This window comes from Curtobacterium sp. MCLR17_045, from assembly GCF_003234405.1.
Taxonomy (GTDB): domain Bacteria; phylum Actinomycetota; class Actinomycetes; order Actinomycetales; family Microbacteriaceae; genus Curtobacterium; species Curtobacterium flaccumfaciens.
The window spans coordinates 1-54220 of record NZ_QKTB01000024.1; the positions used below are offsets into that span (position 1 = coordinate 1).

Genomic DNA, 54220 nt, shown 5'->3' on the forward strand with positions numbered 1-54220 from the left:
GGGGGGGGCTAGCTGCGGGGCGCCCGCACCAGGAACAGCGTGACGGCGCCGAGGACGACCGCGGCGACGATGAGCGCCCAGGCGAGCACGATCACCGGCCCGTCCCAGGGGGTGAAGAGCAGTCCGACCCCGATCACCAGGGCCACGGCGGCGCCGATGAGGGCGAGGCGGTGCGGTCGTACCGGAGTGGTGCGTGTCACGGTTCCCACGGTACGCGCGCCGGGCTGGCAGCGCGGCGTCGAGCGGGTACGCCGGTCACACCGTCGTGCGCATCACCCACCGCCACTTGGCGATGCGGCGGTCGCGCACGAACCCGAACTGCGTGAACAGTTCTTCCGGCCCGGTGTGCAGGTAGGCCCCGCGCTGCGGCTTCCGCTCGACCGTCTGCTCCGGGTAGGCCTCGACGGTCCCGCCACCCGCCCGCCGGATCTCCTCGAGCGCGGTCGTGACCGCGGCGCGTGCGACCCCCTGGCCGCGGTGCCGGGACTCCACGAACACGCAGCCGATCCGCCAGTCCGGCGGCGTCGAGGCGGCGCGGGCGTACGCGCCGGGGTTCAGGATCGTCGGCAGCTCGACCGGCCGCCCGAACTGGCACCAGCCGACCGCCGTGCCGTCGGCGTAGACGAGCACCTGGTGGTTCGTGCCGTTCCGCACGTGGCGGTGCTTCGCCTCCTGGTGGGACACCGTCGGGTCGGGCGTCCCGCGTGGGCCGTCCGGGTGGAAACCGATGCACCAGCACCCGCCCCACACACCGTTGCTGCGGGTCACGAGCGCGGCGAAGTCGGGCCACGTCTCCTCGGTGAGCATCGCCGTCGAGTACTCCATGGGCCGATGATCCTCCGGTCCTGGCGATCCCGCTACCACCGCGACCGTGGTGCTCCGAACGGCGCGCGACCGGTGGTCAGGCTGCGCTGCGCCGGGCGGCGACGAGGCCGGAGACGAGCGCCGCGACGCCGAGCCCGATGCCGACCACGCCGGCGAGTGCACCGAAGAACATCAGCGCCCCGGCACCGATGTTCGCGCCGCCCTCGCCGGAGTCGTTCGCGTTCGCGTACCCACCGACGAACGATGCCAGGAACGCCACGACGAGGAACGCCGTGCAGAGGATGTGCAGCACACGTGGCGCGATCGGGGTCATGCCCGGATCGTAGCGCGGCGGCGGGGAGCGGATCGCACCGGCACTTTCCCAGCGGACACGACGGTGTTCCGCGGGGAAGTCACGGCGACCGCCCGAGCAGGACTGCGAGCCTCTCCGGACCGCGCCGATGGCGGTGCGACCGAGGGGGGACGGACGACATGACGATGCGACGTGCAGGGGGAGCCGCGCTCGGCTTCGTGGGTGGCAGTGTGCTCGCCGGGTTGCTGGTGAGCGTCGGCGTGACGCCGGTGATCGCGGTCGCCGGCGTCGGCACGACCTCGGCGATCGGGGTGTTCGAGTCGCTGCCGGAGGACATCGAGATCGGGCAGCTGCCGCAGCGGAACCAGATCTGGGCGTACCGCGGCGGCGAGCCGGTGCACCTGGCGAACGTGTGGGACCAGGACCGGCAGGAGCTCACGCTCGACCAGATCAGCGACCACCTGGAGCACGCCGCGGTGGACGGCGAGGACAAGCGGTTCTACGAGACCGGCGGTGTCGACGCGACGTCCGTCGTCCGGTCGCTCGTGAGCGTCGCCACGTCCGGGACCGAGGGCGGGTCGGGTGGTTCGACCCTGACGATGCAGCTCGTGCGGAACATCAAGATCCAGCAGGCGAGCGAACTGCCCACCGCCGAGGAGCGCGAGGCCGCGTACAAGGACGCGACCCGGCGGACACCGCAGCGCAAGCTCGCCGAGATGAAGCTCGCGATCAGCCTGGCGAAGCAGTACACGAAGCAGCAGATCCTGGCGGCGTACCTGAACATCGCCTACTTCGGCGACCAGACCTACGGGGTGCAGTCGGCGGCGCAGCACTACTACGGCAAGTCGGCGACCGACCTGACCCCGGCCGAGGCGGCGTCCCTCATCGCGATCGTGCAGTGGCCGGAGCGACGGGATCTGTCGACGCCGGACCACCACCGTGACAACGCCGCGCGGCGGAACGTGATCCTGCGGTCGATGCACGAGCAGGGGCACCTGTCGACCGAGGAGTACCGCACGGCTCGGCTGTCCCGCGTCGCCGATTCCGTCCACCTGACGGCACCGCAGCAGGGGTGCGAGGCGGTCGAGGTGGGCGCGGAGTTCTTCTGCGACCACGCGGAGACCATCGCCCAGCGGCTCCCGCAGCTCGGCGCGACGAAGCAGCAGCGGGCGGACGCCTGGCGCACCGGCGGGTACCGGATCCAGACCACGCTCGACCTCGACCTGAACGCGGAACAGAAGCGGCTGCTCGACCAGTACGACCCGAAGACCGAGACCCGGCTGGCGCTGGGGGCCACGTTCAACACGGTCGAAGCCGGGACGGGCCGGGTGCTGACGATGGCGCAGAACACCGACCACGACCGGTCGTCCGACGCGCCCCGCACCGCGACCTCGCTGAACTACGCCACCGACCAGGCGGACGGCAGCTCGACGGGGTTCCAGACCGGGTCGACCTACAAGATGTTCACTCTGCTGGCGTGGATCGAGGCCGGCCGCAGTCCGGACACCGTCGTCAACGGCACACCGCACCCGCACAGCGAGTGGACCGCCTGCGGTGGACCCGCCTCGGCGTTCTGGCAGCCGAAGAACGACTCACCCGGGCAGCGTGGTCCGTACTCGGTCCGGTCCGCGACGGCGCAGTCCGTGAACGCGGCGTACCAGTCGATGGCCGAACAGCTCGACCTGTGCGACATCCGCGACGTGGCCGAGCGGCTGGGGGTGCACCTGGCGACCGGTGGCGAGCTGCCCTGGAACCCGGGGTCCCTGCTCGGCACCGAGAGCATCGCCCCGCTGACGATGGCGTCGGCCTACGCCGGCATCGCGAACGGCGGGCGGTTCTGTGCACCCGTCGTGATCGACCAGGTCGTCGCACCCGACGGCGAGGAACTCGGCGGACAACCCCGCACGTGCACGCAGGCGGTGTCGCCGCAGACCGCGGCCACCGCGTTCGACGTCATGCAGGGCGCGTTCCGCGGCGGCACGGCGAGCGGCGGGCAGACCCCCGACGGCGCGACCCTGTTCGGCAAGACCGGCACCACGGACGCGGCCGACCAGGTGTGGCTGGTTGGCGGGACCTCGCGTGCGGTCACCGCCTACTGGCAGGGCAACACGGACGGCGCGAAGCACAACCTGCGGTCGTTCTCCAACGGTCAGGGCGGCACCTACGCGGGATCGCGCGCGGCCGTCTGGCGCGACGCGCAGACGGCGGTGAACGCGGCGCTGCCGGCCGGCTGACGGCCCGGAACGGAACCACCAACGGCCTGGAGGCGCGGTGCCAGCTGGCACCGCGCCTCCAGGCCGGTTCTCGGTTGCGTCCTACGACAGCTTCTTGCTGTCCTCGAGCCAGCCCGCGAGCTTGGTCATGTAGTCGGCCTGCGACGCGTAGTCGAGGGCCGGGAACGTCCAGCTGTGGACCTGGCCCGCCTCGAGCGCGGCGTTGTCGGCGAAGGTCGGCTGCTTCTCGAGGTCGGCGACCTGGTAGCCCTGCTGCGACAGCAGCAGCACGTCACCGGTGATCTGGCCGGCGTTCTCCCACGAGTAGATGCCCCAGTAGAAGCCCTCGGGCTTCGGGTTGACGAAGTCGACCCCGTACGACGCGTACATCTGCAGCGACGGCTCGTCGGTCGGGCGGGTGACGTACGCGCCGTCACCGTCGGCGTACATCGAGACGACCGACAGGTCCTGCTCCTTCGAGACCTTCTCGAGCTCGTCGGCCGCGGTGTCGAAGCGCTCCTCGGCGGCGTCGACCGTCGACTCCTTCGCACCGAGGGACTCGGACAGTTCGGCGATCTTCTCGATGACGTCCTCGCCCTTGCCGCCCCACTTCACCTGGACGACCGGCGCGATGGCCTCGATCTGCTTCTCCTGCGCCTTGTCCTTGAAGCCGTAGCCGGGCTGCTTCGTGTCGAGCGTGCCCTTGGCGTCGGTCGGGTAGACCGAGGTGACGACGAGGTCGGGCTTGAGCGCGGCGAGCTGCTCGAGGTCGATGTCGCCGTAGGCGGTGCCGAGCTGCGTGATGCCGTCGGTGTCGAGCCCCTTGAACCGGGCGTCCTTCGCCATCGTCAGCTGCCCGAAGGTGCCGACGGGCTTCAGGCCGTACTCGATGAACGACAGGGCGATGTCGTTCAGCACGACGACGCGCTTCGGCGTGTGGTCGACCTTCACGGTGGCGCCCGTGGCGTCCTCGTACGACCATGCCTTCGACGCGGCGGTGCCGCCGTCGGAGTCGGAGTCGTTCGAGTTGCCGGTGCTCGAGCAGCCGGTCAGGAGGAGTGCCGAGACGGTCACGGAGGTCAGGAGGGCGGCGCGCAGGTGGCCACGTCGGGAGGTCTTCACGTTAGGAGAGGCTAACCTAAGTTCGCGGTACTCGCCAGCACGTCTTCGGTTTTCGTCGGGACCGTGCGCTCGGTCGGGGCACTCGGGACCGTGTGCCCCGTCGTGGCACTCGGGACGGGGTCGTGCTCGTCGGCCTCGGGCACGATCATCGGTGCACCGGTCACCGGGTCGGGGAACACCCGGGCGTGCAGGCCGAACGCTTGCTCGAGCAGTGCCGGGGTGAGGACGTCGTGGGGGGTGCCGTCGGCCACGACCCCGCCGTCGTGCAGCACCACGAGCCGGTCGGAGTACCGCGCCGCGAGCGACAGGTCGTGCAGCACCATCACGATCGTCGACCCCTGCTCACGGTTCAGCCGCCGGACGAGCCGCAGGACCTCGAGCTGGTGCGCGAGGTCGAGGTAGGTGGTCGGCTCGTCGAGCAGGAGCGTCTGGGCCTGCTGCGCGACGACCATGGCGATCCAGGCGCGCTGGCGCTGCCCGCCGGACAGGCTCGTGACGTCGCGGTGGGCGACCTCGGTCAGGCCGGTGGCGGCGATCGCCTCTTCGGCGACGGCGGCGTCCTCGGCGGTCCACGGCTTCGCCCACGACTGGTGCGGGTTCCGGCCGCGCATCACCAGGTCGAGCACGCTGGTGCCAGCGGGGGCGACGGGGGACTGCGGCAGGATCGCGAGCTTGCGGGCGACCTGGCGGTTCGGTTCCCTGCGGATCGGGGTGCCGTCGAGCATGACCTCGCCGGCCTGCGGCTTGAGCACCCGGCCGAACGCCTTGAGCAGGGTCGACTTGCCGCAGCCGTTCGCGCCGAGGAACGTCGTCACGGTGCCGCGTTCGATGCGCAGGTCCAGGTCGCGCAGCACGGGCTGGCGGTCGTAGCCGACGGACAGGCCCGTGGCTTCGAGGACGGGGGTGTCGTGCTCGTGCTCGTGTTGGTGCGATGTTGTCATCGGGACATCTCCTTGCGGTGACGGACGAGGAGCCAGATCAGGTACGGCGCCCCGATCACGGTGGTGATGATGCCGACCGGCACCTGCCACGGGAACGCGGAACGGGAAAGCAGGTCGGCGGCGAGCACGAGCACGGCGCCGAGGGCACCGGCGAGCAGCAGCGGCGGCCGGTTCGTCCCGGCGAGCCGGAGCCCGACCTGCGGCACGACGAACGCGACGAAGCCGACCGGTCCCGCGGCTGCCACGGCGGCGGCGGTCAGCACGACCGCGAGCGCGATGACGAGCAGCCGGTGCCGCTGGACGCCGAGTCCGACGCCCGTCGCGACCTCGTCGCCGAGCTGCCCGATGCCGAGGGCCGCACTCGTCGCGAGCGCGATCGGCACCGCGACGACCGCCACCACGAGCAGCGGCCAGACGCTCTCCCACGAGGTGCTCGACAGGCTGCCGACGAGCCACTGCGACGCCGCGGTGGCGACGGTGATCTTCGCGCGGACGAGCAGGTAGCTCGTCACCGCGTCGAGCGTCGCGCTCACGCCGATGCCGACCAGCACGAGCCGGTAGCTCTGCACGCCGCCGCGCCAGCCCAGGCCGTACACCAGGACCGCCGCGACCAGGGCGCCGATCGTCGCGGCCACCGGGATCCCGCCACCGAGCACCAGGGACGACACCGAGTACGTCCCGCCACCGAGGACGATCGCCGCGACCGCACCGACGCTGGCGCCCGCCGTGACACCGATGATGTCCGGGGTGCCGAGGGGGTTGCGGGTGAAGGTCTGGGTGAGTGCGCCGGCCACCCCGAGTGTCAGGCCGACGAGTGCGCCGGTGAGCACGCGGGGCAGGCGCAGGGTGGTGATGATGAAGGCGTCCGGCCCGGACTCCAGGCCGAGCAGGGACCGGATGACGACCCCGGGGGCGATCCACGTCGATCCGACCGCTGTCCCGATGACGATGAGCACCAGGACGGTGGCGAGCGACCCGACCGTGTACCAGAACACCCGGGGGCGCCAGGCGAGGCCGACGGGGCCGATGCGGATGCCGGCGCGGCCGGGGGTTCGTGCAGCCGGGGCCGGCGTGCCCGGCGTGGTGGTCTCGGGCGTGCTGCTGGGCGTGCTGCCGGGCGTGCTGCCGGTGCTGCGCACCGCTGCCCCGCTCACAGCGACACCAGCGATCGGCGACGGGCCACGGCGACGAACACGGGGCCACCGATGACGGCGAGCACGATGCCGACCTCGACCTCGGAGAACCCGCCGATCAGGCGACCGATGACGTCGGCGAGCAGCACGAGGGCTGCGCCGACCAGACCGGAGACCGGCAGGGTCCAGCGGTGTCCGGTGCCGACGAGCGCGCGGGCGACGTGCGGCACCGTCAGGCCGACGAAGCCGATCGGGCCGGCAGCAGCGGTCGCCCCGGCGGCGAGCAGCGTGATCCCGCCCAGGCCGACGAGCCGGGCGACGAGCACGTTCTCGCCGAGCCCCTTCGCCAGTTCGGACCCGAGCCCGAGGGCGTCGAGGGCGCGGACGTTCAGCACCGCGAGCACGAGCCCGGCGGCCAGGAACGGCCACACCGCCCCGAGGATGTCGAGCTGCCGTGCCGCGAGGGACCCGACGACCCAGAGCCGGTACGCGTCGAGCGAGGCCTGGTCGGTCAGCACGACGAAGGAGGTCAGGGCGGCGAGCAGCGCCGAGACCGCGGCCCCGGCGAGGGCGAGCGGCACCGGACTGGCGGTGCCACTGCCGGCGATGGTCACCGAGAAGACGACGACGCTGGCGACCAGGGCCCCGACCAGGGCGAACCACACGGTCGCGCTCGTGCTCGTCACCCCGAACACGTAGACGCCGAGCACCACCGCGAGTCCGGCACCCGACGAGACCCCGAACAGGCCGGGGTCGGCGAGTGGGTTGCGGGTGTGTCCCTGCATGAGGAGCCCGGCGATGCCGAGGGCCGCCCCGACCGCAGCACCGATCAGCGTGCGCGGGATGCGAGAGCCCCACACGATCGCCTCGTCGGTGCTCGACCCCGAGCGGGTGAGCCCCGCCCACACCTCGGCGACACCGATGCGGTTGCTGCCGAGCAACATGCTCGCCACGGCGACGAGCACCAGGGCGACGACGAGGCCGAGGATGACCGCGGTCCGTCGCCGCATCGCGGTCCGGTGCACACCGAGGGCGCGGGACGCGTCGCCGTCTCGGGCGCTGGACGCGACGGGTTCGGGGGCCTCCGGACCGGAAGCCAGAACGGGATTGGGGGCTGGCACGGAAGTCATCTTAGGTTAGCCTTGCCTCATGGCGAAGACCCCGCGGCTCCTGCCGACGAACCCCCGGCTCTTCCGCGCCCGTGTCCTCCGGACCCAGCGGGTGACCCCCTCGATGCAGCGCGTCACCGTCACCGGGGACGACCTGCACGAGTTCGGCTACCTCGGTTTCGACCACTGGTTCCGCCTGTTCGTCCGACGCCCCGACCAGGACGCCTTCCGGATGCCCGACCTGGACGGCAAGAAGTGGTGGCCGACGTTCCTCGGCATCCCCGAGGACATCCGCCCCCACTGCGCGAACTACACCGTCGCCGCGTACCGGCTGCTCGCCGACGGCACCGCCGAGCTCGACATCGACTTCGTCGTGCACCTGGACCACCGCGGAGAGCTCGAGGGCCGCGCCGCGATCTGGGCCTGCGCCGCACGCCCCGGCGAGGAGCTCGCGATGCTCGACCAGGGCTGCATCTTCGACGTCCCCGCCGGCACCAGCGAGGTCATCGTCGCAGCGGAGGAGACCGGCCTGCCCGGCATCGTCGGCATCGCCGCGTCGTTGCCGCGCGACACCGTCGGCCGCATCATCCAAGAGGTCCCGACCCCCGCGGACATCCGCGACCTCGACGCCCCCACCGGCGTGCAGGTGACCTGGATCGTCCGGCAGCCCGGCGCCGTCCCCGGCAGCGGCGCCCTCGCCGAACTGCAGCGGCACGTGCCGTCCGACGACCAGGGGTACGCGTTCGTCGTGGGGGAGTCGAAGCTCGCCACCGAGGGCCGTCGCCACCTGCACCGTGCGGGCCTGCCGAAGTCGCGCATCACGTTCTCCGGGTTCTGGAAGCACGAGACGAAGGTCTCCGTCCCCGCCTGACCCGCGCGCTGCCTGGCAGGCATGCCCGTTCACCCCGGGTACGCCCGTTGCCGCCAGGTACGCCCGGTCTTTCCCCTTGCGCGCGCGATGCCTGGTCCTTTCGGGCATACCACCACGGAACTTCCGACCGGGTCTGCCCGGTTCCGCCAGGTATGCCCGGTTCGGCCAGGTGCGCCCGGTTCTTCCCCTGGCGCCCGCGATGCCTGGTGCTTTCGGGCATACCACCACTGAACTTCCGACCAGGTATGCCCGGTTCGGCCAGGTGTGCCCGCTCTGCACAGGTACGCCCGTTCCCGCCAGGTACGCCCGGTTCTGCCAGGTACGCCCGATGCTTCCCCTGGCGTGCGCGATGCCTGGTGCTTTCGGGCGTACCACCAAGGAACTTCCGACCGAGTACGCCCGGTTCCGCAAGGTGTGCCCGCTCTGCACAGGTACGCCCGTTCCCGCCAGGTACGCCCGGTTCTTCCCCTGGCGCCCGCGATGCCTGGTGCTTTCGGGCATACCACCAGGGAACTTCTGCCCAGGTACGCCCGGTTCTGCCAGGTACGCCCGAAAGCGCCAGCCGCGCCGCGCCCGCGACGCGACCAACGGACGGACGGGAGGCCCGGTGCCAGCTGGCACCGGGCCTCCCGTCCGTGGTGGGGTCGCGTCAGCCCTTGAGGCCCGAGCCCGTCACGCCCTCCACGATCTGCCGCTGGAAGATCAGGTAGAGGATGATCAGCGGCAGCGCCGCGAGGATCGCACCGGCCTGGATGTCGGCGTAGCGCTGCCCGAAGCTGCCCTGGACCGTGGCGAGCCCGACCGGGATCGTCATGAGGTCCGGGTTGGACAGCACGAACAGCGGCAGCAGCAGGTTGTTCCACACCCCGACGAAGGTCAGGATCGTCACAGCTGCGATCACCGGACGCGACAGCGGCAGGATGACCGACCAGTAGACCTTCCAGATGCCGGCGCCGTCGATGCGCGCCGCCTCTTCCAGCTCCTTCGGGATGCCGTCGAAGAACTGCTTGAAGATGAACACCGCGATCACGGCGGGCACCTGCGGGAAGATCACCGACCAGTAGGTGTTGAGCAGGCCGACCGCGTTGAGCTCCTGGAAGATCGGGATGATCAGCACCTGGGTGGGGATCATGATCCCGAGGATGATGAGCAGGAACGCGATGTTGCGGCCGCGGAACACCAGCCGCGACAGGGCGAACGCCGCCATCGACGCGAACAGCACGGTGAGTGCCGCCGTGACGACGCTGGTGATGGCGCTGGCGAGGTACCAGTTCCAGATGTCGCCGGCCTGGAACAGCGACGAGTACGAGTGCAGCGTCGGGTTCCAGTTCGACAGGATCGCGTTCGCGCCGAGTGCGGCGACGCCGTTGTCGGACAGCGACGTCTTCAGGGCGAACACGCTCGGGATGAGCCAGATGATCGCGAAGATCGTCAGGACGATCCCCGACGCGATCGTGAAGCCGCGACCGCTGACGCCGATCTTCGCGGCGCTCGTCGGAGCGGCGGACGAGACGCCGGTGCGGAGCTTGCGGCCGGTGGTGATGCTCTCGGTGGCGGTCATGTCAGGCCCCGATCTCTCGCTTGGCGGCAGCGCGCTCGACGAGCTGCCGGATGACCGCGATCGCCACGATCACGATGAACAGGAGGACCGACGCGGCCGATGCGGCACCGAGCCGGTTGTCGGTGAAGCCGACGCCGGTGATGAGCTGCAGCGAGACCTGGGTCGAGATGCCCGGCCCGCCGTTCGTCATCAGGTAGACCTGGTCGAAGATCTTCAGGCTCGCGATGATCTGCAGCAGGACGACCAGCGTCGTCGTGCGGCCGAGCAGGGGGAGCGTGATCGACTTGATCTGCTGCCAGTTCGACGCACCGTCGACGGCGGCTGCTTCGTACAGTTCGCGCGGGATCTCCTGCAGACCGGCCAGGTAGAGCACGAAGTTGAAGCCGAGGGTCCACCACACGGTGGCGATCGCGACACCGATCATGGCCGTGTTCGGGCTCGACAGCATGCCGGAGCCGGGGGTCATGCCGATCGCCGACTGCAGGCTCGCCCACAGACCGGTGCTCGGCGTGAAGATGAACACCCAGATCAGCGAGATCGTCGCCGACGGCAGGATGAACGGCAGGAAGAACGCCAGACGGAAGAACCACTGCCCGCGGTTCATCCGGTTCGTCAGCACGGCGAACACGAACGCCAGGATGACGAGCGGCGGGGTCGTGTACAGCGTGAACTGCAGCGTGTGCCAGAGCGACGACCAGAAGTCGCTGCGCCCGAGCATCTCGGCGTAGTTCGCGAACCCGGCGAAGCTGCCGAGCCCGGTGCGGACGGTCGAGGTGTTGAAGAAGCTCGTGACGATCATCCAGACCGTCGGGCCGAGCAGGAAGGCCACGTAGAACAGGCCGAACGGGGCGAGGAACAGCCAGCCGCTGCGGCCCTGGCCGCGGTTCACGCTGGAGCCGTAGGAGCGGTTCCGGCGGAGACGCGGCGCGGTGGCCGCGTCGGTCGGCCGGTCGAGGACAGGTGCTGTGGTCACGTCATCGTGCCTTTCGCGCGGTGTTCACGGCGATCGCGGGGGTCGTCTGCCCGGCGTGGTCCGGCCGGGCTGTTGCGTGCCGGGTCACAGGGGGCTCGGGGTGTTGAGGTACGTCGCGAGCTGCGACTTGATGGCGCTGAGGGCCTGCGCGGGGGACGAGCTGCCCTGCTGCACGAGGGCGAGCTGGGCGCCCACCGTGCCCTCGAACGTCGAACCCGAACCGCCGTACCAGGCGGCGTCGTCGAACACGGCGGTCTCGGCTGCGGCCGCGTAGTTCGACTGGGGCGTGAGCTTCTTGTACGCGGCGCTGTCGAACGTCGGGATGTAGGCCGGCACGTGCCCGCCCTCGGCCCACGTCAGGCTCTGCTCGAGCATCTGCTTGATGAAGAGCATGTGCTGCTTGCGCTGCTCCGGCGTGCGGGCCTTCTTCGGCAGGACGAACGTGTGCGAGTCCGCCTGGGTCGCCGGCTTGTCGTAGAGCTGGGGGATCGGCGCCATGCCGAAGTTCAGGCCCTTGATCGACTGCGCGGTGCTGATCTCCCACTCGCCCTGCATGAAGAAGCCGGCCTTGCCGTCGAACATGAGCGACTGCGCGGTGGCGTAGTCGAGCGCCTTGTTCAGCCAGCCCTCCTTCACCCACTTCTGGGTGCGGCTCGTGACCTCGTTGTAGGCGTCCTCGTTGACGGTGAGCTTCGACCCGCCGTCGCTGATGAACGGGGTGGCGTCCTTCAGCTGGTTGTACATGGTCCAGAAGAAGCGCCACGGGGTGGCCGTCTCCGGCACCACGTTCGCGACGTTGAGGGCCGTGCCGCCGGTGACCTTCGCGACCGCGGCGAGGGCCTTCTCGAAGTTGTCCATGCCGTTGAGGTCGACGAGGTTGCCGTCGCCGTCGATCAGGCCGGCCTTCTTGCAGACGTCGACGTTGTAGAAGAGGACGAAGGGGTGGGTGTCGAGCGGGACCGCGATGTTGTTGCCGTCGGTCTTCTGCGCCGCCCAGGCCTTCTGGTTGAAGTCGGCGGCGCTCAGGCCGACGCTCGCCAGGTCGTCGGACGTGATCGGGTCGAGCAGGTCACCGTCCCAGAGCGGCTTCGCGCGGGTCAGGTGCGCGACCGCGACGTCCGGCGGCTTGTTCCCGACGGTCGCCAGTGTCAGCTTCGAGTAGTACGGGTTGCCCCACGCGAACGTGGTGCCCTGCAACGCGCTCGAGCCGCCGTGCTGCTTCGCGTAGCCGTCCTCCATGGCCTGCATGCGGACGCCGTCGCCGCCGCCGAAGAGGTTCCAGAAGACGAGGGTCTCGGGGTTGAGTGCGCTGCCGGCGAGGCCGGCGGCGAGGGGGCTCGAGCAGGCGGCGAGCGGCAGGACGGTCGCGGCCGCTGCACCGGCGGCGAGGAAGCCCCGGCGCGAGAGGCGCGACGCGGGTGTTGCGGGTGGGATCGGCATGGCATCACTCCATCGGGATGGGCCGGGCTCGGGAACAGGGTCGGTGCTCCCGCCGGAGCATCGCTGCTCCGGACCCGGAGCACTGCTGCTCCGGACACGGAACGACCTTCCGGTGCTCCGTGAGCGCTCACATTAGCGCTCGCTCCCGGCATCCGCCACCCCTTTCGCGACGGCGTGGAACCCGGTAGCGTTTCGGTCAGGTGAGCGCTCACTTTCGTGACGGCCCGCTTCGGTTCCCGTCCGTGGCCCCACCCGCTCCCCGCACGAACCGCACTGCCACGATCGAAGGAGATCCATGCCCCGCACACACCTCGTCCTCGACGCCGCGTTCACCGTGGGGCCGGTGCGACGTCGCCTGTTCGGCGGGTTCGTCGAGCACCTCGGCCGCCACGTCTACGACGGCATCCACGAGCCCACCCACGAGACCGCCGACGAGCACGGCTTCCGCAAGGACGTCGTCGAACTCGTCAAGGAACTCGGCGTCTCCGCCATCCGCTACCCCGGTGGCAACTTCGTCTCCGGCTACAAGTGGGAGGACGGTGTCGGCCCCGTCGAGCAGCGCCCCCGCCGCCTCGACCTGGCCTGGCACTCGACCGAGACCAACGAGGTCGGCCTGCACGAGTTCCAGCACTGGCTCGACCAGGTCGGCTCGGAGCTCATGCTCGCCGTGAACCTCGGCACCCGCGGCACGCAGGAGGCGATCGAGCTCCTCGAGTACGCGAACATCGACGCCGGGACCGCACTGTCCGAATACCGTCGTTCGAACGGTCGCCAGGAACCCTTCGCCATCAAGATGTGGTGCCTCGGCAACGAGATGGACGGCCCGTGGCAGCTCGGCCACAAGAACGCCGACGACTACGGCAAGCTCGCCGCCATGACCGCCAAGGCCATGCGGCAGATCCAGCCCGACCTCGAGCTCGTCGCCTGCGGTTCCTCCGGGGCGTCGATGCCGACGTTCGGCGAGTGGGAGCGCACCGTCCTCGAGCACACCTACGACGACGTCGACTACATCTCCGCGCACGCCTACTACGAGGAGGACGACGACCTGCCGTCGTTCCTCGCCTCGGGCGCCAACATGGACCACTTCATCAAGACGGTCACCACGGCCGCCGACCACGTCCAGGCGCAGAAGAAGTCCGACAAGCGCATCGACATCTCGTTCGACGAGTGGAACGTCTGGTCGATCAAGAAGTGGGAAGCGAAGGCCAAGACCTTCACGCTCGACGAGTGGCCCGTCGCCCCGCGTCTGCTCGAGGACGTCTACACCGTCGCCGATGCCGTCGTCGTGGGTGGCCTGCTCATCTCGCTGCTCCGCCACGCCGACCGCGTCGCCTCGGCCTCGCTCGCCCAGCTCGTCAACGTGATCGGCCCGATCATGACCGAGCCCGGTGGCCCGGCCTGGCGCCAGACGACCTTCTTCCCGTTCTCGGTCACCTCGCGCCTGGCGCAGGGCACCTCGCTGCAGGTCAAGGCCTCGGGTGACACCGTCGACGGTGGCAAGCACGGCGAGGTCCCGGTCGTGGACTCCGCCGCCACCGTGTCCGAGGACGGCAAGGCCGCGGTCTTCCTGATCAACCGCCACCCGTCCGAGCCGACCACGGTGACGATCGACCTGGCCGGCATCGGTGCGACGGGTGACGTCCACGCCGAGGGCGTCTGGGACGACGACCTGCACGCCGTGAACGACCTGGAGAACACCTCGCGCGTGGGGCTCCGCACGAACGATTCGGTCCGCCGCGAGGGCGACACCGTCACGATCGAGCTCCCGCCGGTCTCCTGGACCGCCGTCTCGATCGGCTGACAAGGCGCCTCGGCGCACGCCACGGCGGGCGTCGAGTGAGCACAGAGGACGTCGGGCGCTCGCGCCCGACGTCCTCTGCTCGTTGCGGGGGCGCGGCGGGCGGCGCGAGTTCACGTGCTGGGCGACAGTTCACGGGGTGACGGGCGCGTGGACTGTCGCTGGGCCCGTGACGCGGCCGGCGCGGCGGCCGGGAGGCCCGTGGCGGCCTGGCACCGGGCCTCCCGTCCGGCATGTGGTTGCCAAAGCGACAGGTGGTCGGCAGTTAGCCGGGTCAGGTCCGCGAAAGCGACAGTGCTCCACGGACGTTCGGCGCGGTCCTGTCGCTTTCGCGGAAAGGGCCGTGGCGTCGCGGCGCGGCGGCCTGGAGGCCCGAGGCGGCCTGGCACCGGGCCTCCCGACCGGCATGTGCGCGAGTTCACGTGCTGGGCGACAGATCACGGGGGCGTGCGCACGTGATGTGTCGGTGAGCGCGAAACGCGCGCCGCGTCAGCGCGCCGGCGGCGGCGCCGTGCTCGCACGCTCGACGAGCCGCACCGGCACCAGGTCCGCCGCGACGCTGACCCGCTCGCCGTCGATCTGGGCGAGCAGGTTCGCGACCGCTCGGCGGCCGACCTCGTCGAAGGACTGGTGCACGGTGGTGAGCGGCGGCCAGAACGAGTCGGACTCGGGGGAGTCGTCGAACCCCACCACGCTCAGCGACGACGGCACCGGGCGACCGGACTCGTGTGCGGCGCGCAGGACACCGAGGGCGGTCTGGTCGTTCGCGGCGAACACCGCGGTGATCTCCGGGCGTGCAGCGATCTCGAGCCCGGCCTCGTAGCCGTGCTCGGTCGTCCAGCCGCCGCGGAACACCGGGGGGACCGGTCGACCGGCGCGTTCCAGGGTGTCCTGCCACGCGGCGAGGCGACGGGCTGCCGAGTACGACGACTCCGGCCCGGCGACGTGCCAGACGGTCTCGTGCCCGAGGTCGAGCAGGTGCTGCGTGGCCTGTCGGGCGCCGTCGGCCTGGTCGGTGTCGATCGCGGGGTGGTCGGTGCTGCCCGTGGAGTCGATGATGACCATCGGCACGCCGTCGGGCAGCACGACCTCGGCGGTGTCGATGATGTGCGACTCGATGATGATCACGACGCCGTCGACGGCCTGTTCGTGCAGGCGCGAGAACGCGGAGCGGACGCCCGCTTCGGTGCGCGACGCCATCGGCAGCAGGGTGATCGTGAAGTCGGCGACCCCGGCGGCGTCGGCGATCGCCTCGAGCGTGCGCATGTTGCCGAAGGACGCGAGCGTGAACATGATCACGCCGATGGTGCGGAAGCGGCCGGAGCGCAGGGCACGGGCGGCACGGTTGGGCCGGTAGCCGAGGGACTCCATCGCACGCTGGACGCGGTCGCGGGTCTCCGGGCTGACGTTGTCGAAGCCGCGGGCGACCCGCGAGACGGTCTGCATCGAGACCCCCGCGGCGTCGGCGACGGCGGCCATCGAGGGGGCGCGGCGGGTGCCGGCGGGGGACTCCATCGTCACGCTGGCGCTCCTTCCGGATCGAGGGGCCGAGCGGTCGGCCTCCCCGGACGCTAGCGCATGTTGACGTTGCCATGCTATCGTCGCGTCGTTCGATGTTGACGTCAACATCGGTGACCGCCCGGACACCCTGATCCGGCCCGGGCCGAGCCGCCGACATCGACCACCCGAACGCAGCAGACGAAGGAGTCACATGAGCACGCTCGCAGCGCGCCCCGGTGAGGCAGCACCGCGCCCCACCGCCGAGCGCCCGGCCGGCCGCCGCCCCAAGCCGCGGGGACGGCTCACCGGATGGCTGTTCGTCGGCCCGTTCGTCGTCGTCCTGGTCCTGATGCTCATCGTGCCGATCGGCTACGCGCTCTGGCTCAGCCTGTTCCGCGACCAGCTCATCGGCGGCAACCAGTTCGTCTGGTTCGCCAACTACGTGCAGCTCTTCCAGGACGCCAAGTTCTGGTCCGGGTTCGGCCGGGTCGCGATCTTCCTGGTCGTCCAGGTGCCGATCATGCTCGGCCTCGCGCTCGTCGCCGCCTTGGCTCTGGACAGCGCCCGACTGTGGGGGACGAGCTTCTTCCGCATCGCGGTGTTCCTGCCCTACGCCGTCCCCGGTGTCGTCGCCGCCCTGATCTGGGGCTTCATCTACGGCAACCAGTTCGGTCTGACGGGCGCCGCGAACGACGCGCTCGGCATCGACCTGCTGCAGCCGTTCAGCCCGAGTTGGGTCCTGACGTCGATCGGCAACGTGGTCACGTGGGAGTTCCTCGGCTACAACATGCTGATCTTCTACGCCGCACTCCGCACCGTCCCCGGTGAGCTGTACGAGGCGGCCGAGCTCGACGGCGCCGGCCCGATGCGCACGGTCTTCTCGATCAAGCTCCCGGCGCTCCGCGGCCCGATGGTCATCGCCACGATCTTCTCGATCATCGGCAGCTTCCAGCTCTTCAACGAGCCGAACCTGCTCAAGACGCTCGCCCCGAACGTCATCGGCAGCGCCTTCACCCCGAACATGTACGCCTACTCGCTGTCCTTCAGCGGTCAGCAGTTCAACTACTCCGCCACGGTCGCGATCGTGATGGGCGTGATCACCGCGGTGATCGCCTACGTCGTCCAGGTCCGCGGCACCCGCGAGGAGAACCGATGAGCACCATCCAGCACCCCGCCGGGCCCGCAGCGGCCACGGTGACCGAGGCGACCACGACGCAACGTGCGCCGCGCACCCGCTCGATCCGCGCCTCCAGGAAGGCAGACCAGCACGTCGACGGACGCAAGCCGAAGCGTTCCGGCCTGCTGACCGCGGTCATGGTCGTCTTCGTCGTGTACTCGTTCGCGCCCCTGTTCTACCTGCTCGTGAACAGCACGAAGACGCAGGCGTCGCTGCTCTCCACGTTCGGTCTGTGGTTCGGCGGGGACTTCAACCTCTGGCAGAACATCGTCGACACGGTGACGTACAACGACGGCATCTTCCTGCAGTGGTTCGGCAACACGCTGCTCTACGTCGTCGTCGGTGCCGGCGGGGCCACCCTGCTCGCCACCGTCGCGGGCTACGGCATGGCGAAGTTCCAGTTCCCCGGTCGCCGCGCGGTCTTCGCCGTCGTCCTCGGTGCCATCGCGGTCCCCGGCACGGCCCTGGCGGTCCCGACGTTCCTGCTGTTCTCGCAGGTCGGCCTGACCAACACCCCGTGGGCGATCATCCTGCCCTCGCTGATCAGCCCCTTCGGCATGTACCTGATCTGGACCTACGCGGTCGACGCGATCCCGGCCGAACTGCTCGAGGCCGCCCGCATGGACGGCGCCGGTGAGTTCCGGATCTTCTTCACCATCGCGCTCCGCCTGCTCGCGCCCGGTGTCGTCACCGTCCTGCTGTTCGCGGTCGTCGCCACCTGGAACAACTACTTCCTGCCGCTCATCATGCTGAGCGACCCGAAGTGGTACCCGCTGACGGTCGGCCTGAACCAGTGGAACGCGCAGGCCACCGGGTCCGGCGCGCAGCCGATCTACAACCTCGTCGTCACGGGATCGCTCCTCACGATCATCCCGATCGTGGTCGCGTTCCTCTTCCTCCAGCGCTTCTGGCAATCCGGCCTCGCGGCCGGGTCGGTCAAGGCCTGACCCCTCGGACGGGAGGCCCGTGGCGACCCCGCCCCTGTCCTCCGGTCCGGCACACAGCAGCACCACCCCCTCCACGAAGAAGTGAAAGGCACACCCATGAACAAGCGTCTCCGGCGCGGGCTCAGCGCCCTCGCCATCGGCGTCACCGCCGCGATCGCCCTCGCCGCGTGCGCCTCCGGCGGCTCCGGCTCCGGCGGATCGGCCGACGACATCGACAAGGCCCTGAAGGACGGTGGCACCCTGACCTACTGGTCGTGGACCCCGTCGGCGAAGGCCCAGGTCGCCGCGTTCGAGAAGCAGTACCCCAAGGTGAAGGTCAAGCTCGTCAACGCCGGCACCGGTGCCGACCAGTACACGAAGCTGCAGAACACGATCAAGGCCGGCTCGGGCGCCCCCGACGTCGCCCAGGTCGAGTACTACGCCCTGCCGCAGTTCGCCCTGTCCGAGTCGCTGCTCGACCTGTCGAGCTACGGGTTCGACTCGCTCGAGAAGGACTTCGCGAAGAGCACCTGGAGCTCGGTGTCGATCGACGGCAAGGTCTACGGCCTGCCGCAGGACTCCGGCCCCATGGCGCTGTTCTACAACAAGAAGGTCTTCGACAAGCACGACATCGCCGTGCCGAAGACGTGGGACGAGTACGTCACCGCGGCCAAGAAGCTGCACGAGGCGGACCCGAAGGCCTACATCGCGGCGGACTCCGGCGACGCCGGCTTCACCACGAGCATGATCGCCCAGGCCGGTGGCACCCCCTTCACCACCGACGGTGACAAGGTGACCATCAACCTGCAGGACGAGGGCACCAAGAAGTGGACGAGCACCTGGAACGAGCTCGTCGAGCAGGGCCTGCTGTCGAAGACGGTCGGGTGGACCGACGACTGGTACAAGCAGCTCGGCAACGGTGAGATCGCCACGATGATCACCGGCGCCTGGATGCCCGGCAACCTGGAGTCCGGCGTCGCCCAGGCCTCGGGTGACTGGCGCGTCGCCCCGATGCCGACCTACGACGGTGGCACCGCCCAGACCGCGAACAACGGCGGCAGCGCCCAGGTCGTCATGAAGCAGTCGAAGAACCCGGCCCTCGCCGCGGGCTTCCTCAAGTGGCTGAACTCCTCGAAGGAGTCCACGAAGGTCTTCATGGAGTCCGGCGGTTTCCCGTCGACCACCGCTGACCTCGACTCGTCGGCGTTCCTCGACGAGAAGCCGGAGTACTTCGGCGGCCAGCAGATCAACAAGGTGCTCGTCGACGCGTCGAAGTCCTCGGACAACGACTTCACCTACCTGCCCTACCAGGTGTACGCGAACAGCGTCTACGCCGACACCGTCGGTCAGGCGTACGAGAACGGCACCTCGCTCGACGCCGGCCTCGAGGCCTGGCAGAAGGCCCTCGCCAAGTACGGCAAGGACCAGGGCTTCACGGTCTCGTCGAAGTAGTTCGACAGCATCCCCGCGGGGCCGTGCGGACACGTCCGCACGGCCCCGCTCCACGCCCGGCCGGGCCGGCAACGAAAGAATGACACCATGCGCTTCGCCATCGGCGACACCGACTTCCTGCTCGACGGCGAGCCGCACCGGGTCCTGTCCGGCGCGATCCACTACTTCCGCGTGCACCCCGACCTGTGGGCCGACCGGATCCGCAAGGCGAAGCTGATGGGCCTCAACACCATCGAGACCTACGTCGCCTGGAACGCGCACGCGCCGTCGTCCGGGGTGTTCGACCTGTCGGGTGGACTGGACCTCGGCCGCTTCCTCGACCTCGTCGCCGCCGAGGGCATGCACGCCATCGTCCGCCCCGGCCCCTACATCTGTGCCGAGTGGACGAACGGCGGCCTGCCGTACTGGTTGTTCGCGGACGGCTCCGTGGGTGTCCGGCGCAACGAGCCCGGCTTCCTCGCAGCGGTCGAGACGTACCTGCAGCACCTGGCCCCCGTGCTGGTCCCGCGGCAGATCGACCAGGGCGGGCCCATCGTCCTGGTGCAGGTCGAGAACGAGTACGGCGCCTACGGCTCCGACCCCGAGTACCTGCGCGCACTCGAGCAGATGCACCGCGACATCGGGCTGACCGTCCCCTTCACGAGCGTCGACCAGCCGATGGGCACGATGCTCGAGGACGGCTCCCTGCCCTCGCTGCACAAGACCGGGTCGTTCGGCTCACGGTCCGCCGCCCGCCTCGAGCGCCTGCGGCAGGCCCAGCCCACCGGGCCCCTGATGTGCTCGGAGTTCTGGGACGGCTGGTTCGACAGCTGGGGCGAGCACCACCACACCACGCCGGCGTCCGCCAGCGCGGAGGACCTGGACGTCCTGCTCGCCGCCGGCGGCTCGGTGAACATCTACATGTTCCACGGCGGCACGAACTTCGGCTTCACGAACGGCGCGAACGACAAGGGCGTCTACCGCCCGATCGCGACGTCGTACGACTACGACGCCCCGCTCGACGAGGCCGGCCGACCGACGGAGAAGTTCCACGCCTTCCGTGCGGTGATCGCGCGCTACGCGTCCGTCCCGCCGCTGCCCGCGACGATGGAGCCGGGTGGGTCGGGTCGCCTCGGTCCCGTGGCCGCGTCCGGCGACGGCCTGGAGGCCCGGATCACCCCCGCCACGGACCTCGCCGTCCGTCTGGACCGCGTCGCGTCGCTCCGCTCCCTGCTGCCCACGCTCACGGCGTGGTCCGCGCACGACGAGCCGCCGACCTTCGACGCCCTCGGAGCCGCGAGCGGCTTCGTCGCCTACCGCGCCGAGGTCGACCTGCCCGCCGGAGGGGTACTGACCGTCGGCACCGAGGTGCGCGACCGAGCGATCGTGTCGGCCGACGGCGTCGTGGTCGGGCTCCTGGAGCGCGAGCACCACGACCGCGCCATAACCCTGCCGCCGGTGACCGGCACGCTCGAGCTCCTCGTCGAGGACCAGGGCCGCGTCGACTACGGCGTCCGCATCGGCGAGCCGAAGGGCCTGATCGGCGGCGTCTCCATCGACGGCGTCCCGGTGGCCCGGTGGACGGCGTCGCCGCTCGCCCTCGACCCCATCGCACCGGCCACCGTGACCGCGCTGTCCGAGGTCGCTCCGACCGGCGGCGAGGTGCTCGCCGGGCCGACGTTCGCAGCTGGCTCGTTCGACCTCGACACCGTGGACGACCGGTACCTGTCGCTCGACGGGTTCCGCAAGGGTGTCGCCTGGGTCAACGGGTTCTGCCTCGGTCGGTACTGGTCGCGAGGCCCGCAGCGGACCCTGGCGATCCCGGGGCCGGTGCTCCGCCACGGTCGCAACGAGCTCGTCGTGCTCGAACTGCACGCCGCCGCGTCCCGCACCGCGTGCCTGCTCGTCGAGCCGGACCTGGGTCACACCGAGGCGTAGTCGCGCGCCCTGGTCGAACCGGGCGTCCCTGGTCGAATCGGGCGTCCCTGGTCGGAAGTTTCGACCAGGTACGCCCGATTCTGCTTTCCACCGCGGGCGTCATGGGACGTTTCGGACCTCGCGAGCCGCCGCCCACGCTCGAACTTCGAGGAGTGCCTCGCGTCGCCACCGCCAGAGCGGAGCGAACTTCGTGCCGTCGTCCTCCCGTGCCCGGGTCAGCAGCCAGATCTGCCGTCGGTGTTCGGCCCCGTGGTCGTCGCGCCACTCGACGAACGCGTCGTCGAGCACCGCGGTGATCCCCGCACGCGGGGCGGTCCAGGACGAGAGGAAGCCGGAGTACCGGAGGGTGTCGTCGCACAGGTGCACGGCGACGCGTCGGAGCCTGGCCGTGGCCCAGGTCCCGCCGGCGATGAAGGCGACACCGAGGATGAAGACGAACACCCGCGCCGATGCTCCCGGTACGAAGGCCACGCCCGCGAGTGCGACTCCGGTCCCGATCATCACCGGGCCGAACACGATGAGGTTCAGGATGCGATCCAGGCGCGGTGGACGGATCGTCGTCACGGCAGAGCGTCCAGGTCGGCGAGGGCGCGCTCGGCGTCGGCGATCCGGTCGGCCTCGGGGCGGGTCCACCACTCGGGGCCGCGTTCGCCCAGGCCGTGCTTGGCCACGCCGTTCCGGTGCCGCGCCGCCGCCAGGGCCTCGTCGTCGCCCGCGCGCTTCGCGGTCTTCACGGCGTTGCGCCCGCGCCCCAGGTGGGAGCGGAGCGCGGCGGCGAGTTCCTCGGGCAGGACGGGGTCGGTGCGGCGCCACCGTCGGCCGTCCACGACGAAGAAGTGGTCGTCGGGTTCGGCGGTCATGGTCCGAGTCTGCACCGTCGGTGGTGCCGGGTAGACAGGAGCTGATGAGCCACGAACGCGTCCGCCCGATGCTCGACGTCCGACGCATCTACGCCGAGCCGGCCGCGCTCGAACTGCAGCGCGGGCAGGAGATCGTCGGGCGCTGGCCGGACGCCGAGATCGTCCCGGTCGAGTCGCACTGGAACATCCCCGAGGTGCACGGCGACGAACGGAACGTCCAGCGCTGGGTGCGGATCAAGACCGAGGCGCTCGTGCTCGGCGTGAAGAAGTCGTTGGTGACCCGGCCGAACGGTCGCTCCGCCGACTTCATCGCACCGTCCACCGCGAACGGCTGCGCGATGGCGTGCGCCTACTGCTACGTGCCGCGGCGCAAGGGCTACAGCAACCCGGTCACCGTGTTCGCGAACATCGACCAGATCACCAAGCACGTGGCGCGGAACATCGCCAAGCAGGGGCCGAAAACCGAACCGAACCAGTGCGACCCGGAGTCCTGGGTCTACGACATCGGCGAGAACAGCGACTGCTCGGTCGACGCGATGATCAGTGACAACGTCCGCGACCTCTGTGACCTGTTCCGGATGACGCCGACGGCCAAGGCCTCGTTCGCCACCAAGTACGTCAACCGCGATCTGCTCGACTGGGACCCGATGGGCCGGACCCGGATCCGCTTCTCACTGATGCCGCACGAGACCGCGAAGGTCACCGACATCCGCACGAGCCCGATCGCCGAGCGCATCGCCGTGGTGAACGACTTCGTCGACGCCGGCTACGAAGTCCACCTGAACTTCTCGCCGGTCATCCTCACGCCGACGTGGGAGTCGGACTGGGCCGAGCTGCTCCGGCAGGTCGACGACGTGCTGTCCCCGGCCGCCAAGGCGCAGCTCGCGGCCGAGGTGATCTTCCTGACCCACAACCAGCCCCTGCACGAGGTCAACCTCGGGTGGCACCCCAAGGCCGAGGACCTGCTGTGGCGTCCGGACCTGCAGGAGCAGAAGGTGTCCCAGAACGGTGCCGTGAACGTGCGCTACCGGTCCGGCATGAAGGGGCAGCTCGTCGAGCGCTTCCGCGAACTCGTGGCCGAGCACCTGCCGTCCTGCCGGATCCGGTACGCCTTCTGACCGGCCCCCGACGGATCAGGGGATGAGGCGGTCGGCCCGGTACCGGGCGAACAGGTCCGCGAAGGCCTGCTCGGTCCGGCGGAACGCCGTGAACCCGGCGTCGCGGCTCTTCCCCATGTCGGTGACGACCTCCATCGCACGACCGAGGTCGGCGTCGGTGTGCCACCACGAGGCGAGCCGGGTGATGTCGGCCTCGGCGAGACCGTGGCGCTCGGCGATGCCGGCCCACTCGGACTCGTACGGCGCCATCTGCTCCTCGAGCGGTCGCGGAGCGTCCTCGTAGCCCACCACGCGCGCGGGGTCGACACCGAGGTGCGCGGCCAGGCGCGGCCACATCCAGCGCCACCGGAAGACGTCACCGTTGACGATGTTGAACGGCTCGTCCGCACCCTCGGGAGACGTCGAGGCCCACACCATGTGCTCGGCGAGGATGCCGGCGTCGGTCATGTCCGTCAGGCCGTTCCACTGGGCCTCGCTTCCCGGGAACACGAAGTCCAGGTCGAGTTCCTTCGCCAGCGTGGCCTGCACGGCGAGTGTGAGGCCCATGTTCATGGCGTTGCCGACCGCGTGCCCGATCACGGTGTGCGAGCGGTGCACGGACCAGGTGAACCCCTGGCGCTCGGCTGCGGCGAAGAGCTCGTCCTCCTGCGCGTAGTAGAAGTTCGGGGTGTCGAGGCGCGGCTCCTCCTCGTGGAAGGGGGTGTCGGGCATCTCGCCGGCGGCGTACGCCTCGAACGGACCGAGGTAGTGCTTCAGGCCGGTGACCAGGGCGACGTGCTCGAGCGGAGCGTGCGACAGTGCCGCGAGCAGGTCGCGGACCATGCCGCCGTTCACACGGATGTTCTCCGCCTCGGTGTCCTGCCGCTGCCAGGCGGTGAAGAAGACGTGCGTCGGGCGTTCGTCGGCGAGTGCGGCAGCCAGGCTCTCGGGGTCGCGCAGGTCGGCCGCGACGGTCCGGACGCCCTGTTCAGCGAGCGGTCGGCGGGAGAGCGCCGTCACGTCCCAGCCCAGGTCGAGCAGGTGGCGCACCAGGGCGGAACCGGTGATGCCACTGGCTCCGACGACCAGGGCTTCGCGGCGGGCAAGAGTCTGTTCGGTCGATCCGGTTGCAATCATCCTTCGATGCAACCGACGTTGGACGACACGTGTTCCCTCCCCGCGTCCCCTCGCGCGCTGAGTGTGCACAAAAACGCACCACATGTACCGCCTATCGGTACACTTCTTGCGGAGGCATCGGCATGCAACTCGTGAAACCACTCGCCACACTGCTGGGGGCCACGCAGGCTGACGCGCTCCGCGTCCTCGCCCGGACCGATTCCGGCATGACCGGACGCCAGGTGGCGCGGGTCGCGGGCGCTGCGCAGCACACCGGCATCAAACGCGCGCTCGACAAGCTCGAGGCAGCAGGGCTCGTGCAGGTCGAGCGTGGTCTCCAGCACTCTGCCTACCGGGTCAACCGGGAACACCTGCTCTGGCCAGCGGTGGAACTCGGCCTCGAAGCCGGCGACGAACTCGAACGTCGGATCGGCGCCTACGTCGAGTCGGCGGAGGCCGGGGTCCTCTCGGTCTCGATCTTCGGGTCAGTCGCGCGGGGCACCGCGACGCCGGCGTCCGACCTGGACCTCCTCGTCGTCTTCGAGCAGACCGTCGACACCGACGTCGTCGTCCGCCTCGGTGACCTCGTCCGGCGGTGGACCGGCAACGAGTGCCAGGTCCTCGACGTGACCCGCGCCGATCTCCGTCGGTTCGTGGCCGAGGGAGACCCGCTCGTCGGGTCGTGGCGAGAAGAAGCCCGAACAGTCTTCGGCGAGGAGATCAGGACGTACATCTGATGGGCGCCCGCGTGCGCGCCGTCGACAGGGCCGCAAGGAGAAGACACGAGGACTGGTGACCGCGCTCGAACGGCTCATCCGAACGGTTCACGAGCACACCTGAAACAGGCGCGCCGCGACCCGGATCACCGCGGACGGCGGATGCGGATCGGGCCCTTGGCGGTCGACGGCTCGACGACGGACCCGCCCTGGGTGATCTCGACCTCGCCGCGCGCGACCATGCGGCGGGCGGCTCGACGTGCGGGCTCCATCAGCGGTCGCCAGTCGTCCGGGTCGAGTGAGCGTGCGACCTCGGACGGGCAGATGCTCGAGGTCCGTGCCCGTGCCGCGAGCAGTTCGTCGATGCGCTGCTCGAGGGCCCGGTCGGTGTCGTCGAGACCGTGTCGGCGGCAGGCTGCCGAACACCACTTCGCCTCCGGCGCCGCCGAGGACGGCATCCGTCGCCCGCACGAGGCGCAGGTCCGTTCGGCGTGTGCCGACTCCGATGCCGACGCGTCGGCTTCCGTCCTGATCGCCCGTCCCATGGCCCCATCCTCGTCCTGCTCGGCAGGGCGGCACACAGCGACCACGCACACGGTCCAGGTGCGCCTGGCAGCATCGGAGCGGTGAACCCCGACACCGCCCCCGCCCGTCCGTCCGAGCCGGCCTGGGTCCAGCACGTGATGTGGTGGCACGTCTACCCGCTCGGCTTCGTCGGCGCCGAGGTCCGCCCCGCGTCACCGGTGGGGGAGCGTCCGCTCGAGCACCGTCTCGACCGCCTGACCGGGTGGCTCGACCACGTCGTCGACCTCGGTCTGAACGGTCTGTTGCTCGGCCCGGTGTTCGCGAGCTCCACCCACGGGTACGACACGGTCGACCACTTCCGCATCGACCTGCGCCTGGGCGACGACGCCGACTTCGACGCCCTGGTCACCGCGGCGCACGAGCGGGGCGTGCGGGTGCTGCTGGACGGGGTGTTCAACCACGTCGGGCGTGAGCACCCGGCGTTCCGTGCGTTGTCGGACCAGGGCCCGGAGGCGCCGACCGCCGACCTGTTCGCCATCGACTGGTCCGGGTGGCAGCCGGGGCAGCCCGTGCCCGTCGGACTGTTCGAGGGCCACGACATCCTCGTCGCGCTCGACCACGACAGCCGTGCCACCGAGGACCTCGTGGTGCAGGTCATGACGCACTGGCTGGCCCGCGGCGTCGACGGTTGGCGGCTCGACGCGGCGTACGCGGTGCCGCCGGCGTTCTGGGCGCGGGTGCTGCCGCGGGTGCGGGAGCGGTTCCCGGACGCCTGGTTCAGCGGCGAGGTGATCCACGGCGACGCGGCGGCGATCGCGCGCGACTCGACGATGGACTCGCTGACCCAGTACGAGCTGTGGCAGGGGATCTGGCACGGCATCGCGGACCGCAACGGCCACGAGCTCGCGCACGCGATCGAGCGGCACGACGCGCTGCTGGCCACCTTCGCCCCGACGACGTTCGTCGGCAACCACGACGTCACCCGGATCGCGAGCGCGGTGGGGGAGCGGTTCGCCGGGCACGCCGCCGCGGTGCTGTTCACGGTGGCGGGGACCCCGGTGGTCTACGCGGGCGACGAGTACGGCTGGACCGGGGTGAAGGAGGAACGCGAGGGCGGCGACGACGCGGTCCGCCCGGAGTTCCCGGCCGAGGTGCCGGAGCCGACGGACCTGACCCACGCGTACGAGGCGCTCATCGCCCTGCGTCGCCGGAACCCGTGGCTGCACCGCGCACACACCGACGTCGTGCACCTGACCAACACCGCCGTGGTGCTGCGGACCGCGACGGCGGATGCCGCCGTGGTGACCGCCCTGAACCTGTCGGACGAACCCGTCGAGGTGCCCGTGGCCGACGCGACGCAGGTCGAGGCGGGCGGGGCCGATCTCGGGGACGGGACCCTGCGCCTCCCGGCCGGGGGTTGGGCCGTCCTGTCGCGTTCGTGAGCAGAAACGGTCGGGTCCCCATCGAGGACCCGACCGTTTCTGCGCACCAAGCGAACGCGCGAGCACGCGAACGCGCGCACGCGCACGCGCACGCGTACGACGCTACTTGCGCGCGGACGCCGCCCGGCGCTTGTTGAACACGTCGAACGCGACGGCGGCGAGCAGCACCAGACCCTTGATCAGGGACTGGAACTCGGTGCCGACACCGAGGATCGACATGCCGTTGTTCAGCAGACCGATGATGAGACCACCGACGATGGCTCCCGGCACCGTGCCGATGCCACCGGTGACGGCCGCGCCACCGATGAACACGGCGGCGATGGCGTCGAGCTCGAAGCCGTTGCCAGCGCCCGGTGCCGCCAGGTTGAGCTGGCCGGTGAAGACCACACCCGCCAGGGCCGAGATGACACCCATGTTGACGAAGAGCAGGAACGTGACGCGCTTCGTCTTCACACCCGACAGCTGCGCGGCCAGGGCGTTGCCACCGATCGCGTAGATGTGGCGGCCGAACACCGCGCTCCGCATGACGACCGAGTAGATCACCACGAGGGCGCCGAGCACGACGAGCACGATCGGGGTGCCGTTGTAGCTGGCGAGCAGGAGCGCCACGTAGATCACGAGCACGGCGCCGAACGCCGTCTTCACGATGAACCAGGCGAACGGCTCGCTCTCGAGCTGGTACTTGCGACGCGTGATGCGACCGCGGAACGCGGCGATCACCATGACCGCCGCGGCGGCGAAGCCGAGGATCATCGTGAGCGGCTCGTACCCGGTGGTGCCGAAGGACGGCAGGAAGCCGGAGCCGAGCGAGCGGAAGCCGGCGGGGAACGGCGAGATCTGCTGGTTCTGCAGGACGATCTGGGCCGCGCCGCGGAACGCGAGCATGCCCGCCAGCGTCACGATGAACGCCGGGATCCCGAAGTACGCGATCCAGAAGCCCTGCCAGGCGCCGACGAGTGCACCGACCACCAGGCAGAGCACGACCGCGATCGGCCACGGGATGTTCCACTGCGTGATCATCACGCCGGCCATGGCACCGGTGAAGGCGACCACCGAACCGACCGACAGGTCGATGTGGCCGGCGATGATGACCATGACCATGCCGATGGCCAGGATGAGGATGTAGCTGTTCTGGACGATCAGGTTCGAGACGTTGATCGGGGCCAGCGTGATGCCGTTCGTGGTCACCTGGAAGAAGATGACGATGACGATCAGCGCGATGAACAGGCCGATCTGTCGGAGCTGCCCGGTGAGGTAGCCGACGGCGGACTTAAGCGCGTTCATTGACAGGGGTCTCCCGTTCCTGGGTCATGTACTGCATGAGGACCTCGGGCGTCGCCTCGGCGCGCGGGACGTCGGCCGTGATGGTGCCCTCGGAGAGGGTGTAGATGCGGTCGCAGATGCCGAGCAGTTCGGGGAGCTCGGAGGAGATCACGATGACCGCCTTCCCCTGGTCGGCGAGCTGGTTGATGATCGTGTAGATCTCGTACTTCGCGCCGACGTCGATGCCACGGGTCGGCTCGTCGAGGATGAGCACGTCGGGGTCGGCGTACATCCACTTCGACAGGACGACCTTCTGCTGGTTCCCGCCGGAGAGCTTCCCCGTCACGACGTCGACGTTCGGCGCCTTGATGTTGAGGCTCTTGAGGAACTGGGTCGCGACGGTGGTCTCCTCCGAGGAGTTCACGAAGCCCCAGTTGGCGAGCTTGCCGAGTGCCGACCCGGAGATGTTCCGCTTGATGTCGTCGATCAGGTTCAGGCCGTAGCGCTTGCGGTCCTCGGTGACGTAGGCGATGCCGTTGTCGATCGCCTGCGAGACGGTGTGTGTCTTGATCGGGGTGCCGCGCTTGTAGACGGTGCCGCTGATGCCGGTGCCGTAGGACTGACCGAAGACGCTCATCGCGAGTTCCGTGCGGCCGGCGCCCATGAGCCCGGCGATGCCGACGACCTCGCCGGCGCGGACGTTGAGGTTGGCCTGGTGGATGATCTCGCGCGACGAGTCGAGCTGGTGGTGGACGGTCCAGTCCTCGATCCGCAGCAGTTCCTCGCCGATGACGGGGTTCTCGCGCTCGGGGTACCGGTTCGACAGGTCACGGCCGACCATCCCGCGGATGATCCGGTCCTCGGACACGTCGTCGGCCCGCATGTCGAGCGTCTCGATGGTCTTGCCGTCGCGGATGATCGTGACCTTGTCCGCGATCGCCTTGATCTCGTTGAGCTTGTGGCTGATGATGATCGCCGTCATCCCCTCGGCCTGCAGCGAGCGGATGAGCTCGAGCAGGTGCGCGGAGTCGTCGTCGTTCAGCGCGGCGGTGGGCTCGTCGAGGATGAGGAGCTTCACCTCCTTCGAGAGCGCCTTCGCGATCTCGACGAGCTGCTGCTTGCCGACACCGAGGTCGACGACCTTGGTGACGGGGTTGTCCTTGAGCCCGACGCGCTTGAGCAGCTCGGCGGCCGTCAGGTTCGTCTTGTTCCAGTCGATGAAGCCGCCCTTGGACTGCTCGTTGCCGAGGAAGATGTTCTCGGCGATCGACAGGAAGGGGCTGAGCGCCAGCTCCTGGTGGATGATGACGACGCCCGCAGCCTCGGAGTCGTTGATGTTCGCGAACCGCACGGGTTCGCCGTCGAGCAGGATCTCGCCGTCGAAGGAGCCGGCCGGGTAGACACCCGACAGCACCTTCATGAGCGTCGACTTGCCCGCGCCGTTCTCGCCGCAGATCGCGTGGACCTGGCCGCGCTCGACCTCGATCGAGACACCCTGCAGGGCCTTGACGCCGGGGAACGTCTTGGTGATGTCCCGCATCTCGAGGATGGTGTCCGCCATGTGGACGCCTTTCCGTCGTGCGCGCGTGCGCGCGCTGGTGGAGACGGACTGGAGGCGCGGTGCGGGCTGGCACCGCGCCTCCGGTCCGTGAGATGGGCCTGACTACTTCAGGTCGGCTTCGGTGTAGTACCCGGAGTCCACGAGGACTTCCTTGTAGTTGTCCTTCGTGACGACCGTCGGCTGGAACAGGAAGGTCGGGACGACCTTGACCTTGTTGTCGTAGCTCTTCGTGTCGTTGACCTCGGGGTCCTTGCCGGTCAGCAGGTCCTCGGCCATGGTGACGGACTGCTTGGCGAGCTTGCGCGTGTCCTTGTAGATCGTCGAGTACTGCTGGCCGGCGATGATCGACTTGACCGAGGCGGCCTCGGCGTCCTGGCCCGTGACCGTCGGGAGCGGACGGTCGCTCGTGCCGTACCCGGCGCCCTGGAGCGCCGAGATGATGCCGATCGAGATGCCGTCGTACGGCGAGAGCACGCCGTCGAGCGTGGTGCCGCCCGAGTAGGACTTCGCGATCAGGTTCTGCATGCGGGCCTTGGCCGTGGCCGGATCCCACTGCTGCGTCGCGGCCTGGGACAGCTGGTCCTGGCCGGACTGGATCTTCAGCGTGCCGTCCTCGAGGTACGGCTTGAGCGTCTTCATGGCGCCGTTGAAGAAGAACCCGGCGTTGTTGTCGTCGAGCGAGCCGGCGAAGACCTCGATGTTGAAGGGGCCCTTCTCGCCGGTCTTCTTGCCGTCCGCGTCGAGCACACCGAGGCCGGTGAGCAGGCTGTTCGCCTGGTCGACGCCGACCTTCTCGTTGTCGAAGGACACGTAGTAGTCGACGTTCTTGTTGCCCGTGAGCAGGCGGTCGTACGAGATCACCTTGATGCCGGCCTTGGCGGCGGCGTCGAGCTGGTCGGAGAGCGCGCCACCGTCGATCGACGCGATGATCAGGACCTTCGCGCCCTTGGTGATCATGTTGCTGACCTGCTGGGCCTGCTGCTGGACCTTGTTGTCGCCGTACTCGAGGTCGACCTTGTAGCCGGCCTTCTCGAGGTCGCTCTTGACGGCGTTGCCGTCCTTGATCCACCGCTCGGAGACCTTGGTGGGCATGGCGACGCCGACGAGGGCGCCCTTGTTGTCGCCGCTGCCGCCACCATCGGTGGACGCACGGCCGCCGGCCGAGCAAGCGGCCAGCGAGATCGCGATGCCGACGGCTGCGACGCCCGCGATGATTCTGCGCTTCATCATCGAAGTACCTCTGTTCCTTCGCGTCGTCCTCGACGCGGTCGGGTGCCGGGGCTGCTGTGCCCCGTGGGATGCGCTCGTGTGAGCGCTCACATCTTGTGGGTTCCGTGACGGGGTGTCAACTCAACACCGCCGTTTCGTGATCTTGCCGCGGCGACCGGACCGAGCGGTACGGTTGGCGCGTGAGCACCACGACCGCCCCCGAGGGCAGGGGCGGCAAGCGCCGGAAGGCCCCGACGATCTTCGACGTCGCCGAACGCGCCGGCGTGTCCCACCAGACCGTCTCCCGCGTGATCAACGGCGATCCGACCGTCCGCGAGCAGTTCCGGACGCAGGTCACCGACGCCGTCACCGAGCTCGGGTACCGGCCCCGCGCCGCCGCCCGGGCGCTCGCCGGTGGGCGGAGCAAGGCGCTCGGCATCATCACCGCCGGCGACGCGCTGTACGGTCCGTCGAGCACCTCGATCGGCTTCGAACGGGCGGCCCGCTCCGCCGGGTACCACGTGCTGCTGTCGACCCTGCCCGAGGAACCGCGGCCGTCCGACCTGTCCGGGGCGCTCACCACGCTGCTCGCGCAGGACGTCGCCGCGATCGTGCTGGTCGCCGCCGACAACCGGGTGCTCGACGCCCTCGCCTCGCTCACCGTGCCGGTCACGGTTCCCGTCGTGGTGTCGAACGCCGTGCAGCGCGACGCCGTCCGGACCCCGGTCGCGCCGAGCGTCGCTGCCGTCGCCATCGACCAGGCGGCCGGCACCTCGCTCGTCATGCAGCACCTGTTCGACCGCGGACACCGTCGGATCGTGCACATCGCCGGACCGCACGTGTCGCAGGAGTCCGAGGTGCGCCGCGCCACCTACGTGCGGATCATGCAGGACGCCGGGCTCGAACCGGTCGTGCTCGAGGGCGACTGGACCCCGGCGAGCGGCTTCGCGGCCGCCCGGCACATCGACGTGGGGACGGTCGACGCCGTCTTCGCGGGCAACGACCAGATGGCCCTCGGGGTGCTGCACGCCTTCGCCGACGAGGGGCTGCGGGTGCCCGACGACATCGCGGTCGTGGGGTTCGACGACGTCCCCGAGGCCGCGCACTTCACGCCGCCGCTGACCACCGTGCGGCAGGACTTCCGGGCGATGGGGGAGCGGGTGCTCGACACCGTGCGGGCCCTGGTCGAGGGGGAGCCCCGCGATGAGACGCTGCTCGCGCCCGAGCTGGTGGTGCGGCGCAGCACGTAGCGCCCCCTCGCACCGTGCGGCGGTGTGCAGGTGGTGCGAGGTTCTCCCGTGCGCGGGCCCGCGGCGCACGGTGCGGCGTTGTGCGGCCGGTGCGAGGTTGATCGCTCGGTGCGGCGCTACAGTCCCGCACCGAGCGGTCAACCCCGCACCGGCCGAGGCGCCGCGCACCGTGCGAAGCCGCGCACAACCCCGCACCGACCGAGGGGCCGCGCACGGTGCGAAGCCGTGCACGACCCCGAGCTGACCCGACCGTCAGCCCTTCAACGCCCCGGACGACAGCCCGGCGACGTAGAACCTCTGCAACCCGACGTACAGCGCGATGCACGGGATCATCGCCACCACCGACCCGGCGACGAGGTTGCCGTACGACACCTGCCCGTACGCCCCGGTCTGCAGGTTGAGCAGCGCGACCGGCAGCGTGTACAGCGAGTCCTTCGTCAGGAACGTCAGGGCTCCGAGGAACTCCGTCCACGACGCCAGGAACGCGTAGAGCGCCGCGGTCGCCGCCCCGGGGAGGAGCAGCGGGCGGAGCACCGACACGACGACCCGGAAGCGCGAGGCCCCGTCGACGAAGGCCGAGTCCTCGAGCTCGGTGGGGATCGACTCGAACGCGTTCCGCATGACGAACACCCCGAACGGCAGGTTCACCGTCGTGTAGAACAGCACGAGCCCGAGCAGCGAGTTCGTCAGCCCCATGGCGTTCATCTCGAGGTACAGCGGCGTGAGGATGGCCTGGAACGGCACCATCATCGTCAGCAGCACCAGGCCGAACACGAGCCCGAAGCCCCGGAACCGGAAGCGTGCGAAGCCGTAGCCGGCCATCGTCGCGATCACCGCGGTCAGAACCGCCGTGGCGATCGACACGATGAGCGAGTTCACGACGCCGGTGAGCAGGTGCGACGACGAGGCGAACACTGCGGCGAAGTTCTGCCACCCGAGCTGGAAGAACGTCGCCGGGGCGGGGGCCTGCGTGATGACGGCCTCGGACTGGAACGCCCGCAGGATCGACCAGATGAGCGGGACGCCGAACACGAGCGCGGAACCGATGCCGGCGATCGCGTACAGGGTGCGCTTCACGGTGGTGTCGCGCGGGTGCTGGACGCTGCCCTGCTGGTGGCGCCGACGTCGGCCGTCGCCCGTGGTGGTCAGGGTCCTGGTGGACAGGTCCGGCGCCGCGAGGGCCGCACGGGAGGTCGTGGTGCTCATGGCGTCAGTCCTTCTCTCGCAGTGCCCAGAACTGGAACACCGTCACGGCGGCGATCACCACGACGAGGGCGATCGACTGGGCGGTCGCGGCCCCGAGCTGCAGGTTCACGAACCCGCGGTTGTAGATCGCGTTCACGATCGTGGTGGTCTCGGTCCCCGGTCCGCCCTGGGTCAGGATGTAGAACTGGTTGAAGGCGAGCAGCGATCCGATCACCGAGATGATGACGCTCAGCGCGACGGTCGATCGGATCATCGGGAACGTGATCAGGCGTTCGGTCTGCCACCAGGACGCCCCCTCGAGCTGCGCCGACTCGTAGACCTCGTCGGGGACGCCCTGCATCGCCGACATGAGCAGCACCATGGTCAGCCCGGACACCGCCCAGACCACGAGCACGCAGATGAGCAGCGTCGCCAGCGGACCGTTCACGAGCCACGCGGTGCTGCCGTCGGTGATCCCGAGCCAGCGGAGCACCATGTTGACGGCCCCCGAGTTCGGCTGCGCCTCGAGCACGAGCATGAACGAGAGCGTCGTCAGCCCGACCACGTACGGCAGGAAGAACACCGTCCGCAGGATCGTGCTGCCACGGCGACGGGCCCGGACGAGCACGGCGAGGAAGTACCCGAGCGCCAGGATCGGCAGGGTCACGATCGCCGTGTACAGCAGCGTGTAGCCGATGGCGTGCACGAACGTCGGGTCCTGGAACAGCGTCAGGTAGTTCTGCAGCCCGATGAACCGGTACGGGCCGATCAGGGGCCAGTTCGTGAACGAGATGTAGAGCGCGAACACGAGCGGCACGAGCACGAAGACGGCGACGAACAGGATCGCCGGGGCGACGAGGACGGCGCCGGTGCGCGGTGGGTGGGTGAGCGAGTTGCGGGTCCGGACGGCGCCGCCGCGCCCCGGGCCGCGGCCCACGGTGGGACGGCCCGGGCCGGTCCGGCCGGCGGGGCGCCGGGTGGAGATGGTCGACATGCGTGCACCTCTCTGTGCATCAACAAGAGCGAGACGAGCGGGACGAGCGGAGAAGACAGGCAGGCCTGCTCAGGCCTGCACCTGGTCGAGGATCCGCTGGTAGTCGGACTGCGCCGTCCGCATGGCGGCAGCGCTCCCCGACCCGAACACGGCCTCGCGGAACATCGCGAAGTACGGCGACGACGGCTGGTTGTTGAGCAGGTTGTACGCCAGCGTCTGCGGTGCGTAGCCCTTCTCGATGGCGTCGAGCGGCCCGTACGCCAGCGGGAACCGCTTGCGGTACTCCGGGGTGGCGGCGTCGGACCGCGTCGGGAAGTACCCGCCGTCCGGCAGCGCCTGCTGCTGCTGGAGGCCGTTCGCGTACTGCATGAACGCCCACCCACCGGACGGGTTCGCCGCCCCGTTCGGGATGCACATGTTGTCGCCGCCGTCGAAGAACGACCGCTGGCCGTCCCACGACGGGATGAGCACGGTCTGCATCTTCGCCCGCATCGCCTTGGTGGCCGCGGGCACGGTCGCTCCGTACGAGGTCGGGAAGATCCCCACCTTGCCGGCCCGGAAGTCGGCACCCCACGTGGTGCCGGCGTCGGAGTACGTCGCCTTCGACAGCACGCCGTCCTTCCACAGCTGCCGGTAGAACTCGAGCATGCGTTCGAGGGCCTCGTTGCCGGTGATGTTCGCCCGCTGGGAGCCCACCTCGCCGGTCATCATGTCGACCCCGGTCGCCCAGACGTGCGGCTGCGTGACGAAGCCGATGATGCCGGCAGCGTTGCCGGAGATCGACCAGCCGTACACGTCGTCGTCGAGCTTCCGGATGGCCTTCGCCGCGTCGAGCAGCGTGGACAGGTCCTTCGTCGACTCCTCGACGTTGAGGCCCGCACGCTCGAACAGCTCGGTGTTCACGAACAGCTGCGAGTTGTCGGCCAGGTAGGGCAGGCCGTAGTACCGGTCGCCGTACTCGAGCAGGCGGAGGTGCCCCGGCGAGATCGCGTCGAAGTAGTCCAGGTCCTTGACCACGTCGGTCAGGTCGGCGAACGCCTCGCGGAAGATGAACAGCTGCGAGTTGATGTCGTCGATGTCGACGACGTCCGGCGGCTCACCCCCGCGGATCGCGGTCGCGAGCTTGGTCACGTACTGCGCGTCCGGCACGGGCGTCAGCTGGACCTGCAGCGCCGGGTTCGCCTTGTTGAACCCGGCGACGGCCGACGTCAGGCCGGCCTGGGTCGCCGACCGGCACCACACCTGCACGGTGCCGGTCGCGTTCTTCCCGAAGCTCGCGGGCTTCGCGACGACCTTCGGCAGGGTGCCGGAGCACCCGGCCAGGGCGAGGGCTGCCCCGCCGGCGACGCCGCCGACGAGGAACGCTCGGCGGTCCACGCCGGTCACCGCGCCAGCGGGAGCCAGACGCGCATCGGCGCGGCTCCCCGGTTGGCCCACGCGTAGTACGGGACGGCGATCGCGGTGACGTCGCGACCGGCCTGGAGGCCCGTGGTGGCGCCCTGCGGACCGGCCACGTCGTCGACGCTGGTCGCGTCGCGGGCCGTGGTCGCGCCTCCCGGCCCGTCCAGCCGCTGGTACGGCCAGGCCGGCTGCACGTGCTCGGCCGGGGCGTGCCCCGGGACCCGCAGCGTGACGACGCCGTCGAGCAGGTCGTCGCGGCGCTCCTCCGTGATCGGCGCATCCGCGTCGACCGTCAGGTCGTCGACCGTGAAGCCCTGCTGGTCCGCCTGCTCGACCGCGTACACGAGCGGGCCGCGCTCGATCGCGACCTGCCCGCGAGCGGCGTCGATGCGGGCGTCGGCGACGTAGCGGTGCGGCGTCGTGTCGAAGACGAGCTCGACGGTGTCGCCCGCCGACCACTCGCGGTCGACGACGTGCAGCGTCCCCGCCGTGGGGTTCGCGGACCCGTCCGGACCCGTGACCGTCGTGGTGTCCGACCAGGCCGGGATCCGCAGACCCAGGGCGAGCGGGCCGTCCTCGGTGACCGTGACGCGGACGCGCCCCTCGTGCGGGTAGTCGGTCTCGACCCGCACCGGACCGAGGTCGGCGGTGGCGTACTGGTGGACCTGCAGCCCGCCGTCGGTCGCGGTCGCCAGGTAGCCGTCGAGGCTCGCGAAGGTGCGCATGATGTTCGGCGGGCAGCAGGCGCAGTCGAACCAGCCGCGGCGCCCGTGGGCGGGGGAGCGGTTCTCGTCCTGGTGGGCGTGGTCGCGCTGCTGCAGCGGGTTCACGTAGAAGTACTCGGTGCCGGCCAGGCTCACCCCGGCGAGGAACGCGTTGTAGAGCAGGCGCTCGATCGCGTCGGCGTAGACCGGCTTGCCGGTCGCGAGCAGCAGCCGCCAGGCCCACTGCACCCCGCCGATGGCCGCGCAGGTCTCGGCGTAGCCGCGGTCGGTCGGCAGCTCGTACGGGTCGCCGAACGCCTCCCAGTCCCAGCGTGCACCGAGGCCCCCGGTGATGAAGGCCTTCGTCGCCATCATGTCCGCGAACTGGCGCTCGCTCGCGGCGAGGAGCTCGGTGTCCCCGGTCTCGATCGCGACGTCCACGGCACCCGCCGCCAGGTACACGGCGCGGACGGCGTGCCCCTCGACGGTCGTGGCCTGCCGGCTCGGCACCCGGTCGGAGAAGTACGTCGGCTCGCCGCCGGCGCGCTCGATGATGCCGTGCCCGCGGGCGTCGACGAACCAGTGCGCCAGGTCGAGGTAGGCACGGTTGCCGGTCTCGCGGTACAGCTCGACCAGGCCCATCTCGACGACGGGGTGGCCGTCGACGTCGCGCGTCTTCGGCGTGCCGTCCGGTGCGGTGCCGTCGCCGAACGTGCGGACCAGGTGGTCGGCGTTCTTGATCGCGACGTCGAGCAGACCGGTGTCGCCCGTCGCACGGTGCTGGGCCACGGCCGCCTGGTACAGGTGCCCGGCGCAGTACATCTCGTGGCTCCACTTGAGGTCCGTGTACCGCTCGCCCTTCCCACGGACCTGCTGGACGGAGTCGAGGTACCCGTCCTCTGCCTGCGCCCGGGCGTACAGGGCGGTGACCTCGCGCTGCAGGTCGAGCAGGTCTTCGGCGGGGGCGCGGCCGTACTCCCACGCAACGGCCTCGAGCCACTTCGTCACGTCGGAGTCCATGAAGATCGGGCCGACGGCCTCGCCCTCCTCGAGTCCGGCGGCGATGCGGAGGTTGCGGAAGTTGCCGGCCGTCTCCAGCTGCTGGTAGCCGCTGCGGACGGCGTCGCGGCCGTTGCGCTCCTGGCGGAGCGCCCAGAAGCCGCCGGTGATCCGGGCGTCGCCGGTCGGCAGCGGCCGGAGCGTCAGGCGGGCGTCGGCGGTCGGGAGGACCGGGGTCGCGGTGTGCGCGCCGCGATCGGTCGCGAGCGTGGTGGTCATGTCGCCTCCTTGCGATGTGACTGGCACCGTGCGGATGGAGCTGGCCATCCGGAAAACGGTTTCTGCGGTGGACGCTACGACACGGGACGCACGCCGCGCAAGAGCATTCCGGCGGTTTTGTGTAGGGTCATCGGCACGCCCTGATCGTCGGAAAGGTGGTTGCCGTGACGCTCGAACGCACCGGACAGCCGATCCGGATCACCGACGTGGCGGCGCTCGCCGGGGTGTCGATCGGCACCGCGTCGAAGGCACTGAACGGCACCGGACAGCTGCGGGACGCCACCCGGCTGCGGGTGAAGGAAGCCGCCGAGAAGCTCGGGTTCGTCGGCGATGCCCGGGCCCGTGCGCTGTCGTCGGGGCGGACCTACACCGTCGGCATGATCACCACCGACTCGTTCGGCCGGTTCTCGATCCCGGTGCTGCTCGGCGCCGAGGACGCCCTGTCCGCCGGGCGGATGGCCGTGCTGCTGTGCGACACCCGCGACGACCACGTGCGCGAGGCCCACTACCTGCGCTCCCTGGCGGCCCGCGGCGTCGACGGCATCATCGTGACCGGCCGCTCCGCCGACGCCCGGCCCCCGATCGACGTGTCGATCCCGGTCGTCTACGCCTTCACACCCTCGACCGACGACGCCGACGTGTCGGTCACCCTGGACGACGCCGCCGGGTCGGCACTCGTCGCCTCGCACGTGCGCTCGCTCGGGCGACAGCGGGTCGCGATCGTGACCGGGCCGGCGCGACACCGGTCCGCCGCGCGACGGGTGGCAGGTGCCTCGTCGGTTCTCGGGCCGCACCTGGTCACCGACCCGCTGTACGGCGAGTGGTCGGAGCGCTGGGGACGGCAGGCCGTGGACGTGCTCGCGCGGGAGTCGCCCGACGTCGACGCGATCGTCTGCGGCAGCGACCAGATCGCCCGGGGCGTGTGCGACCGGCTGCGGGAACTCGGGCGTTCGGTGCCCGGAGACGTCGCGGTCACGGGGTTCGACGACTGGGACGTGATGGCGCTCGCCTCGAGGCCGCCGCTGACCACCGTGGACCTGCGGCTCGAAGAGCTCGGACGCGTCGCGGGGCAGGCGCTCCTCGCCCTGATCGACGGCGGGACGGCGTCGTCGGCGGCCGTGACCCCGTCGCTCGTCATCCGCGAGAGCACCGTCGGCGCGTAGGGCGCGTTCGGCGGTCTGGGCTCGGCGGTCGGGGCTCGGGTTCGGGGCTTGCGAGGTCGCGCGAACTGCCGCGCGTCGTGCCGTCGGGCGGCAGTTCGTGCGACCTCGGCGGACCGGTCGCGGCGTGTCGTGCGACCTCGGCGGTGCTGGTGCTGGTGCTGGTGCTGGTGCTGGTGCTCGTGGTCGAGCGGTCACAACACCCCGTCCGCCGTGGTCGAGCGGTCACGACTCGTCGCTCGACGCCCCTCCAGTCGACACTTCGTGACCGCGCGGAGGGGAGGCAGCGGGGTGTCGTGACCGTCCCGAGCGCCGCAGTTCGGGGTGCCGCGGGTTCGGAGAGTCGGTGGTCGGGACGTGCGCGGGTGCGGGGCAGCCGGTGGTCGGGACGTGCGCGGGTGCGGGCGGCGGGTGGTCGGGACGTGCGCGGGTGCAGGGTGGCCGGTGGTCGGGACTTGCGCGGGAGCGGTGTTGCGGTGGTCGCACGTCGTGGTCGACCTCGTGCGTCGCGCGGTCACGACCCGTCGCGCGTGGGACGTCGAGTGGTCAGGAATGGTCGGCTGGCGATGCGATGGACGACGGTTCGTGACCGGTCGGGGGAACTGAGCGGGGTGTTTCGACCGCTGGCGGGACGGGCGCACCGGCGGCGCGCCGCGGCGTTGCACGAGTGAGCGCTCACGTGCCAGGATGTGAGCGCTCACTGAGGACGACGAGGTTCTGGAGGAACACATGGGTGACGACCGCCGACAGCGGATCGTGGACGGCCGCACCACACTCGGGATCGAGCTCGGTTCCACCCGCATCAAGGCCTGCCTGGTGGACGAGGACCTCGTGCCCATCGCGGCCGGTTCCCACGAGTGGGAGAACGAGTACGTCGACGGCCGCTGGACCTACTCGCTCGAGGCCGTCGAGACCGGACTCCGTGCCGCGTACGCCGCCCTGGTGGCCGACGTCGAGGCGCAGTACGGCGTCGCCCCGAGCACCTACCGCGCGGTGGGCGTGAGCGCGATGATGCACGGCTACCTGGCGTTCGACGCCGCGGGCGAGCTGCTCGTGCCGTTCCGGACCTGGCGCAACACCTCGACCGGCCCCGCGGCCGAACGGCTCAGCGAGGCCCTCGGGTTCAACATCCCGCTGCGGTGGTCGATCGCGCACCTGTACCAGGCGGTCCTCGACGACGAGCCGCACGTGGCCGAGATCGCCGGTGTGACGACCCTGGCCGGCTACGTCCACCGTCGTCTGACCGGCCGGAACGTGCTCGGCGTCGGCGACGCGAGCGGCATGTTCCCGATCGAGGGCGGGCCCGTCGACAGCGGCCCCGGCGACCCGGGCGCGAAGGACTTCGACCACGCCATGCTCGCCACCGCGCAGGACCTGATCGGCGTGCCGGACCTGCGGTCCCTGCTGCCCGAGGTCCTCGTCGCCGGTGCCGAAGCCGGTGAGCTGACCCCCGAGGGTGCGGCCTGGCTCGACCCGACCGGCACGCTCGAACCCGGCGCACCGCTCTGCCCGCCCGAGGGCGACGCCGGAACCGGCATGGTCGCGACGAACGCCGTCGCCCCGCGCACCGGCAACGTCAGCGTCGGCACGAGCATCTTCGCGATGGTCGTGCTCGAGCAGCCGCTGACCACCGCGCACGAGGAACTCGACGTCGTCACCACCCCGGCCGGTGACGCCGTGGCCATGGTGCACTGCAACAACGGCGCGAGCGAGATCGCGAGCTGGGCCCGGATGTTCGGACGCTTCGCCGAGGCCTCGAGCGAGCGGACCGGCGCGACGCCGATCGGCATCGACGACGTCTACGCCACCCTGCTCGCCGAGGCCGTCGCCGACGACACCGACCCGGACGCCGGCGGTCTGCTCTCCTTCAACTACCTGGCCGGCGAACCCGTCACCCACGTCGAGGACGGCCGACCCCTGCTGCTCCGCACCCCCGGCGCACGCTTCACGCTCGGCAACCTGGTGCGCTCCGAGGTGCACGGCGCCTTCGCGACGCTTGCCATCGGCATGGACGTCCTGCAGGGCGAACAGGTGCAGGTGGACCGGATGACCGCGCACGGCGGGCTCTTCCGCACACCGGGCAGCCCGCAGCGGCTCCTCGCGGCGGCCCTGCGGGTGCCGATCGCGCTCGAGGAGACCGCGGGCGAGGGCGGCGCGTGGGGGATCGCCGTGCTGGCCGCTTACCTCGAGCACACCGACCAGCAGCTCGCCGACTACCTGTCCGACACCGTGTTCGGCGGGGACGCCGTGCACGTGGCCGAACCCGAGCCGGCGGACGTCGCCGGGTTCCAGACGTACCTGGACCGCTACCGGGCCGCACTGCCCGTGCAGGACGTCGTCGCGGCGGCGACCCGCCCCAGCGCGACCACAGGACCGACCGAAGAGACCGACGGCGCCGACCCGCGCCTCCAGACAGAGGAAGTGACCCGATGACGGACGCGATCGACGAGCCCACACGCCAGGCGGTGGCGACGACGCGGGAGCGCGTCGCGCGCCTGCACGGCGAACTCGTCCGCTACGGCCTCGTGATCTGGACCGGCGGCAACGTCTCCGAGCGCGTGCCCGGCACGGACCTGTTCGTCATCAAGCCGAGCGGGGTGTCGAGCGACGACCTGACGCCGGAGAACCAGGTCGTCTGCACCCTCGACGGCGTGCCGGCCGAGGGCTGGGGCAACGAGCACGGCCCCTCCAGCGACACCGCCGCGCACGCCTACGTGTACCGGAACATGCCCGAGGTCGGCGGTGTCGTGCACACCCACTCGACGTACGCGACCGCCTGGGCCGCCCGCGCCGAGGCGATCCCGTGCGTGATCACGGCGATGGCCGACGAGTTCGGCGGACCCATCCCGGTCGGCCCGTTCGCCATCATCGGCGACGACTCGATCGGCCACGGCATCGTCGACACGCTGAGCGGCCACCGCAGCCGCGCGGTCCTGATGCAGAACCACGGTGTCTTCACGATCGGCAAGGACGCGAAGGACGCCGTCAAGGCGGCCGTGATGTGCGAGGACGTGGCACGGACCGTCCACATCGCGAAGCAGGGCGGCGAGGTCGTCCCGATCCCCGAAGCAGACATCGATCGACTCTTCGATCGCTACCAGAACGTCTACGGACAGAACCCCGAAGGAGCCATGCGATGACGCAGGACACCACCGTCGCCCCCCAGGCCACGCTCGACAGCTACGAGGTCTGGTTCCTCACCGGCTCCCAGGGGCTGTACGGCGATGAGACCCTGCGCCAGGTCGAGGAGCAGAGCAAGGCCGTCCACGCAGAGCTCGCCGGACACCTGCCGGTGAAGCTGGTCTGGAAGCCCGTGCTCAAGGACGCCGACGGCATCCGCCGGGCGCTCATCGAGGCGAGCGCCGACGACAAGGTCATCGGTGTCACCACGTGGATGCACACGTTCAGCCCGGCCAAGATGTGGATCGGCGGCCTGCAGGCGCTGACCAAGCCGCTGCTGCACCTGCACACGCAGGCGAACGTCACGCTGCCCTGGGCGGACATCGACTTCGACTTCATGAACCTCAACCAGGCCGCGCACGGCGACCGTGAGTTCGGCTACGCCCTGGCCCGCCTCGGCGTCCGGCACGCCACGGCCGTCGGCCACGTCTCGGACCCCCGCGTCCAGCAGCGCGTCGCGAACTGGACCCGTGCCGCCGCCGGCGCCGCGGCCGTCCGCGAGCTGAAGCTCACCCGCTTCGGCGACAACATGCGCTACGTCGCCGTCACCGAGGGCGACAAGACCGAGGCCGAGATCGAGCTCGGCGTGCAGGTCAACACGTGGGCCGTCAACGAGCTCGCGGCAGCGGTGGACGCCGCCGCAGCGGACACGGCAGCGGTCGACGCGCTCGTGGCGACGTACGAGCGCGACTACGACGTGGACCCGTCCCTGCGCAGCGCCGGCGGCGAACGGCACGCCGCGCTCCGCGACGGTGCCGCCATCGAGATCGGCCTCCGCACCCTGCTCGCGCAGAACGGCAGCGCCGCGTTCACCACGAACTTCGAGGACCTCGGCTCACTCAAGCAGCTGCCGGGCCTGGCCGTGCAGCGCCTGATGGCCGACGGCTACGGCTTCGGTGCCGAGGGTGACTGGAAGACGGCGGTCCTGGTCCGCGCGATGAACGTCGCCGGCGCCGGCCTGCCCGGTGGCGCCTCCCTGATGGAGGACTACACCTACGACCTCACCCCGGGCGCCGAGAAGATCCTCGGGGCGCACATGCTCGAGGTCTCGCCGACGCTCACCACCACGAAGCCGACGCTCGAGATCCAACCGCTCGGCATCGGCGGCAAGGACGACCCGGTCCGCCTGGTCTTCACCGCCGACTCCGGCGAGGCCGTCGTCGTCGCGCTGTCCGACACCCGCGACGGCTTCCGCCTCACCGCGAACGTCGTCGACGTCGTGCCCCCGACCGAGGCTCTGCCGAAGCTGCCCGTGGGCCGCGCGGTCTGGGAGCCCCGGCCGTCGTTCCCCGTCGCCGCCGAGGCCTGGCTCACCGCCGGCGCCGCCCACCACACCGTCATGACGACGGCGGTCGGCCTGCAGGTCGTCGAGGACTTCGCGACCATGGTCGGCACCGAGTTCCTGGTGATCGACGAACACACCACCGCACGCGGGTTCCGCGACGAGCTGCGTCTCCAGCAGACGTGGCACCGTCTCGACCGCGGCTTCTAGAGGAGTCAGGACCCACGATGGACGACGTGATCGCGGCCGAGCGCACCCGCACCAACTGGGCGGGCAACGTCACCTACCGCGCCTCGGCGCTGGCCCGGCCGACGTCGGTGGACGAGCTCCAGCAGCTCGTCGCGTCGACGCCGCGCCTGACGGCGCTCGGCTCGCGACACTCGTTCAACACCATCGCCGACACCGATGCCGTCCAGGTCTCGTTGTCGGACCTGCCGCCGGTGCTCGAGATCGACACGTCGCGTCGCGTCGTGCGGGTCGCCGCCGGCATGACGCACAGCCAGGTCGCGGCCGGTCTGGAGGCCCGTGGCTGGGCACTCGGGAACCTCGCGTCCCTGCCGCACATCTCCACAGCCGGGGCCGTCGCCACGGGGACGCACGGCTCCGGTGTGCGGAACCCGTCGCTCGCGCAGGCGGTGGTCGGCCTCGACGTCGTCCGCGCCTCCGGTGAGATCGCCCACGTCGACGCCTCGTCGCCGGACGGGCTGCTCGACGCCCACCGGGTGGGGATCGGCGCGCTGGGCGTCGTCACCGCGGTGGAGCTCGCGATCGAGCCGACGTTCCAGGTCGCCACGACGGTGCACCTCGACCTGCCGTGGGACGCCGTCGCCGCGCAGTTCGACCGGGTGATGTCCGACGCCTACTCGGTGTCGATGTTCACCTCGTTCGACGACCGCGGTGCCCGGCAGGTCTGGGTCAAGCACCGCGTCGACGAGGCCGCACCGACCGTCGACCTCGTGGCCCTCGGAGCCCGTTCGGCCTCGGGGCCGGTGCACCCCGGGGAGAACGACCCTGCCGGGGTCACCGAGCAGGGCGGCGTGCCGGGGCCGTGGTCGGAGCGACTGCCGCACTTCCGGTCCTCGTTCACACCGTCGACCGGGGCCGAGATCCAGGCGGAGTACCTGATCCCCGCTGCCTCGGCGGTGGCGGCGCTCGAGGCGCTCCGACCGCTGGCGTCGCTGTTCGCCCCGATCCTCATCGCCGCCGAGGTCCGCACCATCGCGGCCGACACCGCGTGGCTCGCGCCGTCGTCCGGTCGGCAGTCGGTCGGCCTGCACTTCACGTTCCGTCGCGACACCGCCGCCGTGGCCGCGGCGGTGGCCCGGATCGAGGACGTGCTCGAGCCCTTCGACCCGCGACCGCACTGGGGCAAGGTCTCCGCCGCGAGTGCCGAGCGGCTGCACGAGGCGTACCCGCGGCTGTCCGACTTCGCCGCACTCGCCCGGGACCTCGACCCCACGGGGCGGTTCCGGAACGCGTTCCTGGCCCGCATCCTGTCCTGACGCGATGGACAGGTGTCCCGCACCACCGGCTGTGGTGCGGGACACCCGAGTCCTCAGTCCTTGCGGGACAGGTCGATCAGGAGCCTGACCACGGTCACGAGCAAGCTCGCGATCCCCAGCCAGGGCACCCGACGCCTGGACCGATCATCGGTGTCGTTCGACATCGCTGACCTCCTGGTGTCGTCGCCGGCTGACACGAGGAGCTTCGGCCGAGGGATGCGTCGCCGAGCGGGCTCGGCTACCATCGGTTCCGAGCGTTGGACTCGGGATGGTTGACGCATCCCTTGGCTTTCCACTCGGAAGGCGAATCGAGGCCCGGAACTGTTGTCGCAGTCCCGGGCCTCACGCTTTCGCCCAGGTCGCGCTCCGGCGGTGACGCGACCGGAGCCAGCCTACGTGTATGTGTCCGCTGAAATGCAGCCGGAATCTCACAGGGGATCCCCATCGGATGCCCTGGCGAACCCCCGCCTCGGTGCCGGTCTTCCACATGTGAGGACGCAAAGGTGGGGACATGGCGAACCTCAACCGCATCATCGGCATGGCCTCCAAGGTCATCGACAAGCAGCTCCAGAAGCGTGGGCAGGGGGGAACCGCGCCCGGCGCCGGATCGCAGCAGGGCGGGACCGACTGGCGCGGCATCGTGCGCAGCGCCGCGGACAAGCTGACCGGTGACGACCGGAACCAGCAGCAGCAGCCGCAGCAGCAGTACGGCCAGCAGCCGTCGCAGCAGTACGGCCAGCCGCAGTACGGCCAGCCGCAGTACGGCCAGTCGCAGCAGTACGGCCAGCCGCAGCACGCCGGCACGCCGCAGCACGGGCCCGACGCCGACAGGGTCGCACTGGCGAAGTACGACTACCTGCTCCGCACCTCGTCGCCGGAGCAGCTCGAACAGGTCCACCACGACGCCTTCGCGCGGCTCACCCCCGCGCAGCGCCAGCAGGTCCGCGACCGCCTGAACTCCGAGCTCCCGCCCCACGAGCACCTGCGCGACGACTCGGCGGGCGGCATGGCCCGTGCGATGACCCGCGGAGAGATGTCGCGTCCGGGTCTGGTCCGACGGGTCCTCGGCGGTTCCGGCCGCTCGGGCAACGGCAACGGCAACGGCAACGGCAACGGCCGCGGCCGCGGCGGGGCATTCGCCGGTGGTGCAGCGGTCGGCGCCGGCGCGATGGCCTTCGGTGGCCTCGCCGCCGCGGTGGCCGGGGGAGCGGTGCTGAGCGCTGCCGCCGGTCCGGTCCTGGCAGGGGCGGCCGACCTCGGCGTCGACTTCGAGGGCATCGCCTCGGGCATGGGCGACCTCGGGCTCGGTGACCTCGGCGGGGGCGTCGAGGGACTCTTCGGTCAGGGCGAGCAGCTCCTCGGCGGGTTCGGTGAGCAGGCCGCGGGGTTCGGAGAGCAGGCGTCCGGGCTCGGCGAGCAGGCGTCGAACCTCGGCAACGACTTCCTCGGTGGCCTCTTCGACCGCTGACGCGCTGCGGTGCGAACGCATCGGGAATAGCGGGACGGCGTCCGGCGCTTGCAATGTTTCGTCGTGCGTCGTCCGACGCACGCGAGATTCGGACGGGCCACCGTCGCGGTGTCAGGATGGACGCCGCCCGGCGGGTGAACCGTTCCGCCGTCGCAGCGACCGCCACCGCGATCGCGACCCCCTTCCCCGAGGAGCAGCACCGTCATGAGACGCCCCAACCGCCTGACGATCACCGCGGCCGTCGCCGCAGCAGCAGCCCTGGTCCTGACCGGCTGCTCGGGTGGGGGTTCGTCCGACGACGGCGCCGAGGGCACGGCCAAGGGCGGCACGCTCAACATCCTGACGCCGCAGACCTCGTTCCACCTCGATCCCGCGACCAGCCAGAGCCTCGGCATCACGTCGATGGGCCTCGTCGCCCGACGGCTCACCACGTGGGACGTCGAGCCGGGCAAGACGGCGAAGGTCGTCCCCGACCTGGCGACCAACACCGGGGTCTCGAGCGACGACGGCAAGACCTGGACCTACACGCTGAAGGACGGCGTCGAGTTCCAGGACGGCACGCCGATCACCACGAAGGACATCAAGTGGGGCATCGAGCGCTCGTTCGCGCCGACCCTCAGCGGTGGCCTGAGCTACCACAAGTCGCTCCTGGTCGGTGGTGACTCCTACAAGGGCCCGTTCGACGGCAAGTCGCTCGACAGCATCGAGACCCCGAACGACAAGACCATCGTCTTCAAGCTGAACGACGCGTACGGCGACTGGCCGTGGCTCGCGTCGATGCCCGCGTTCACCCCGGTGCCCGAGGGCGACGGCAAGGACACCGGCGCCTACGACCTGAAGCCGGTCGCATCCGGTCCGTACCAGGTGCAGTCGAACACGCAGGGCTCGCAGGTCACGCTCGTCCGCAACAAGAACTGGAGCGCGAAGACCGACGAGGTCCGCACCGCCGGCCCGTCGAAGATCGTCTTCAAGGAGAGCCAGGACCAGTCCACGGCGACGCAGACGCTCATCGCGGACAACGGCGACGCCAAGAACTCGTTCGGCGCCATCTACCTGGGGGCCGCCGAGCTCAACCAGGTTCGTAGCAACCCGGCCGCCCAGGACCGCCTCGCCACCTCGAAGGCCGGCCCGATCAGCTACATGGCGATCAACACGCAGCGCGGTGAGCTCAAGGACCTCAAGGTCCGACAGGCGCTGCAGTACGCGGTCGACCGCAAGTCCTTCCGGATCGCCGCCGGCGGCGCGATCGCCGGGTCGTACGCCTCGACGCTCATCACCCCGGGCATCGCCGGGCGCCAGGACTACGACCTGTACAAGACGAAGGCCACCGGCGACGTCGACAAGGCGAAGCAGCTGCTCAAGGAGGCCGGCGTCAGCAACCTGAAGCTGACCCTGGTCACCCAGAACGACCCCACCTACCTCGCCCAGGCGCAGGCGCTGCAGTCCGGCCTGAAGCGTGCCGGCATCGCCGTGACGCTCAAGCCGCTCGACTACGACTCCTTCACCCAGGCGACCACCAACGGCACCGACTTCGACCTGTCGCTGTCGAGCTGGCAGCCGGACTTCCCGAGCGCGAACGCCAACCTGCAGCCCCTGTACGACTCGTCGCAGATCGGTGGCGGCGGCTACAACGTCTCGAAGTACAGCAACCCCGAGGTCGACGCCCTCATCGCGAAGGCCAGCTCCACGGTCGACCAGGACGACGCGCAGAAGCTCTGGGCCCAGGCGGACCAGAAGATCATGGCCGACGCCCCCGTCGTGCCGCTGATCTACGCGAAGCAGTCCTTCCTGGCGGGTTCGAACGTGCAGAACTTCCAGATCGCGGACTTCCCCGCGTACCCGAACTACCTCAAGGTCTCGCTCAAGCAGTGACCGAACCGATCCTGCAGGTCGAGGGGCTCCGCGTCGCGTTCGGCGACGCGGAGCCCGTCGTCCGTGACGTCTCCTTCGACCTGACGCCCGGCCGGGTCCTCGCCCTGGTGGGGGAGTCCGGCTCGGGCAAGTCCGTCAGCGCCATGAGCGTGCTCGGGCTCCTGCCGCCGCAGGCCTCGGTGTCGGGCAGCGCCCGGTTCCGTGGCGAGGAACTCATCGGTGCCCCCGTCGAGACGGTCCGCGCCGTCCGGGGTGCGGGCATCGGCGTGGTGTTCCAGGAGCCGATGAACTCGTTCACGCCGGTCCTGTCCATCGGCACCCAGATCGCCGAGGCCGTCCGAGTGCACCCGACCGGGCTCGACCGCGCCGGGGTCCGGGCACGCGTCGACGAACTGCTCCGTGACGCCGGGCTCGCCGACCCGGAGCGCATCCGGAAGGCCTACCCGCACGAACTGTCCGGCGGCCAGCTCCAGCGCGCGATGATCGCGATGGCCCTTGCCGGTGACCCGGTCGCACTCTTCGCCGACGAGCCCACGACCGCGCTCGACGTCACCGTGCAGGCCGGCATCCTCGACCTGCTGCGGCGGCTCGGCCGCGAGCGCTCCCTCGCCGTACTGCTCATCACCCACGACATGGGCGTGGTCGCCGACGTCGCGGACGACCTGCTGGTGCTGCGCCGCGGCGACCCGGTCGAGCACGGGACCGTCGCCGAGGTCTTCGCCCACCCGACCGCCGACTACACGCGCGAGCTCCTCGCGGCCGTCCCCAGCCTGGAGGCGCGTCCCGCGTCCGACGAGCAGCTCGCGTCGACCGAGACTCGGCCTGCCGGACCGGACTCGGCTCCGGCAAGCCGCGATCTGTCCGCAGACGCGAGCACCGTCTCGGCGTTGGCCGACGTCGACGACGCGAGTCGCGCCTCCAGGCAGTCCGTGGCGCGCCTGCGCGACGTCGCCGTGCGGTACTCGCGCCGAGGCGGACCGACCGTGTCCGGCATCGACCTCGACCTGCACGCCGGCGAGACCGTCGGCCTGGTGGGCGAATCCGGTTCCGGCAAGTCCACGATCGGGCGCGCGCTCGCGGGCCTGGTGCCCGTCGTCGCCGGCTCGGTCGAGGTGGACGGCAGCGACCTGCGCACCGCTCGCGGACGACGACTGCGCGAGCTGCGCAGTCGGGTCGGCATCGTGTTCCAGGACCCGGCGTCGTCGCTCAACCCGCGGCAGACCATCGGCTGGAGCATCGCGGAACCGCTGCTCGTGCACGGCACCGACTCCGCTGTGGACCGGGCCGAGCGGGTCCGTGAACTGCTGACCGCCGTGCAGCTCGACCCGACGTGGGCCGAGCGGTTCCCGCACCAGCTGTCCGGCGGCCAGCGGCAGCGCGTCGCCGTCGCACGTGCGCTCGCGCTGCGGCCGGCACTCGTCATCGCCGACGAACCGACCTCGGCACTCGACGTGACGGTGCAGGCCGCCGTGCTCGACCTGCTCGCCGGGCTGCAGCGGGAGTTCGGCTTCGGCATGCTGCTCATCAGCCACGACCTCGCGGTCGTCCGCCAGCTCGCCGACCAGGTGATCGTGCTGCGCGACGGCCGGGTCGTCGAACGGGGGAGCACCGACGCGGTGCTCGACGACCCGCAACAGGACTACACGCGCATGCTCCTCGCCGCAGCGCCCGTCGCCGATCCCGTGCGACAGGCCGCTCGCCGCGAGGCGTGGCGCGCGTGGGAAGGAGTGGCCTCGTGACGGCCAACGTCGTCGACCGACCGGTCGCACCGTCCGGCCGCACGACCGGCTTCCGGGCCGTGGTGCGACGCGTCCGGCAGGACCGCTGGGCGGTGGCCTCGGCCGTCGTCATCGCGGTGTTCCTGGTGGTCGCCGTGGCGGCCCCGCTGATCGCGAAGGCGTCCGGGCAGGACCCGTACTCGTACGACATCGACGCGCTCAACTCGTTCGGTGCGCCCCGGGGTGCGGGTGGCGGCATCAGCGGCGAGCACTGGTTCGGTGTCGAGCCCCTGACCGGGCGCGACCTGTTCTCGATCGTCACGTACGGTGCTCGGACGTCGCTCGGCATCGGACTCGCCGCGACCCTGGTCTCGATCGTCATCGGCGTGCTCGTCGGCGTCACGACCGGGTTCTTCGGCGGCTGGTACGACCGGGTGCTCTCGCGGGTCGTCGACGTGATCTTCGGGTTCCCGTCGCTCGTGTTCATGATCGCCCTCACCGCGATCGTGCCGTCGTCGTTCCCGAAGCCCGTGCTCGTCGTGCTCGTCATCGGGTTCTTCGGCTGGCCGGCCGTGGCCCGTGTCGTGCGGGGACAGACGCTGTCGCTCGTCAGCCGGAACTACGTCGTGGCCTCCACCGCGATGGGTGCCGGCCGGTGGCACGTCATCCGCACGCAGCTGCTGCCGAACCTGGCCGCGACGATCACCGTCTACGCCACCATCTCGATCCCGTCGATGATCGGTGCCGAGGCCGCGCTCTCGTTCCTGGCCGTCGGCGTCAACCCGCCGACGCCGTCGTGGGGTCGCAGCATCGGCGACGCCATCGGCTGGGTGCAGACCGATCCCATGTACCTCGTGTTCCCCGGAGCCGCACTGTTCCTCATCACCCTCGCCTTCAACGTGCTCGGTGACGCCCTGCGCGACGCCCTCGACCCGCGAGGGGGCACCGCGTGAACGCCGCCACCTTGCGCTTCCTGGCGATCCGCGTGCTCGGGGCCGCCGTCGTGCTGCTCGTCGTCGCCGCCATCACGTACGCGCTCTTCATGCTCCTGCCGACCAACCCGGCCCGAGCGATCTGCGACAAGCCCTGCACGCCGGACCGGCTGCGAGAGGTCCAGGCGTTCCTCGGCACCGACAAGCCCTGGCTCGCGCAGTTCGGCGCCTACCTGGCCGGCATCTTCACCGGCCGGACCTTCGGCAGCGGCAACAGCGTCATCGAGTGCGCGGCGCCGTGCTTCGGGTACTCGTTCCAGCTGCACGAGAGCGTCACCGAGCTGATCCTCGCGCGCCTGCCCGTCACCGCTTCGATCGCAGTCGGCGCTGCCGTGCTGTGGCTCGTCGCCGGGGTGTTCGGTGGCACCGTCTCGGCGCTGCGCCGCGGCACCTTCGTCGACCGGGCCGTGATGACGGTCGCTGTCGCCGGTGTCTCGTCCCCGGCGTACCTGGTCGGGCTGCTCGGCATCCTGCTGTTCGGTTTCGTGCTCGGGATCCTGCCGACGAGCGGGTACGTGGCCTTCGGTGACGACCCGGTCGGCTGGTTCACCCACCTGATCCTGCCGTGGTGCGTGCTCGCGTTCATCAGCGCTGCGATCTACGCTCGGCTGACCCGTGGCGAGATGCTCGAGTCGATGTCGCAGGACTTCGTCCGGACCGCCCGGGCCAAGGGGCTGCGCGAGCGACAGGTCGTCGTGCGGCACGGGCTCCGGACGGCGATCCTGCCCGTCGTGACGCTGTTCGGGCTCGACCTCGGGTCACTGCTCGGTGGTGCGGTCATCACCGAGAAGGTGTTCTCGATGCAGGGCCTCGGCGCGCTGCTCATCGACGCGGTGCACACGCTCGACCTGCAGGTGGTCGTCGGCTTCACGCTGTTCTCGGCGCTGCTCATCGTCACGGCGAACGTGATCGTCGACGTGGTCTACGCGTTCGTCGACCCGCGGGTGCGGCGCCGGGCGTAGGGCCGCTCGCACGGTGCGAGGTTGTTCGCCCCGTGCGGCGGAACAACCCCACACCGAGGGACCTACCTCGCACGATGCGGGACGACCCAGTAGCTTCAGGCCAGGCGGTCGACCCTCAACCGGTAGACCGAACCGTCGTCGGTGCGCGTCAGGACGCCGAGGTCCACGGCATCCCGGCGCACGACGGAGACATCGGTCGCGAACATGCCGATGGCCGCGTTCAGGACGGCCTCCGGCACGGCTCGCTCCTGTCCGAGTCGCTCGAACACCAGCTCCACGATCCGGACGGACAGCGCATGTCGTTCGACGTCCTTCACCGGCATCCGCTCGATCCGGTCGAACTCGAGCACCGCGGCCGGCGACTGCAACTGCTGGAGTTCGCGTGACGTCCGGCCGAGCACCGATGCGTCGGGACCGTCGTCGGTGAGCCAGTCGAACGAGTCGATCGCTGCCCGGGTGCGGTCATCGACGGGGCTCCCGCCGAGCACCGCTGCTCGCAGGGTGGGGGACGCCAGGACGGAGACGACCTGACGCGCGCGCCCCACCACCCGGGCGACTTCCATCAGAAGTACGTGATGCCGTGCGGCGTCCGCGGCGGCAGCAGCATCGCGCGGAGCAGCTCCACCGACGCCGGGTCCGCAGCGCGGACGAGCCCCGCGGCGGCCAACGTGACGGGGGAGACCGAGCCGATCAGCATCGCACCGAGCTCCGCGACGTCGAGCTGGACGTCAGACCCGGCCACGTCGACGTCGTCGGTGATGCGCGTGACGGTGCCACGGGCCTCCTGGACGTCGAGGCGGTACGTACCGGTGGTGAAGCCGAGCGCGTCGGTGACCCCGAGCGTCAGCGACCCGTCGACGGCGAACGGCCGCGAGGCCAGCACCGCCGGCACGTCGAGCACGCGCAGCCAGACGTGGTCCTCTTCGTGGTCGACGTCGTACGCACGGTTGTCGCCGAGCGCCGCGACGATCGGGTCGTCGAGGCGGGAGCGGTTGTACTTCACGACGTCGTTGAGGTCGACCGAGAGCAGGAACTCCCACAGGGCGGTGTAGGCCTGGTCGTCCGCGTAGACCAGGTCGACGATCTCGAGCGCGGTGTCGGAGCCGCGCTCCTCCTTGACGCGCCAGGTCACGTAGCCGTCGATCTCGTCGGAGCCGTCGGGACGGTGCACCGCCGCACGGACGTCCTTCGCCTTCTGCCCGTCGTGGCCGAGCAGGCCGAACACGATCGGCCAGGTGCCGGTGTTGCGGACCATCGAGCCGGGGGTGCGGACGTGGAACCGGTCGAAGACGGCCTTGCCCGGGCCGTCGGCCAGCCACTGCGGCGTGACGACCGACACCGTGCCGGAGGTCGGGGCGAGCAGGGGGAGCGCGCGCTCGCGGCGGACGTGCACGGAACGCTCGCGGATGGCGCAGCCGAAGCCGAAGCGGCGGTAGATGGTGCCCTCGGACGCCGTCAGCGACGCGACGGCGTAGCCCTCGGCGACCCCGCGCTCGAGCGCGTGCGTCATCATCCGGCGCAGGATGCCGCGACGACGCTCGGTCGGGCGGACGGTGACCGCGGAGATCGCCTGGGTGTCGACGGAGGAACCGTCACCCCAGCTCAGCGCCTTGCGGAACCACGTGAAGGTGCCGGCCGGCCACGTCTCGTCGACGGACCCCGGGAACGGCTCGCGCACGTAGACCCCGAGGAACGTCTCTTCGTCGGCGATGAAGTGCGACGCCATGCGGGCTGCGCCCTCGGCGTCAGGGTCGGCTTCGTGGAAGCCCATCCCGACGGCCTGCATCCACGCTGCCGTCTCGGCGTTCGGTGCCCCCTTGTCGTCCGTCCCGGGCGCGAACTCGCGCAGCTCGTAGCGGTCGTCGAATGCCTCGTTGCTCACGTTCCGACACTATCGGGACCGGGTGACGTCGCGACAGGCGCGTGGTCGGTCCGGTCGGACTGGAGGCCCGGATCGCGTCCGGCGGACGGGCTGCGGGGTGCGGGCGGCCGGTTCGGGTGCCGGGTTCGGGTGCCGTGGACGCACGGCGCGGGACGCAGGGCGGGCCGCACGGTGCTGGGATTCCGGGTGGCGGGCCGCACGGTGCTGGGTTCGTCGTGCGGTGCCGGTTCCTCGCGCGTGCGCACGGTGCTGGGTTCGTGGGTCCACGGCACCCGAACCCGGCACCCGAACCGGCCGCCCGCACCCCGCAGCCCGTCCGCCGGACGCGATCCGGGCCTCCAGTCCGACCGG

Annotated in this window: 45 protein-coding genes; 21 read left to right on the forward strand and 24 right to left on the reverse strand. The window is 70.6% G+C overall.

Features of this window, described 5'->3' with window-relative positions:
- Nucleotides 1-8: 8 nt before the first annotated feature.
- The 3 genes from DEJ05_RS13715 to DEJ05_RS13725 all read right to left on the reverse strand — a co-directional run bounded on the left by DEJ05_RS13715 (nt 9) and on the right by DEJ05_RS13725 (nt 1138).
- A complete protein-coding gene (locus DEJ05_RS13715) occupies nt 9-200 on the reverse strand; it encodes a hypothetical protein (protein ID WP_111110686.1) in 192 nt (63 codons plus the stop codon).
- A 55-nt stretch (nt 201-255) separates the two neighbouring features.
- A complete protein-coding gene (locus DEJ05_RS13720; RefSeq protein WP_220037031.1) occupies nt 256-825 on the reverse strand; it encodes a GNAT family N-acetyltransferase in 570 nt (189 codons plus the stop codon).
- Nucleotides 826-901: 76 nt separating this feature from the next.
- The gene (locus tag DEJ05_RS13725; RefSeq protein WP_071414700.1) at nt 902-1138 is read right to left on the reverse strand and encodes a hypothetical protein; all 237 of its coding nucleotides are present in this window, start codon (nt 1136-1138) and stop codon (nt 902-904) included.
- A 158-nt stretch (nt 1139-1296) separates the two neighbouring features.
- Between DEJ05_RS13725 and DEJ05_RS13730 the strand changes: the two genes are divergently transcribed.
- The gene (locus DEJ05_RS13730; RefSeq protein WP_258376161.1) at nt 1297-3351 is read left to right on the forward strand and encodes a transglycosylase domain-containing protein; all 2055 of its coding nucleotides are present in this window, start codon (nt 1297-1299) and stop codon (nt 3349-3351) included.
- 81 nt (nt 3352-3432) lie between these two features.
- Here the strand turns inward: DEJ05_RS13730 and DEJ05_RS13735 are convergent, their stop codons facing one another.
- Genes DEJ05_RS13735 through DEJ05_RS13750 form a run of 4 tightly spaced genes read right to left on the reverse strand, consistent with a single transcriptional unit; the run spans nt 3433 to nt 7647 of the window.
- Complete coding sequence (locus DEJ05_RS13735; RefSeq protein WP_111023547.1) at nt 3433-4452, reverse strand: ABC transporter substrate-binding protein; 1020 nt, start codon at nt 4450-4452, stop codon at nt 3433-3435.
- Between the two features lie 11 nt (nt 4453-4463).
- A complete protein-coding gene (locus DEJ05_RS13740; protein ID WP_111110687.1) occupies nt 4464-5393 on the reverse strand; it encodes an ABC transporter ATP-binding protein in 930 nt (309 codons plus the stop codon).
- Nucleotides 5390-6547, reverse strand: a complete 1158-nt coding sequence (locus DEJ05_RS13745; protein ID WP_258376162.1) for an iron chelate uptake ABC transporter family permease subunit — start codon at nt 6545-6547, stop codon at nt 5390-5392. Before DEJ05_RS13745 ends, DEJ05_RS13740 begins: the two co-directional genes overlap by 4 nt.
- The gene (locus DEJ05_RS13750; RefSeq protein WP_253183677.1) at nt 6544-7647 is read right to left on the reverse strand and encodes an iron ABC transporter permease; all 1104 of its coding nucleotides are present in this window, start codon (nt 7645-7647) and stop codon (nt 6544-6546) included. Before DEJ05_RS13750 ends, DEJ05_RS13745 begins: the two co-directional genes overlap by 4 nt.
- 28 nt (nt 7648-7675) lie before the next feature.
- Between DEJ05_RS13750 and DEJ05_RS13755 the strand changes: the two genes are divergently transcribed.
- Nucleotides 7676-8506: a siderophore-interacting protein gene (locus DEJ05_RS13755; protein ID WP_111029908.1), complete on the forward strand. Its 831-nt coding sequence runs from the start codon at nt 7676-7678 to the stop codon at nt 8504-8506.
- Nucleotides 8507-9155: 649 nt separating this feature from the next.
- Here the strand turns inward: DEJ05_RS13755 and DEJ05_RS13760 are convergent.
- From DEJ05_RS13760 to DEJ05_RS13770, 3 genes are all read right to left on the reverse strand, one after another.
- Complete coding sequence (locus DEJ05_RS13760) at nt 9156-10067, reverse strand: carbohydrate ABC transporter permease (RefSeq protein ID WP_027466145.1); 912 nt, start codon at nt 10065-10067, stop codon at nt 9156-9158.
- Nucleotide 10068: 1 nt separating this feature from the next.
- On the reverse strand, nt 10069-11040 hold the full coding sequence (locus tag DEJ05_RS13765; protein WP_027466146.1) for a carbohydrate ABC transporter permease: 972 nt from the start codon (nt 11038-11040) through the stop codon (nt 10069-10071).
- 84 nt (nt 11041-11124) lie between these two features.
- Entirely contained in the window at nt 11125-12480 is a 1356-nt protein-coding gene (locus DEJ05_RS13770) for an extracellular solute-binding protein (protein WP_027466147.1), read from the reverse strand.
- Between the two features lie 295 nt (nt 12481-12775).
- Here DEJ05_RS13770 and DEJ05_RS13775 point away from each other — a divergent pair, with 295 nt between their 5' ends.
- Complete coding sequence (locus tag DEJ05_RS13775; protein ID WP_111110689.1) at nt 12776-14281, forward strand: alpha-N-arabinofuranosidase; 1506 nt, start codon at nt 12776-12778, stop codon at nt 14279-14281.
- Nucleotides 14282-14767: 486 nt separating this feature from the next.
- Here the strand turns inward: DEJ05_RS13775 and DEJ05_RS13780 are convergent, their stop codons facing one another.
- Nucleotides 14768-15793 (reverse strand): LacI family DNA-binding transcriptional regulator, encoded by a 1026-nt coding sequence (locus DEJ05_RS13780; RefSeq protein WP_181440731.1) that lies wholly within the window; start codon nt 15791-15793, stop codon nt 14768-14770.
- A 196-nt stretch (nt 15794-15989) separates the two neighbouring features.
- Between DEJ05_RS13780 and DEJ05_RS13785 the strand changes: the two genes are divergently transcribed.
- From DEJ05_RS13785 to DEJ05_RS13800, 4 genes are all read left to right on the forward strand, one after another.
- A complete protein-coding gene (locus DEJ05_RS13785; protein ID WP_071404236.1) occupies nt 15990-16934 on the forward strand; it encodes a carbohydrate ABC transporter permease in 945 nt (314 codons plus the stop codon).
- On the forward strand, nt 16931-17902 hold the full coding sequence (locus tag DEJ05_RS13790; protein WP_220034793.1) for a carbohydrate ABC transporter permease: 972 nt from the start codon (nt 16931-16933) through the stop codon (nt 17900-17902). The genes DEJ05_RS13785 and DEJ05_RS13790 overlap by 4 nt, the downstream gene beginning before the upstream one ends.
- 96 nt (nt 17903-17998) lie before the next feature.
- Entirely contained in the window at nt 17999-19333 is a 1335-nt protein-coding gene (locus tag DEJ05_RS13795) for a sugar ABC transporter substrate-binding protein (protein ID WP_181433059.1), read from the forward strand.
- Between the two features lie 87 nt (nt 19334-19420).
- The gene (locus DEJ05_RS13800) at nt 19421-21250 is read left to right on the forward strand and encodes a beta-galactosidase family protein (RefSeq protein WP_111110691.1); all 1830 of its coding nucleotides are present in this window, start codon (nt 19421-19423) and stop codon (nt 21248-21250) included.
- 99 nt (nt 21251-21349) lie between these two features.
- Here the strand turns inward: DEJ05_RS13800 and DEJ05_RS13805 are convergent, their stop codons facing one another.
- Together DEJ05_RS13805 and DEJ05_RS13810 are read right to left on the reverse strand one after the other, a co-directional pair.
- Nucleotides 21350-21814: a hypothetical protein gene (locus DEJ05_RS13805; RefSeq protein ID WP_111029913.1), complete on the reverse strand. Its 465-nt coding sequence runs from the start codon at nt 21812-21814 to the stop codon at nt 21350-21352.
- Nucleotides 21811-22110 (reverse strand): biopolymer transporter Tol, encoded by a 300-nt coding sequence (locus DEJ05_RS13810; RefSeq protein WP_111110692.1) that lies wholly within the window; start codon nt 22108-22110, stop codon nt 21811-21813. Before DEJ05_RS13810 ends, DEJ05_RS13805 begins: the two co-directional genes overlap by 4 nt.
- Before the next feature lie 44 nt (nt 22111-22154).
- Between DEJ05_RS13810 and DEJ05_RS13815 the strand changes: the two genes are divergently transcribed.
- Entirely contained in the window at nt 22155-23228 is a 1074-nt protein-coding gene (locus tag DEJ05_RS13815; protein WP_111110693.1) for a spore photoproduct lyase family protein, read from the forward strand.
- Between the two features lie 15 nt (nt 23229-23243).
- Here the strand turns inward: DEJ05_RS13815 and DEJ05_RS13820 are convergent, their stop codons facing one another.
- Nucleotides 23244-24344: an SDR family oxidoreductase gene (locus tag DEJ05_RS13820; protein ID WP_111110694.1), complete on the reverse strand. Its 1101-nt coding sequence runs from the start codon at nt 24342-24344 to the stop codon at nt 23244-23246.
- A gap of 122 nt (nt 24345-24466) precedes the next feature.
- On the opposite strand from DEJ05_RS13820, the gene DEJ05_RS13825 reads away from it, so the two are divergent.
- Complete coding sequence (locus DEJ05_RS13825) at nt 24467-25060, forward strand: nucleotidyltransferase domain-containing protein (protein ID WP_111110695.1); 594 nt, start codon at nt 24467-24469, stop codon at nt 25058-25060.
- A gap of 125 nt (nt 25061-25185) precedes the next feature.
- Here the strand turns inward: DEJ05_RS13825 and DEJ05_RS13830 are convergent, their stop codons facing one another.
- Nucleotides 25186-25584, reverse strand: a complete 399-nt coding sequence (locus DEJ05_RS13830) for a DUF3253 domain-containing protein (protein ID WP_111029919.1) — start codon at nt 25582-25584, stop codon at nt 25186-25188.
- Between the two features lie 81 nt (nt 25585-25665).
- Here DEJ05_RS13830 and DEJ05_RS13835 point away from each other — a divergent pair, with 81 nt between their 5' ends.
- Entirely contained in the window at nt 25666-27006 is a 1341-nt protein-coding gene (locus DEJ05_RS13835; RefSeq protein WP_258370534.1) for an alpha-amylase family glycosyl hydrolase, read from the forward strand.
- 102 nt (nt 27007-27108) lie between these two features.
- Here the strand turns inward: DEJ05_RS13835 and mmsB are convergent, their stop codons facing one another.
- The 3 genes from mmsB to chvE form a co-directional block, all read right to left on the reverse strand.
- Nucleotides 27109-28290 (reverse strand): multiple monosaccharide ABC transporter permease, encoded by a 1182-nt coding sequence (gene mmsB, locus DEJ05_RS13840; protein WP_027466160.1) that lies wholly within the window; start codon nt 28288-28290, stop codon nt 27109-27111.
- On the reverse strand, nt 28277-29830 hold the full coding sequence (gene mmsA, locus DEJ05_RS13845) for a multiple monosaccharide ABC transporter ATP-binding protein (protein WP_027466161.1): 1554 nt from the start codon (nt 29828-29830) through the stop codon (nt 28277-28279). The genes mmsB and mmsA overlap by 14 nt, the downstream gene beginning before the upstream one ends.
- Before the next feature lie 102 nt (nt 29831-29932).
- Nucleotides 29933-31060 (reverse strand): multiple monosaccharide ABC transporter substrate-binding protein, encoded by a 1128-nt coding sequence (gene chvE, locus DEJ05_RS13850; RefSeq protein ID WP_111110696.1) that lies wholly within the window; start codon nt 31058-31060, stop codon nt 29933-29935.
- 179 nt (nt 31061-31239) lie between these two features.
- Here chvE and DEJ05_RS13855 point away from each other — a divergent pair, with 179 nt between their 5' ends.
- Nucleotides 31240-32289, forward strand: coding sequence for a substrate-binding domain-containing protein (locus DEJ05_RS13855; RefSeq protein WP_071404246.1), 1050 nt, complete (start codon nt 31240-31242; stop codon nt 32287-32289).
- A gap of 252 nt (nt 32290-32541) precedes the next feature.
- Here the strand turns inward: DEJ05_RS13855 and DEJ05_RS13860 are convergent, their stop codons facing one another.
- From DEJ05_RS13860 to DEJ05_RS13875, 4 genes are all read right to left on the reverse strand, one after another.
- On the reverse strand, nt 32542-33495 hold the full coding sequence (locus tag DEJ05_RS13860) for a carbohydrate ABC transporter permease (protein WP_111110697.1): 954 nt from the start codon (nt 33493-33495) through the stop codon (nt 32542-32544).
- 4 nt (nt 33496-33499) lie between these two features.
- Complete coding sequence (locus DEJ05_RS13865; protein WP_111023502.1) at nt 33500-34468, reverse strand: carbohydrate ABC transporter permease; 969 nt, start codon at nt 34466-34468, stop codon at nt 33500-33502.
- 69 nt (nt 34469-34537) lie between these two features.
- The gene (locus DEJ05_RS13870; protein ID WP_258376163.1) at nt 34538-35845 is read right to left on the reverse strand and encodes a sugar ABC transporter substrate-binding protein; all 1308 of its coding nucleotides are present in this window, start codon (nt 35843-35845) and stop codon (nt 34538-34540) included.
- A gap of 5 nt (nt 35846-35850) precedes the next feature.
- On the reverse strand, nt 35851-37851 hold the full coding sequence (locus tag DEJ05_RS13875) for a glycoside hydrolase family 127 protein (protein WP_111110699.1): 2001 nt from the start codon (nt 37849-37851) through the stop codon (nt 35851-35853).
- Between the two features lie 164 nt (nt 37852-38015).
- Here DEJ05_RS13875 and DEJ05_RS13880 point away from each other — a divergent pair, with 164 nt between their 5' ends.
- From DEJ05_RS13880 to DEJ05_RS13925, 10 genes are all read left to right on the forward strand, one after another.
- On the forward strand, nt 38016-39014 hold the full coding sequence (locus DEJ05_RS13880; RefSeq protein WP_111047192.1) for a LacI family DNA-binding transcriptional regulator: 999 nt from the start codon (nt 38016-38018) through the stop codon (nt 39012-39014).
- Between the two features lie 726 nt (nt 39015-39740).
- Entirely contained in the window at nt 39741-41444 is a 1704-nt protein-coding gene (locus tag DEJ05_RS13885; protein WP_111110700.1) for a xylulokinase, read from the forward strand.
- Nucleotides 41441-42151: an L-ribulose-5-phosphate 4-epimerase gene (locus DEJ05_RS13890; RefSeq protein WP_111110701.1), complete on the forward strand. Its 711-nt coding sequence runs from the start codon at nt 41441-41443 to the stop codon at nt 42149-42151. The genes DEJ05_RS13885 and DEJ05_RS13890 overlap by 4 nt, the downstream gene beginning before the upstream one ends.
- Nucleotides 42148-43683 carry an L-arabinose isomerase gene (gene araA, locus DEJ05_RS13895; protein ID WP_111110702.1) on the forward strand — a complete coding sequence of 512 codons (1536 nt, stop codon included), beginning with the start codon at nt 42148-42150 and terminating at the stop codon, nt 43681-43683. Before DEJ05_RS13890 ends, araA begins: the two co-directional genes overlap by 4 nt.
- A 17-nt stretch (nt 43684-43700) precedes the next feature.
- Nucleotides 43701-44975 (forward strand): FAD-binding protein, encoded by a 1275-nt coding sequence (locus tag DEJ05_RS13900; protein WP_111110703.1) that lies wholly within the window; start codon nt 43701-43703, stop codon nt 44973-44975.
- A 511-nt stretch (nt 44976-45486) separates the two neighbouring features.
- Entirely contained in the window at nt 45487-46443 is a 957-nt protein-coding gene (locus tag DEJ05_RS13905) for a cation-transporting ATPase (protein WP_258376164.1), read from the forward strand.
- A 204-nt stretch (nt 46444-46647) separates the two neighbouring features.
- Complete coding sequence (locus tag DEJ05_RS13910; protein WP_111022065.1) at nt 46648-48315, forward strand: ABC transporter substrate-binding protein; 1668 nt, start codon at nt 46648-46650, stop codon at nt 48313-48315.
- Nucleotides 48312-50054, forward strand: a complete 1743-nt coding sequence (locus DEJ05_RS13915; protein WP_111110704.1) for an ABC transporter ATP-binding protein — start codon at nt 48312-48314, stop codon at nt 50052-50054. The genes DEJ05_RS13910 and DEJ05_RS13915 overlap by 4 nt, the downstream gene beginning before the upstream one ends.
- Nucleotides 50051-50986 carry an ABC transporter permease gene (locus DEJ05_RS13920; protein WP_111087330.1) on the forward strand — a complete coding sequence of 312 codons (936 nt, stop codon included), beginning with the start codon at nt 50051-50053 and terminating at the stop codon, nt 50984-50986. Before DEJ05_RS13915 ends, DEJ05_RS13920 begins: the two co-directional genes overlap by 4 nt.
- Nucleotides 50983-51987 (forward strand): ABC transporter permease, encoded by a 1005-nt coding sequence (locus DEJ05_RS13925; protein ID WP_027466175.1) that lies wholly within the window; start codon nt 50983-50985, stop codon nt 51985-51987. Before DEJ05_RS13920 ends, DEJ05_RS13925 begins: the two co-directional genes overlap by 4 nt.
- A gap of 95 nt (nt 51988-52082) precedes the next feature.
- On the opposite strand, the gene DEJ05_RS13930 is transcribed toward DEJ05_RS13925, so the two are convergent.
- Together DEJ05_RS13930 and DEJ05_RS13935 are read right to left on the reverse strand one after the other, a co-directional pair.
- On the reverse strand, nt 52083-52550 hold the full coding sequence (locus tag DEJ05_RS13930) for a DUF2087 domain-containing protein (RefSeq protein ID WP_111110705.1): 468 nt from the start codon (nt 52548-52550) through the stop codon (nt 52083-52085).
- Nucleotides 52550-53869 (reverse strand): GNAT family N-acetyltransferase, encoded by a 1320-nt coding sequence (locus DEJ05_RS13935; RefSeq protein WP_111110706.1) that lies wholly within the window; start codon nt 53867-53869, stop codon nt 52550-52552. The genes DEJ05_RS13930 and DEJ05_RS13935 overlap by 1 nt, the downstream gene beginning before the upstream one ends.
- Nucleotides 53870-54220 lie beyond the last annotated feature (351 nt).

Bases quoted from the DNA above. Each gene is read 5' to 3' on its own strand.
- DEJ05_RS13905 (WP_258376164.1), top strand. From the start codon at position 45,487: ATGGCGAACCTCAACCGCATCATCGGCATGGCCTCCAAGGTCATCGAC.
- chvE (WP_111110696.1), bottom strand. From the start codon at position 31,060: ATGATGAAGCGCAGAATCATCGCGGGCGTCGCAGCCGTCGGCATCGCG.
- DEJ05_RS13860 (WP_111110697.1), bottom strand. From the start codon at position 33,495: ATGAGCACCACGACCTCCCGTGCGGCCCTCGCGGCGCCGGACCTGTCC.
- DEJ05_RS13890 (WP_111110701.1), top strand. From the start codon at position 41,441: ATGACGGACGCGATCGACGAGCCCACACGCCAGGCGGTGGCGACGACG.
- DEJ05_RS13730 (WP_258376161.1), top strand. From the start codon at position 1,297: ATGACGATGCGACGTGCAGGGGGAGCCGCGCTCGGCTTCGTGGGTGGC.
- DEJ05_RS13720 (WP_220037031.1), bottom strand. From the start codon at position 825: ATGGAGTACTCGACGGCGATGCTCACCGAGGAGACGTGGCCCGACTTC.
- DEJ05_RS13825 (WP_111110695.1), top strand. From the start codon at position 24,467: ATGCAACTCGTGAAACCACTCGCCACACTGCTGGGGGCCACGCAGGCT.
- DEJ05_RS13725 (WP_071414700.1), bottom strand. From the start codon at position 1,138: ATGACCCCGATCGCGCCACGTGTGCTGCACATCCTCTGCACGGCGTTC.
- DEJ05_RS13810 (WP_111110692.1), bottom strand. From the start codon at position 22,110: ATGACCGCCGAACCCGACGACCACTTCTTCGTCGTGGACGGCCGACGG.
- DEJ05_RS13770 (WP_027466147.1), bottom strand. From the start codon at position 12,480: ATGCCGATCCCACCCGCAACACCCGCGTCGCGCCTCTCGCGCCGGGGC.
- DEJ05_RS13755 (WP_111029908.1), top strand. From the start codon at position 7,676: ATGGCGAAGACCCCGCGGCTCCTGCCGACGAACCCCCGGCTCTTCCGC.
- DEJ05_RS13775 (WP_111110689.1), top strand. From the start codon at position 12,776: ATGCCCCGCACACACCTCGTCCTCGACGCCGCGTTCACCGTGGGGCCG.
- mmsB (WP_027466160.1), bottom strand. From the start codon at position 28,290: ATGAACGCGCTTAAGTCCGCCGTCGGCTACCTCACCGGGCAGCTCCGA.
- mmsA (WP_027466161.1), bottom strand. From the start codon at position 29,830: ATGGCGGACACCATCCTCGAGATGCGGGACATCACCAAGACGTTCCCC.
- DEJ05_RS13865 (WP_111023502.1), bottom strand. From the start codon at position 34,468: ATGTCGACCATCTCCACCCGGCGCCCCGCCGGCCGGACCGGCCCGGGC.
- DEJ05_RS13900 (WP_111110703.1), top strand. From the start codon at position 43,701: ATGGACGACGTGATCGCGGCCGAGCGCACCCGCACCAACTGGGCGGGC.
- DEJ05_RS13875 (WP_111110699.1), bottom strand. From the start codon at position 37,851: ATGACCACCACGCTCGCGACCGATCGCGGCGCGCACACCGCGACCCCG.
- DEJ05_RS13885 (WP_111110700.1), top strand. From the start codon at position 39,741: ATGGGTGACGACCGCCGACAGCGGATCGTGGACGGCCGCACCACACTC.
- DEJ05_RS13800 (WP_111110691.1), top strand. From the start codon at position 19,421: ATGCGCTTCGCCATCGGCGACACCGACTTCCTGCTCGACGGCGAGCCG.
- DEJ05_RS13815 (WP_111110693.1), top strand. From the start codon at position 22,155: ATGAGCCACGAACGCGTCCGCCCGATGCTCGACGTCCGACGCATCTAC.
- DEJ05_RS13740 (WP_111110687.1), bottom strand. From the start codon at position 5,393: ATGACAACATCGCACCAACACGAGCACGAGCACGACACCCCCGTCCTC.
- DEJ05_RS13930 (WP_111110705.1), bottom strand. From the start codon at position 52,550: ATGGAAGTCGCCCGGGTGGTGGGGCGCGCGCGTCAGGTCGTCTCCGTC.
- DEJ05_RS13795 (WP_181433059.1), top strand. From the start codon at position 17,999: ATGAACAAGCGTCTCCGGCGCGGGCTCAGCGCCCTCGCCATCGGCGTC.
- DEJ05_RS13790 (WP_220034793.1), top strand. From the start codon at position 16,931: ATGAGCACCATCCAGCACCCCGCCGGGCCCGCAGCGGCCACGGTGACC.
- DEJ05_RS13830 (WP_111029919.1), bottom strand. From the start codon at position 25,584: ATGGGACGGGCGATCAGGACGGAAGCCGACGCGTCGGCATCGGAGTCG.
- DEJ05_RS13785 (WP_071404236.1), top strand. From the start codon at position 15,990: ATGAGCACGCTCGCAGCGCGCCCCGGTGAGGCAGCACCGCGCCCCACC.
- araA (WP_111110702.1), top strand. From the start codon at position 42,148: ATGACGCAGGACACCACCGTCGCCCCCCAGGCCACGCTCGACAGCTAC.
- DEJ05_RS13760 (WP_027466145.1), bottom strand. From the start codon at position 10,067: ATGACCGCCACCGAGAGCATCACCACCGGCCGCAAGCTCCGCACCGGC.
- DEJ05_RS13780 (WP_181440731.1), bottom strand. From the start codon at position 15,793: ATGGAGTCCCCCGCCGGCACCCGCCGCGCCCCCTCGATGGCCGCCGTC.
- DEJ05_RS13910 (WP_111022065.1), top strand. From the start codon at position 46,648: ATGAGACGCCCCAACCGCCTGACGATCACCGCGGCCGTCGCCGCAGCA.
- DEJ05_RS13820 (WP_111110694.1), bottom strand. From the start codon at position 24,344: ATGATTGCAACCGGATCGACCGAACAGACTCTTGCCCGCCGCGAAGCC.